The sequence below is a fragment of the Paraglaciecola sp. 25GB23A genome (genome assembly GCF_040012495.1).
In the GTDB taxonomy this organism is placed as follows: Bacteria; Pseudomonadota; Gammaproteobacteria; order Enterobacterales; family Alteromonadaceae; genus Paraglaciecola.
The window spans coordinates 173,014-230,473 of record NZ_JBDYKM010000002.1 but is presented as its reverse complement, the minus strand read 5'-3'; the positions used below and the strand labels follow the sequence as shown (position 1 = coordinate 230,473).

The 57,460-nt window shown below is 40.7% G+C and carries 62 protein-coding genes (1 of these 62 cut by a window edge); 29 read left to right on the top strand and 33 right to left on the bottom strand.

Going from position 1 to position 57,460, the window contains the following annotated elements:
* Positions 1-246 precede the first annotated feature (246 nt).
* Complete coding sequence (locus tag ABKW31_RS06300) at positions 247-780, top strand: flavin reductase (RefSeq protein ID WP_348615427.1); 534 nt, start codon at positions 247-249, stop codon at positions 778-780.
* A gap of 45 nt (positions 781-825) precedes the next feature.
* Here ABKW31_RS06300 and rlmM read toward each other — a convergent pair whose 3' ends face one another.
* From rlmM to ABKW31_RS06285, 3 genes are read right to left on the bottom strand one after another with little or no spacing between them, the layout of a single operon-like run.
* Entirely contained in the window at positions 826-1,899 is a 1,074-nt protein-coding gene (gene rlmM, locus ABKW31_RS06295; RefSeq protein WP_348615656.1) for a 23S rRNA (cytidine(2498)-2'-O)-methyltransferase RlmM, read from the bottom strand.
* 7 nt (positions 1,900-1,906) lie between these two features.
* Complete coding sequence (locus tag ABKW31_RS06290) at positions 1,907-2,275, bottom strand: DUF423 domain-containing protein (RefSeq protein WP_348615426.1); 369 nt, start codon at positions 2,273-2,275, stop codon at positions 1,907-1,909.
* Positions 2,276-2,308: 33 nt separating this feature from the next.
* Positions 2,309-3,217 carry a transcriptional regulator GcvA gene (locus ABKW31_RS06285; protein WP_348615425.1) on the bottom strand — a complete coding sequence of 303 codons (909 nt, stop codon included), beginning with the start codon at positions 3,215-3,217 and terminating at the stop codon, positions 2,309-2,311.
* A 229-nt stretch (positions 3,218-3,446) separates the two neighbouring features.
* On the opposite strand from ABKW31_RS06285, the gene ABKW31_RS06280 reads away from it, so the two are divergent.
* Positions 3,447-3,761: a hypothetical protein gene (locus tag ABKW31_RS06280; protein WP_348615424.1), complete on the top strand. Its 315-nt coding sequence runs from the start codon at positions 3,447-3,449 to the stop codon at positions 3,759-3,761.
* Between the two features lie 99 nt (positions 3,762-3,860).
* Here the strand turns inward: ABKW31_RS06280 and kdsA are convergent, their stop codons facing one another.
* From kdsA to ABKW31_RS06215, 13 genes are all read right to left on the bottom strand, one after another.
* Positions 3,861-4,712 carry a 3-deoxy-8-phosphooctulonate synthase gene (kdsA, locus tag ABKW31_RS06275; protein WP_348615423.1) on the bottom strand — a complete coding sequence of 284 codons (852 nt, stop codon included), beginning with the start codon at positions 4,710-4,712 and terminating at the stop codon, positions 3,861-3,863.
* 480 nt (positions 4,713-5,192) lie between these two features.
* On the bottom strand, positions 5,193-5,492 hold the full coding sequence (locus tag ABKW31_RS06270; RefSeq protein ID WP_348615422.1) for a hypothetical protein: 300 nt from the start codon (positions 5,490-5,492) through the stop codon (positions 5,193-5,195).
* A 121-nt stretch (positions 5,493-5,613) separates the two neighbouring features.
* Complete coding sequence (locus ABKW31_RS06265) at positions 5,614-6,075, bottom strand: nuclear transport factor 2 family protein (protein WP_348615421.1); 462 nt, start codon at positions 6,073-6,075, stop codon at positions 5,614-5,616.
* A 135-nt stretch (positions 6,076-6,210) separates the two neighbouring features.
* The gene (locus ABKW31_RS06260) at positions 6,211-6,621 is read right to left on the bottom strand and encodes a hypothetical protein (RefSeq protein WP_348615420.1); all 411 of its coding nucleotides are present in this window, start codon (positions 6,619-6,621) and stop codon (positions 6,211-6,213) included.
* Between the two features lie 99 nt (positions 6,622-6,720).
* Complete coding sequence (locus ABKW31_RS06255) at positions 6,721-7,092, bottom strand: DUF4844 domain-containing protein (protein WP_348615419.1); 372 nt, start codon at positions 7,090-7,092, stop codon at positions 6,721-6,723.
* Positions 7,093-7,241: 149 nt separating this feature from the next.
* The gene (locus ABKW31_RS06250) at positions 7,242-7,634 is read right to left on the bottom strand and encodes a hypothetical protein (RefSeq protein WP_348615418.1); all 393 of its coding nucleotides are present in this window, start codon (positions 7,632-7,634) and stop codon (positions 7,242-7,244) included.
* Positions 7,635-8,007: 373 nt separating this feature from the next.
* On the bottom strand, positions 8,008-8,220 hold the full coding sequence (locus tag ABKW31_RS06245) for a hypothetical protein (RefSeq protein ID WP_348615417.1): 213 nt from the start codon (positions 8,218-8,220) through the stop codon (positions 8,008-8,010).
* Positions 8,221-8,261: 41 nt separating this feature from the next.
* Positions 8,262-9,011 carry a hypothetical protein gene (locus ABKW31_RS06240; protein ID WP_348615416.1) on the bottom strand — a complete coding sequence of 250 codons (750 nt, stop codon included), beginning with the start codon at positions 9,009-9,011 and terminating at the stop codon, positions 8,262-8,264.
* 107 nt (positions 9,012-9,118) lie between these two features.
* On the bottom strand, positions 9,119-9,805 hold the full coding sequence (locus tag ABKW31_RS06235; RefSeq protein ID WP_348615415.1) for a hypothetical protein: 687 nt from the start codon (positions 9,803-9,805) through the stop codon (positions 9,119-9,121).
* Positions 9,806-10,771: 966 nt separating this feature from the next.
* Complete coding sequence (locus ABKW31_RS06230; protein ID WP_348615414.1) at positions 10,772-11,332, bottom strand: cytochrome b/b6 domain-containing protein; 561 nt, start codon at positions 11,330-11,332, stop codon at positions 10,772-10,774.
* Between the two features lie 219 nt (positions 11,333-11,551).
* Entirely contained in the window at positions 11,552-12,004 is a 453-nt protein-coding gene (locus tag ABKW31_RS06225; protein ID WP_348615413.1) for a hypothetical protein, read from the bottom strand.
* Between the two features lie 104 nt (positions 12,005-12,108).
* A complete protein-coding gene (locus tag ABKW31_RS06220) occupies positions 12,109-12,516 on the bottom strand; it encodes a DUF302 domain-containing protein (protein WP_348615412.1) in 408 nt (135 codons plus the stop codon).
* Between the two features lie 238 nt (positions 12,517-12,754).
* Complete coding sequence (locus tag ABKW31_RS06215) at positions 12,755-13,606, bottom strand: PRC-barrel domain-containing protein (protein WP_348615411.1); 852 nt, start codon at positions 13,604-13,606, stop codon at positions 12,755-12,757.
* A gap of 181 nt (positions 13,607-13,787) precedes the next feature.
* Between ABKW31_RS06215 and ABKW31_RS06210 the strand changes: the two genes are divergently transcribed.
* From ABKW31_RS06210 to ABKW31_RS06200, 3 genes are all read left to right on the top strand, one after another.
* Complete coding sequence (locus ABKW31_RS06210; RefSeq protein ID WP_348615410.1) at positions 13,788-14,534, top strand: Crp/Fnr family transcriptional regulator; 747 nt, start codon at positions 13,788-13,790, stop codon at positions 14,532-14,534.
* A 422-nt stretch (positions 14,535-14,956) separates the two neighbouring features.
* The gene (locus ABKW31_RS06205) at positions 14,957-16,078 is read left to right on the top strand and encodes a fatty acid desaturase (protein WP_348615409.1); all 1,122 of its coding nucleotides are present in this window, start codon (positions 14,957-14,959) and stop codon (positions 16,076-16,078) included.
* A gap of 109 nt (positions 16,079-16,187) precedes the next feature.
* On the top strand, positions 16,188-16,754 hold the full coding sequence (locus tag ABKW31_RS06200) for a hypothetical protein (protein WP_348615408.1): 567 nt from the start codon (positions 16,188-16,190) through the stop codon (positions 16,752-16,754).
* 330 nt (positions 16,755-17,084) lie between these two features.
* On the opposite strand, the gene ABKW31_RS06195 is transcribed toward ABKW31_RS06200, so the two are convergent.
* A complete protein-coding gene (locus tag ABKW31_RS06195) occupies positions 17,085-17,405 on the bottom strand; it encodes a hypothetical protein (protein WP_348615407.1) in 321 nt (106 codons plus the stop codon).
* A gap of 545 nt (positions 17,406-17,950) precedes the next feature.
* Here ABKW31_RS06195 and miaB point away from each other — a divergent pair.
* The 6 genes from miaB (at position 17,951) to ABKW31_RS06165 (ending at position 24,010) form a co-directional block, all read left to right on the top strand.
* The gene (gene miaB / locus ABKW31_RS06190; protein ID WP_348615406.1) at positions 17,951-19,381 is read left to right on the top strand and encodes a tRNA (N6-isopentenyl adenosine(37)-C2)-methylthiotransferase MiaB; all 1,431 of its coding nucleotides are present in this window, start codon (positions 17,951-17,953) and stop codon (positions 19,379-19,381) included.
* Between the two features lie 86 nt (positions 19,382-19,467).
* Positions 19,468-20,517: a PhoH family protein gene (locus ABKW31_RS06185; protein ID WP_348615405.1), complete on the top strand. Its 1,050-nt coding sequence runs from the start codon at positions 19,468-19,470 to the stop codon at positions 20,515-20,517.
* Entirely contained in the window at positions 20,514-21,020 is a 507-nt protein-coding gene (gene ybeY / locus ABKW31_RS06180) for an rRNA maturation RNase YbeY (RefSeq protein ID WP_348615404.1), read from the top strand. Before ABKW31_RS06185 ends, ybeY begins: the two co-directional genes overlap by 4 nt.
* 77 nt (positions 21,021-21,097) lie before the next feature.
* The gene (corC, locus tag ABKW31_RS06175; protein WP_348615403.1) at positions 21,098-21,958 is read left to right on the top strand and encodes a CNNM family magnesium/cobalt transport protein CorC; all 861 of its coding nucleotides are present in this window, start codon (positions 21,098-21,100) and stop codon (positions 21,956-21,958) included.
* A gap of 12 nt (positions 21,959-21,970) precedes the next feature.
* Positions 21,971-23,503 (top strand): apolipoprotein N-acyltransferase, encoded by a 1,533-nt coding sequence (gene lnt / locus ABKW31_RS06170; protein ID WP_348615655.1) that lies wholly within the window; start codon positions 21,971-21,973, stop codon positions 23,501-23,503.
* The gene (locus ABKW31_RS06165; RefSeq protein WP_348615402.1) at positions 23,504-24,010 is read left to right on the top strand and encodes a GNAT family N-acetyltransferase; all 507 of its coding nucleotides are present in this window, start codon (positions 23,504-23,506) and stop codon (positions 24,008-24,010) included.
* Between the two features lie 67 nt (positions 24,011-24,077).
* On the opposite strand, the gene ABKW31_RS06160 is transcribed toward ABKW31_RS06165, so the two are convergent.
* On the bottom strand, positions 24,078-24,527 hold the full coding sequence (locus tag ABKW31_RS06160) for a Spy/CpxP family protein refolding chaperone (protein ID WP_348615401.1): 450 nt from the start codon (positions 24,525-24,527) through the stop codon (positions 24,078-24,080).
* A 159-nt stretch (positions 24,528-24,686) separates the two neighbouring features.
* Here ABKW31_RS06160 and ABKW31_RS06155 point away from each other — a divergent pair, with 159 nt between their 5' ends.
* Both ABKW31_RS06155 and ABKW31_RS06150 read left to right on the top strand, forming a co-directional pair.
* Entirely contained in the window at positions 24,687-25,394 is a 708-nt protein-coding gene (locus tag ABKW31_RS06155; RefSeq protein ID WP_348615400.1) for a response regulator transcription factor, read from the top strand.
* A gap of 4 nt (positions 25,395-25,398) precedes the next feature.
* On the top strand, positions 25,399-26,751 hold the full coding sequence (locus ABKW31_RS06150) for a HAMP domain-containing sensor histidine kinase (RefSeq protein WP_348615399.1): 1,353 nt from the start codon (positions 25,399-25,401) through the stop codon (positions 26,749-26,751).
* A 109-nt stretch (positions 26,752-26,860) separates the two neighbouring features.
* On the opposite strand, the gene ABKW31_RS06145 is transcribed toward ABKW31_RS06150, so the two are convergent.
* The 3 genes from ABKW31_RS06145 to dapA form a co-directional block, all read right to left on the bottom strand.
* Complete coding sequence (locus ABKW31_RS06145; protein ID WP_348615398.1) at positions 26,861-27,964, bottom strand: phosphoribosylaminoimidazolesuccinocarboxamide synthase; 1,104 nt, start codon at positions 27,962-27,964, stop codon at positions 26,861-26,863.
* Positions 27,965-28,119: 155 nt separating this feature from the next.
* Positions 28,120-29,229: an outer membrane protein assembly factor BamC gene (gene bamC, locus ABKW31_RS06140; RefSeq protein WP_348615397.1), complete on the bottom strand. Its 1,110-nt coding sequence runs from the start codon at positions 29,227-29,229 to the stop codon at positions 28,120-28,122.
* A gap of 9 nt (positions 29,230-29,238) precedes the next feature.
* Positions 29,239-30,120 carry a 4-hydroxy-tetrahydrodipicolinate synthase gene (gene dapA, locus ABKW31_RS06135; protein ID WP_348615396.1) on the bottom strand — a complete coding sequence of 294 codons (882 nt, stop codon included), beginning with the start codon at positions 30,118-30,120 and terminating at the stop codon, positions 29,239-29,241.
* A 156-nt stretch (positions 30,121-30,276) separates the two neighbouring features.
* On the opposite strand from dapA, the gene ABKW31_RS06130 reads away from it, so the two are divergent.
* Positions 30,277-30,813 (top strand): ACT domain-containing protein, encoded by a 537-nt coding sequence (locus tag ABKW31_RS06130; protein ID WP_348615395.1) that lies wholly within the window; start codon positions 30,277-30,279, stop codon positions 30,811-30,813.
* 48 nt (positions 30,814-30,861) lie between these two features.
* Positions 30,862-31,329 (top strand): thioredoxin-dependent thiol peroxidase, encoded by a 468-nt coding sequence (gene bcp / locus ABKW31_RS06125; protein WP_348615394.1) that lies wholly within the window; start codon positions 30,862-30,864, stop codon positions 31,327-31,329.
* Between the two features lie 44 nt (positions 31,330-31,373).
* Here the strand turns inward: bcp and ABKW31_RS06120 are convergent, their stop codons facing one another.
* Positions 31,374-32,453, bottom strand: a complete 1,080-nt coding sequence (locus ABKW31_RS06120) for an AI-2E family transporter (RefSeq protein WP_348615393.1) — start codon at positions 32,451-32,453, stop codon at positions 31,374-31,376.
* A gap of 433 nt (positions 32,454-32,886) precedes the next feature.
* On the opposite strand from ABKW31_RS06120, the gene ABKW31_RS06115 reads away from it, so the two are divergent.
* Positions 32,887-34,341, top strand: coding sequence for a M48 family metalloprotease (locus ABKW31_RS06115; protein WP_348615391.1), 1,455 nt, complete (start codon positions 32,887-32,889; stop codon positions 34,339-34,341).
* Here ABKW31_RS06115 and ABKW31_RS06110 read toward each other — a convergent pair.
* Entirely contained in the window at positions 34,327-34,791 is a 465-nt protein-coding gene (locus ABKW31_RS06110; protein ID WP_348615390.1) for a TlpA disulfide reductase family protein, read from the bottom strand. The genes ABKW31_RS06115 and ABKW31_RS06110 overlap by 15 nt on opposite strands.
* A gap of 79 nt (positions 34,792-34,870) precedes the next feature.
* On the opposite strand from ABKW31_RS06110, the gene arsC reads away from it, so the two are divergent.
* From arsC to ABKW31_RS06090, 4 genes are read left to right on the top strand one after another with little or no spacing between them, the layout of a single operon-like run.
* Positions 34,871-35,224, top strand: coding sequence for an arsenate reductase (glutaredoxin) (gene arsC / locus ABKW31_RS06105; RefSeq protein WP_348615389.1), 354 nt, complete (start codon positions 34,871-34,873; stop codon positions 35,222-35,224).
* Complete coding sequence (gene wrbA, locus ABKW31_RS06100; RefSeq protein ID WP_348615388.1) at positions 35,221-35,811, top strand: NAD(P)H:quinone oxidoreductase; 591 nt, start codon at positions 35,221-35,223, stop codon at positions 35,809-35,811. Before arsC ends, wrbA begins: the two co-directional genes overlap by 4 nt.
* A gap of 3 nt (positions 35,812-35,814) precedes the next feature.
* Positions 35,815-36,240: a DUF2069 domain-containing protein gene (locus tag ABKW31_RS06095; RefSeq protein ID WP_348615387.1), complete on the top strand. Its 426-nt coding sequence runs from the start codon at positions 35,815-35,817 to the stop codon at positions 36,238-36,240.
* A gap of 3 nt (positions 36,241-36,243) precedes the next feature.
* Positions 36,244-38,169: a hypothetical protein gene (locus ABKW31_RS06090; protein WP_348615386.1), complete on the top strand. Its 1,926-nt coding sequence runs from the start codon at positions 36,244-36,246 to the stop codon at positions 38,167-38,169.
* A 57-nt stretch (positions 38,170-38,226) separates the two neighbouring features.
* Here the strand turns inward: ABKW31_RS06090 and hda are convergent, their stop codons facing one another.
* Both hda and ABKW31_RS06080 read right to left on the bottom strand, forming a co-directional pair.
* Positions 38,227-38,937: a DnaA regulatory inactivator Hda gene (gene hda / locus ABKW31_RS06085; protein WP_348615385.1), complete on the bottom strand. Its 711-nt coding sequence runs from the start codon at positions 38,935-38,937 to the stop codon at positions 38,227-38,229.
* Complete coding sequence (locus ABKW31_RS06080; RefSeq protein WP_348615384.1) at positions 38,937-40,028, bottom strand: DUF2066 domain-containing protein; 1,092 nt, start codon at positions 40,026-40,028, stop codon at positions 38,937-38,939. Before ABKW31_RS06080 ends, hda begins: the two co-directional genes overlap by 1 nt.
* Positions 40,029-40,209: 181 nt before the next feature.
* On the opposite strand from ABKW31_RS06080, the gene purM reads away from it, so the two are divergent.
* The 6 genes from purM to cmoB all read left to right on the top strand — a co-directional run bounded on the left by purM (position 40,210) and on the right by cmoB (position 47,227).
* Positions 40,210-41,247, top strand: coding sequence for a phosphoribosylformylglycinamidine cyclo-ligase (purM, locus tag ABKW31_RS06075; RefSeq protein ID WP_348615383.1), 1,038 nt, complete (start codon positions 40,210-40,212; stop codon positions 41,245-41,247).
* Positions 41,248-41,904 carry a phosphoribosylglycinamide formyltransferase gene (purN, locus tag ABKW31_RS06070; RefSeq protein ID WP_348615382.1) on the top strand — a complete coding sequence of 219 codons (657 nt, stop codon included), beginning with the start codon at positions 41,248-41,250 and terminating at the stop codon, positions 41,902-41,904.
* 28 nt (positions 41,905-41,932) lie between these two features.
* Complete coding sequence (locus ABKW31_RS06065) at positions 41,933-42,664, top strand: DUF3108 domain-containing protein (RefSeq protein ID WP_348615381.1); 732 nt, start codon at positions 41,933-41,935, stop codon at positions 42,662-42,664.
* 242 nt (positions 42,665-42,906) lie between these two features.
* Positions 42,907-45,372 carry an acyl-CoA dehydrogenase FadE gene (gene fadE / locus ABKW31_RS06060; RefSeq protein ID WP_348615380.1) on the top strand — a complete coding sequence of 822 codons (2,466 nt, stop codon included), beginning with the start codon at positions 42,907-42,909 and terminating at the stop codon, positions 45,370-45,372.
* A gap of 141 nt (positions 45,373-45,513) precedes the next feature.
* Positions 45,514-46,242: a carboxy-S-adenosyl-L-methionine synthase CmoA gene (cmoA, locus tag ABKW31_RS06055; protein WP_348615379.1), complete on the top strand. Its 729-nt coding sequence runs from the start codon at positions 45,514-45,516 to the stop codon at positions 46,240-46,242.
* Positions 46,243-46,255: 13 nt separating this feature from the next.
* Positions 46,256-47,227: a tRNA 5-methoxyuridine(34)/uridine 5-oxyacetic acid(34) synthase CmoB gene (cmoB, locus tag ABKW31_RS06050; protein WP_348615378.1), complete on the top strand. Its 972-nt coding sequence runs from the start codon at positions 46,256-46,258 to the stop codon at positions 47,225-47,227.
* A gap of 5 nt (positions 47,228-47,232) precedes the next feature.
* Here cmoB and alr read toward each other — a convergent pair whose 3' ends face one another.
* A complete protein-coding gene (gene alr / locus ABKW31_RS06045) occupies positions 47,233-48,327 on the bottom strand; it encodes an alanine racemase (protein WP_348615377.1) in 1,095 nt (364 codons plus the stop codon).
* A gap of 14 nt (positions 48,328-48,341) precedes the next feature.
* The gene (locus ABKW31_RS06040) at positions 48,342-49,199 is read right to left on the bottom strand and encodes an aminotransferase class IV (RefSeq protein ID WP_348615376.1); all 858 of its coding nucleotides are present in this window, start codon (positions 49,197-49,199) and stop codon (positions 48,342-48,344) included.
* Between the two features lie 163 nt (positions 49,200-49,362).
* Between ABKW31_RS06040 and ABKW31_RS06035 the strand changes: the two genes are divergently transcribed.
* Together ABKW31_RS06035 and ABKW31_RS06030 are read left to right on the top strand one after the other, a co-directional pair.
* Positions 49,363-50,205 carry a S1-like domain-containing RNA-binding protein gene (locus ABKW31_RS06035; protein ID WP_348615375.1) on the top strand — a complete coding sequence of 281 codons (843 nt, stop codon included), beginning with the start codon at positions 49,363-49,365 and terminating at the stop codon, positions 50,203-50,205.
* 6 nt (positions 50,206-50,211) lie between these two features.
* Positions 50,212-50,607, top strand: coding sequence for an OsmC family protein (locus ABKW31_RS06030; RefSeq protein WP_348615374.1), 396 nt, complete (start codon positions 50,212-50,214; stop codon positions 50,605-50,607).
* A gap of 169 nt (positions 50,608-50,776) precedes the next feature.
* Here the strand turns inward: ABKW31_RS06030 and ABKW31_RS06025 are convergent, their stop codons facing one another.
* The 4 genes from ABKW31_RS06025 to ABKW31_RS06010 all read right to left on the bottom strand — a co-directional run bounded on the left by ABKW31_RS06025 (position 50,777) and on the right by ABKW31_RS06010 (position 54,910).
* A complete protein-coding gene (locus ABKW31_RS06025) occupies positions 50,777-51,892 on the bottom strand; it encodes a transposase (protein ID WP_348615373.1) in 1,116 nt (371 codons plus the stop codon).
* A gap of 30 nt (positions 51,893-51,922) precedes the next feature.
* On the bottom strand, positions 51,923-52,153 hold the full coding sequence (locus tag ABKW31_RS06020) for a hypothetical protein (protein WP_348615372.1): 231 nt from the start codon (positions 52,151-52,153) through the stop codon (positions 51,923-51,925).
* Between the two features lie 458 nt (positions 52,154-52,611).
* Positions 52,612-53,856 carry a DEAD/DEAH box helicase gene (locus ABKW31_RS06015; protein ID WP_348615652.1) on the bottom strand — a complete coding sequence of 415 codons (1,245 nt, stop codon included), beginning with the start codon at positions 53,854-53,856 and terminating at the stop codon, positions 52,612-52,614.
* A 289-nt stretch (positions 53,857-54,145) separates the two neighbouring features.
* Positions 54,146-54,910 (bottom strand): CPBP family intramembrane glutamic endopeptidase, encoded by a 765-nt coding sequence (locus tag ABKW31_RS06010; RefSeq protein WP_348615371.1) that lies wholly within the window; start codon positions 54,908-54,910, stop codon positions 54,146-54,148.
* 507 nt (positions 54,911-55,417) lie between these two features.
* On the opposite strand from ABKW31_RS06010, the gene ABKW31_RS06005 reads away from it, so the two are divergent.
* On the top strand, positions 55,418-55,789 hold the full coding sequence (locus ABKW31_RS06005) for a glutathione S-transferase N-terminal domain-containing protein (protein ID WP_348615370.1): 372 nt from the start codon (positions 55,418-55,420) through the stop codon (positions 55,787-55,789).
* A 12-nt stretch (positions 55,790-55,801) separates the two neighbouring features.
* On the opposite strand, the gene ABKW31_RS06000 is transcribed toward ABKW31_RS06005, so the two are convergent.
* Together ABKW31_RS06000 and kdsB are read right to left on the bottom strand one after the other, a co-directional pair.
* Entirely contained in the window at positions 55,802-57,019 is a 1,218-nt protein-coding gene (locus ABKW31_RS06000) for a crosslink repair DNA glycosylase YcaQ family protein (protein ID WP_348615369.1), read from the bottom strand.
* An 8-nt stretch (positions 57,020-57,027) separates the two neighbouring features.
* Positions 57,028-57,460 carry the 3' portion of a 3-deoxy-manno-octulosonate cytidylyltransferase gene (gene kdsB / locus ABKW31_RS05995; RefSeq protein ID WP_348615368.1) on the bottom strand. The gene runs 326 nt beyond the window's last position, so only the last 433 of its 759 coding nucleotides appear in the window; its start codon lies off the right edge, out of view — the gene reads right to left on this strand; the stop codon is at positions 57,028-57,030.

Below are 57,460 nucleotides of genomic sequence, written 5' to 3'. Positions count from 1 at the left end.
CTTAGCTACCTGGCGATAAGACGGATAATCACGCCAGTATTCTCAGTATTGCCCTACAAACAAGCCCCTTAAAGCTGATAATGTAAAATTAAGCTGTAAGTTCAAGGCTAAGCATGAAAAAATCAGCAGCATATTGCAAAAGGAGTCTAGTGCGACTGTTGTGATCAAATAAGTATCCTCATTACGTATCATCGTGGGGATTAGAAAACCTATAAAAAGCAGCCATTTTTGCAGTAAGGAGCCAAGATGCCAATTAGTGGAACATGTACCGAAAGCGCTGACCCAACATTAAACTGTGTGTCTCCCGAAGCGTTTCGTAATGGTATGGCGGGTTTCCCCGGAACAGTCAATATTGTCACCACCAAGGGTGAAGAAGGCATGGCTGGGTTTACAGCCACAGCAGTGTGCAGTGTCAGTGATAACCCACCGACTCTATTGGTGTGTTTGAATCGCGGCACCTCGGTTTACCAAGTATTTAATAAAAGTCAGTGCTTAGCGATCAATACCTTAGATCAGGGTCAAGAGGCTATATCTAACTTATTTGGTGGTAAGGCGACGATGGATGAGCGATTCGCCAGCGCACAATGGGATACATTGAGCACAGGTGCTCCCGCACTTGTTGGTGCAGCTGTTACTTTTGACTGTATCATTACAGAGCGCTTAAGCGTGGCTACTCACGACGTATTTTTCTGTCAAGTAGTCGATATTAAACAACAACAAGACGCCGGTGCATTGTTATATCACCAACGTCAATATCGTCAGTTAACATCGACAAAATAACAAAAAAGGGCTTGAAGGCCCTTTTTTGTATGTGAGAGATAATACTTACTTAGTTATCAAGCGCAAATGCACTGTCACTTCTTCTCTGTTGTGATACAGATGCTTAATTTGTAACTGGTAGGGCCCAGCCTGTTGAGCATGTATTTCATTGGCAATGATAGCCAACGATTCTTGCACCGATTCATAGCGTTTTTTCATGGGTAACTTTAGATTAAACATCGCCTCTTTACAGCGCCCACTGGCCACCCATTGCGCCATTAATTTAGCCACTTTTTGCGGCTGTTCTATCATGTCGCAGACTAACCAATAAATGTTATTTTTTTTAGGCTTAAATTTAAAACCATCTTCCGGACAATAGGTTACCAAACCGCTATCCATTAGGGCTTGATCCATGGCTCCATTATCAACCGCTTCAACAAACATGCTGCGCCGAACCAACTGATAGGTCCAGCCCCCTGGACAAGCCCCCAAGTCTACCGCATGCAAACTGCCCCGCAGCCGGTCTTCGTGCTCAGATTTTGGAATAAATGTTTGAAAGGCTTCGTCTAGTTTTAAGGTTGAACGACTTGGAGCATCATGAGGAAATTTCAGGCGTAATATCCCCAGAGGCAAAGGTGAATTATTATTGCTATAAGAATAACCAATGTAAGCAGCGTCGGTAGCGGTAAAAAATACATGCAACACCGGTTTACTGGCATTTTCTTTGTGAGTTAATTTATTGGTTTTACGCAGTTGTTGGCGCAAGGGTACGCTGATTTTGCGACAAAACTTTGATAATTCACGCCCTTCAGAGGTATCTGCATATTCTACTCTGAGATCACCACATAAGGGGAAATTCGCGCTTGTAGCGAGCAAGGGACTTAAGCGGTCACTCACATCCATCCCTTCGATTAACTGACTTGTAGCAAACATTTGACGAGCAAAAATAAGCTGCGAAAAATTAAGCTCTTTGGCTAATTTGTCTGCTTCTTCGGGCTGATAACATTGGAAAACCACATACCCAGAATCGGCTATTAATTTCACATAACCAAAGACATTAAGCTGACTCGCTTTATCTTGAACCTCTGCGGCTAAATCTTTTTCAAAACCACTGCGGCAATAAAACAACAATCCCAGCATATTTTTATTATCCATTTTTAACTACCGCGATGGCTAACAATAGCCATGCAAGAATAAAACATAGGCCACCGAGCGGCGTAATAGGGCCAAACCACTTAAACTGACTTAGGGCTAATGCATATAAACTGCCGCTAAACAACACTATGCCGGCCAACATAAACGCGCCACTCCAAAGCATTAGTCCATGCGGTTGTTGGCGATACAACAGTACAATCAGCACTAAACCCAAACTATGATAAAACTGATATTGCACGCCTGTTTGAAAAGTAACTAACATAGCTTCACTTATCCGAGACTTGAGACCGTGAGCAGCAAACGCGCCCAACATGACACTCAACATGGCACTTAATGCTGCGGTAACTAAATAAAACTGCATAAACCGTCCTCTCCTATGCCAATCGAAAAAATACTAAATAAACTCTTCGTCTTGTTGATCATCTTCTACCTGTTGAATAAGCCATTGTCTAAATGCGGCGATTTTACCCAACTCTGCTTGTGATTGATGACAGACAAAATAATACGCATTATTGGTAATTTGTTTTTCTTCAAAAGGACAAACTAAGCGACCCGACTCTACTTCTGGTCGTGCAAGTACACTATGCCCTAAGGCTATACCTTGTCCTAATGCAGCGGCTTGCAATACTAACATGGAGTGACTAAATATCGGCCCATGATTCACATTCACACCAAGCACATTAAATTGTCGTAACCAGCCTTTCCATGCATCTCGAGAAGAATCATGCAACAAAACATGATGGCGCAGGTCATCTAATTTCGTTAAGGGCTTATTGCCTTGAAACAACAAAGGAGAACACATCGGAGTTAAGTACTCGGTGTGCAGTTTATCAGCCACTACCCCTGACCACTTTCCCTTACCATAATAAATCGCGACATCGACATCATCACTTAAAAACCCTTCATCAAAATCAACCGCTTTTATTCGCACATCAATATCTGGGTTCTGTTGACTAAAGCGGCTAATTCTTGGTACCAACCATTGAATAGCAAAACTTGGCGGTAAGGCGACCGTCAGGGCACCTTTTGCTCCCTTAGCTAACAAACGCTCTGTAGCATCTTGGATACTGCGAAAAATATCTTTTAAATCCAAATAATAACTTTGCCCCTCTTCTGTCAATAATAATGAACGATTGCGACGTAAAAATAATTTCATCGATAAAAAATCTTCCAATGCTTTAACTTGATGACTCACAGCTGCTTGAGTGACAAATAATTCATCAGCTGCGCGGGTAAAACTCAAGTGTCGCGCAGCGGCCTCAAAGGTTTTGAGTGAATTTAAGGGAGGGAGTCGGCGATTCATGGCTCAATGTCAATTCATAAGATATAGACCCAGTCTACACCATTAGTTTTTCTAATGCACACCCATACTAAATGTCATTTTATTAAATTAATTAACCTGTATATAATTTACCCAATAAATAAAATTTATCTATTTAAAACAATAAGTAACACCAACACTATCTTTTACATAAATAGTACAAAAAACTAACAAAATGTTTTTTTAACATTAAATATATAAGGGCAAATTAATGAAAATTCGATTTTTAAACATAAAACTTAGCACTATCGCGGTTTTATCTGCATATTTATTCAGTCAAGTGGCGCACGCTTCAATGACAAAAGACGTTAACAATAGCCATACTCAAACTCAACAAGTACACATCGTCGATGAAATCTCGATTGGTTTTGCTGAATTACTAGCAGATCTGGGCGTAACTGATGTTAAACCTCAAGCCCACAGACAGCTTAGACACAGTATCACCGAAGAACACGCAGCTGACGCCCTAAAACAAGCCACTGATCAACTGCCAACATACAAGTTTAAAGTCATTATTACTGAATAAGGTGTTTTGTCCTTATTAAAGCTATTTATATTGATTACATTTGCTCTGCGCACCCGAATGGGTGCGCTAACGTTTATTTAAACGACTGATAATAGCTCGTTATTGAGCACTGGTGTCTAAGGGGGCAAAGCTTTTAACTAATTGATCTAAGGCTAACATTTGCTCCAGATAGGCGTGTAATTTATCCAGTTTTAAGGCGCAAGGGCCATCACACTTGGCTTGATTAGGCTCGGGGTGGGCTTCAATAAATAAACCCGCTAAACCCAAGGCCATGCCACTACGTGCTAACTGAGCAGCCTGCGCTCGACGACCATCAGCAGAATCTTGTCTACCGCCGGGTTTTTGTAAAGCATGTGTGGCGTCAAAAATAACCGGCGCGTAAGCCTTCATTTCATCCATGCCCAACATATCTACGACCAAGTTGTTATAACCAAAACACGAGCCACGTTCACACAGTATAATCTTATCGTTACCCGCTTCATGAAACTTTGTAATGATGTGGCGCATTTCATGGGCTGCTAAAAATTGCGGTTTCTTAACATTTATAACGGCTTGCGTTTTAGCCATAGCCACGACTAAATCAGTCTGACGGGCTAAAAATGCCGGTAATTGGATCACATCAACAACTTCAGCCACAGGCGCGGCCTGATGTGTTTCGTGCACGTCGGTGATTAGCGGTACATTAAAGGTTTTTTTAATTTCTTCAAAAATCTTCAGCCCCTCATCCATACCTGGGCCACGATAAGAATTAACTGACGATCGATTAGCCTTATCAAACGAGGCCTTAAATACAAAAGGTATACCCAGTTTAGTGGTGACTTCTTTGTAGTATTCAGCAATGTGCATCGCCATATCTCGCGACTCAAGTACATTCATACCGCCAAAGAGCACAAACGGCTTGTCATTAGCGACTTGTATATCACCAATGGTAATAGTGTGTAAGTTTTGCATTATTAAAGTTCTAAGCAGAAAAATAGAACATAAGCATATCAAGCCGTGGCAACCTTGGGTATATCAATTACAAGTAAAAAGCCTAGCTAAGGGGCTAACTTGATCAAGCTACTCAAGTTAAACTCTGCTTAATGAATATCGAAGAAGTTTTATTTTATTAATATAAATCATTTAGTTAAGCTAAATTCAGCAAGAGATTAATATTTAGGTATGCTGAACTAAACTCGCACCCAAGCAGTTTTAACAGCAAAAACTGGAAAGAAAAAACAAAGGATAATACTGAACCTAAGCAATGCATCGACTCTTTGCCTAATTAGAGTATACAAATGTCGTACTTATGGGCACAAACGTAAAAATTTGAGCAGGGATGTTATCGGTTTTTCCAAACAACTTTTAGAATAATTTCATAGTGATCCTAAAAATTAAATTCAAGACCCAGCGCGCTGTTTTCGGCCATTTTGGGCAACTTGTATGGTTTACCTACCACGGAACACCATTAAGCTCAGCAAACACACCGAATAGCAACATCACAGCAAAAGGTGTCGAAGTCGCTAATTTTAGTTTGGTTGAGTGAGTGCGCCATTTAACCAATAAAGTAATAATGTAGGGAACAAAGAGCAATGCACTGTAAAAAACCATAAATGCAAGGATATATAACTCTTCATGCCGTAAATCTGCTTCTGGAAAGGAAACATATCGATAGGATGAATAAAGAGCAAAAAGCATTAATGGCAAAACCAAAACACTCATAATAATTAGTAAAAACTTTGAACCTTGCACAAAATCTCTCAGTAAATCTAATGCTTAATTAACAGGCAAAAAATTATGGGCTAAAACAAGTACGAAGTGACAAAAAAGCCCATTGTTTTTTGTCTTTATTGACTGGCTTGTTAAATTTAAACTAATTCACATATTCTGTTAATTCAATATGCTTAGGTATGTTTTCAGGTTTGATACGAGTCGAATGCAACAATTGTATTTTCCACTTATCCTCATCTTTTATCATTACTGCACTTTCCAACCAAGCCACTGAGTTATTAGTATCACCATTACTAATAGTTGCCTTATTCCAATAGCTAACCCATGCAACTTGTCCACTGATCTTAGTATTAATTACATTGAAGTAATTTCGTCTTTTATATTCAGATGGATTAATAACGTTGATCAGATCATCAATATCCCAATCCTCACCGGCTTCCAATAATTGAAAGTCTGTAGTTACCAAACTTTTCATTTTTGCATGATCAAATGCAGACATAGCTGCAAATAAATCCTGAACCGGCTTGAAAGGGTTATCATTTCCGAACGTAGTTGAACTTACTGTTAATGATATAAAAATTAATAATAGCTTTAATTTATGCATATTTTTGAATTCTCCATTTAAATACAACGCTCGCCGATGGTAAGATTATGAGTGTTTTGGCCGCTCGCGGCCAGCGAATAATTGTCCCTTTAGACCTTGCTGGGCACTCGTATCAGTCTCTTGTTAGCTATTAAACTACTGAATATTCAATTCACTTTCTTTAATAAGCCCAACAGCAGAGATTTTCCCTTCATCAGAGCTCGATGCATATGCTACAAAGTTAGATTTAATAGACCAAGTATCAATACCCAATGAGCGAACTTCTTTTTCTCTAAATTCCTGTAAATGTGATGCATCACAAGCCAATAAGCTTACCTTTGGTATTTCTCCTGTTCGATCTTCCCACCATTTTTGGAAATCGGCAATTACAAGTTCCGGTTTATCAGAATGAATAGCAAGAGTTGAAGCAAAGTTTAATTCATCCAACGAAATTTCTTCATCTTCACTTTTCCCCTCAAACCCTTCTTGCATTAATAACAATGACTCGGGATCGGCAATACCTTCAGGATAATTCTCAACAGTAAATAAATAGAGATTACAGCTCACGACTTTCCTTGATAGCTAAAGATTTTTATAAATGGCGCGCGCTTTTTTCCGCGCCCAGTGAAGGCCGCCTTTTGGCCGTAACAAAATTTAATAAACTCGTTAGTGTGAACTTGGATCGAAACCATAACGCCACTCATTTAACCTACCGTCTGAAGATTCTATTTTATAGATATCCATGATTTCTTCCATATAGGATAAACCACGATCCATTTCTTCAGAGTCCATTTTAGCGAGTTGCGTTGCCGCGACTTTTAAGATTGACCAAAACTCTTTTTTAGAAAATTTATCCGATGGCGACTCTATGAATTTAACTAATGCTGAATTTATTATATTTTCAGCTGCAATTCGTGTTAGCTCGTCAGGTGTTCCAGAGTAAAATAAAGCTCTATCTTCAATGAATTTTTTCTGCGATTTAAGTTCTTGAAGAGCCTCTTTGACATCACTTCCATTTGATAGCATTTTACTTTCCATTTCATTGCAGCCTTGAATTATGAATAAGGCTAATAGGATTATCACAAGTTTCATTTGTTCACACTAACACTTTGAATATGGGGATTTTAGGAGCGCGTTAGCCGTAGACCAGCGAGTAAAATTCCCAGTGAATTTACGAACGACATTATTCATTCGTTAGTTGGCTGCCGCACGTAAGCTAAATAATAAAATATAGTAAAACATGATATTGCATTGCTAAACACAATAATTCTTGGCGATTGATGATCAAACGATAAATAGCCAATAGTTACCACTAATATAAGCATTACTAATGCAGTAGCTGGACCCGAAAAACTGAATTTTTGAGAGATATACACAAATGGCATTACAATCACAATAATTACCAAAGCGCCAAATGGATAAATGATTCCTAGAACGCTAAACCAGTCGCTAGCAGATGAGAATGAAGCCCCAGTAAATACCAAATGATATGCAGCATTTAAAAATGAAGATAGTAAAACACCTAGACCGAATGCGATCCAAACAGACTGAAACGGATGCTTTAGATTTCCCTTGAACATTATGATGCCTACTAACAGTTAAATGATGCGGCCCCAAAGAACCGCATATTAATTTTTATACATACATTGCCAAAATAAACAAAATTACTGGGAATAACACGAACATAATGAACCTTTGTTTTTGAACTTTACGCTTTGCACTTGATACGAGAATTGAACACGCTAGGGTTGATTAAAATAAGCAACCAAACCCAACAAGAAAATTACGTTGTATGCTCCCAAACATCCCAATATAGATATAAGGTGTGGTAGCTAAACCCACTAACCATTTATTTGAAAAGTTCATTATGGATAACTCATCCAGTATGTATAATGCCCGCATTTTCGGCTGGTTTGGAGCGCAGTGGAAAACCAGTCCGACAACTTGCGCTTGTTAAGAGGCATTGGCTCGCTCTGCCTCGTCTAATGTCTTTATGGCAAACTCACCCCTTTCAGATACAGCGCGTGAGTTATCAGAAGCGAAACGTTCGGCAAACACTCTGGCTTTTATACCTAGATTGCCTAACTCTCTTATTAGAATCTCTGCTGAAACACGCCTAACGATTGATGAACGATCTTCAGATGATCTTTTTAGTAAGTCTATCAATGGAGTTTCAATTTCTAACCTCCGCTCGCCAACGATAGGTTTTACCTGCCTTCACAATACCTAATATCAGTCCACACCCATTTTCGACCTTCGATCCATGTAACCCGCCCTTCAAATAAGCTGCGGTATGCCTTAGCTCGAACCGAAGGCTGGATAGCGGATTTAGCTATTTCTTCAATTTGCCCATCAAGTACCGGAGTGCGGCCAAGCTGAGAAAAGATTGCTGGCATAGGCCCTGAAGCAGACAAAATTAATTTAGACCGAAGGGACTTTGCTATCTCTTTTTCACAGATAATTTTCAGTAGAACCTCTTTATCTGCTTCTTCTATCCTACCCCATGAGTTCCAATTGGAAAGCGCGACGCATAATGCCTCTACTACATATTCAGGATCAGTAGAACTTACTATCTCAGGGAGCTTTTCCCTAGCTGCTTTACGAACTTGGGGAACCCAATCGTTGAGTCTACGAACTGTAAGAGAAAAAAAGAAAGTATTCGGCGCAGCCCCACATAGGGCACGAAGTGCTTTTTCACGTTTGTAACCATCCCAGCTCATAAGATCAAGCCAAGTTACTAATTCCTTGGATTTTGACCACACCTTCCACTTAGGGTGAATAGATTCCTTTAAAGCTGAAGAAAATTCTGAACGAATAATTCGTTCCCAGTAGTCAAAACTCGAAAAAGGCAACTGAGACGTAACGTCAATTAGTTCAGACATATCAGCGACTACTTTGCTACCTGAGTTTATAGAAATAGTAAAAGTTCTCACTGCTGAAATAATTTTATCTTCCATAATCTGTGATTGTTGCACCTACTATTTTTGCCTCTTCACGCTAACGCCCCAAGCAGGGGATTTTGTAAGTGTTTTTCAGCGAGTAAAATTCCCGCTGACTTGGCTTGTTAGCTTTCATTACACCACTTTTCCCACTCAGTAAAAAGTGTTGTTACAGCTTCTGCTATCTCCTTACGCAAATGCATATCCTGAGCCTGAACTTCATACTCATAATAGATTGTTTTATATTCAACGGTTTGTCTACAGCTGTAACTACCTGCTGATTCTAAACAGCTACCTATATACCAATCGTCAGGGAGTTTTGTTTCGGGTTTCTGCTGTGGCGGGTATTTTACAAGGTGCCACATAAATAGAGGTTTATGATATTTGTAAACCCTTGTTAATGGGAGAATATTGTCTTTTTCAATAAAAACACTTTCGCTTTCAGAATAGATATTCCAAGCCGAACTTGCCATGCCATTCGGATTACCTATTTGAGATTTTGCATAAGCTAAGCCAGTTAAAGAATGTTCAAAATTAACATTGTGAATATTTATATGACTTATTGTGTAATCAGGTACTTTCTTCTTTATCTCAGAAGCTGGAATGTAAATTAAATCTTGCCCATCTGAACTATCAAGTTGATCAGATATGGTTGCCAAAATAGCACTCAAAAATGAAGTGTCTGGAGAGTAGCTTGCCGGATAACAAATTAAAGTTTTATCAAGTTTTACTTTTCTCAGCCCTTCGCCATAACTTAGATGACAAAATCCTAGGAGAATAATAATAACCGCACTATTTAAAATTTTACTCATAACTTCCTTGAAAGCTAACGCTTATTAACGAGCATTTCGCATTTGTCACTGCTCGGTTTGATTATTTTTTTAGTCATTTTCAGTGATTACCTTCTGATTCTATTATGTATTTCATGCTTTAACTCGACCTTTATTGATACATTCGAAAACAACAAAAGGAGCCTGATAGGGTCACACTGTCTTTAAAGAGACTTTTTAGTCTTCCTATTAAAAACCATGAGCAAAATATTTTCCATAATTAAATTAATAACTTAGCTATTTTAGGAAAAACAAAGTGAGACTTATTAAAATATCTAAGAGGAATTGAAATTGAGGATTTTAACAAAATCAAATTTTATTAGTTTTTATACACAGTGAATTCAAGTGGGGATAATTGGGTGATGCGATTTATTCGGATTCCGCTTTAGCACAGAGCTGCCGTAGAGAATTCCAATACTATATTTTCGCTTTAAAGCTCTTAATAGTCAGTCACAATGATAGAGCTAACGGCGCTTATGAGCTTGAACCAGCCTATCAGCTTGAGTAAGTTGTCACTGATTTTACGCAAAATGAGTGTTTCAATGTAAATAATTACGTTTGACCGTTTTCTCCTAATTCGACTCAAATGACAAATTAAAGGGATCACCGCATGCAGTCGGCAATCGAGCTAACAGGATACCTATTCTGTATAAATAAGCATTGTCATAAGTGGAATGCGAAACAATACTTGGTGTGGCACAGACCACCATTATCGATTGCCAAGGTTTGAATTGCGCCATGTAATGCGGCGCCAATGCGCAGTTCCACAAACGGCTTAGAATACCTAATCTGTCTTGTTTGGCATAATCATGGCGCGCTCAAAAAGAGAGTATTGGACTACTAACACTTCGATACTGACAATAGGTTTAGCGGATTGACAAGCCCTGAGTGGAGGGAAACATTCTTTTGGCATGGCTCAAGTCTAGAAATCTGCTACTTAAAGCAAGACTACTCTTGTCTTTTATCAGATTTTTTTGGCACAAAAAGCATAAATTTAGCTAATGTTCGTTTGAATAACACCAAGTAACAAACATGTAATACGACAAATATGAGTAACAAGTTAGCGAAAAATTCATGCAAATCTTCAAGCCCTTCACCATATGAATCTTCTGTTTGGCCCTCATCATTTTCTGCATGTTTGTCATCATCTGCGTAAGCCATAGACACCACATTTACATTTGCCAAACCAATTGCCCCACCTTTGTCCATTGCGATGCCTGTTGCGACAGTCGCTAATAAGTTCAAAGCGATACCCAACATAAATATTTTGGTAACAGCGGGATGAGTGAATACATTTGATAACTTCAAGCCGTCGAATAAAGGATAAAAGCGCATCAAACCCACATTGGGATTGCCACTTAAGGCCCAGATCAAGCGCAGAGTAATCACTATTGCAACAGCATAACCGAGCCACGAATGGACAATACCCAACTCACCTGTCAGGTACGCTAGAATGGCTAACACAGCAAGTGCTGCATGATAGAGCCGAATTCGATGCATGATGTTCATAGTAGCCACTTAAATAAAGTTGATGGGATATAAACTATCCGATAGTTCGATAAGTAACTTGATATGCATCAATCTATGCCTGTTTGAACACAATAATGATGAAAACAAGCACTTATTGCCTCCTCCTTGAAAAAACTCATCAGCAACAATATGTTTAAAATCATGGTAATCAAGCGCTATCTTGATACCTGATTTTCAGTCTAATCTAGATAGTTAAATTTAATTGACCTGATGCAATTGTTTGGGTTTCATTTCTTGTTGAGCAGAATGAGTTATCATTTGGTCCATCAATATTTGCATCATATCGACGCGCCCTTCCATCTTTTTCATTCTTTCAATCATCGGCATTTCGCGGTTATTATCTTCTTCTTTATCCATTGGCATAAACTTACGCATAGCGTGCATGTGTTCCTGCATTTTTTTCATATGCTCTGCCATTAACACTTGACGTGTTTCCACATTCTCTTCGTTGACAATGTCTTGCATAACGGCAGACATTTCACGCATTTTGCCTTGCTTATTCATTGCCCCCTCAGTCGCCATCATTTCTCGATGCTCCATCATACCTTGGGTGTTTGAGTGAGTGGTTACAGTTAAGCCCTCAACAGGAGACGATACGGCAGAGAAGGATATAAAACTGCTCAGTAACATAATATTTAAATACGTTTTCATAATTGATTCCTTTTGGAAAATTCAGATAGTCTATTTATCTAACCCAATGTATTTTTGTGTTTGATAAACTAAAAAGTGGCGGTTGTTGGACTGTTAGCAAACAACTATTTTTGCACCAAATCATCATCATGCAGTCGTTTTGATACCTTCAATAGTAATGTTTTTACTTCTTTAGCCAAGGCATGTACTTGCGGATTGTCAACTAATTGCAAAACCGCTTCTGGATCCATAAAGGCAATTGTAATGATGCCATCGGCTTCCTCTCGCACCACAACGTTACAGGGTAAAAGTAACCCTATGTCTGGTTCAGCCTGAATTGCACGATAGGCCAGTGGCGGATTACATGCCCCAAGAATACGGTAAGGCTTCAGCCTGACATTGAGCTTAGTCTTTAAAGTAGCTTGGATATCGATATCGGTAAGTACACCAAAACCTTCACTGCCTAGTGCTTGAATTACTTTTTCAATCACTGTATTGAAAGGTAGATCTAACTGAGTACTAAAAGCATACATATTTAAACTCCTGTTACAGCTAGTTCTGTGAACTAAGCTGCTTGGCTTATGTCATCTCGCTCACAAGTCGTCACACTAATGAGTGTAAAAATGACGCCTGTTAAAATTAAAATTTCACTGTTAATTAAGCTAACACTTCAACCCAGTAAATAAGGGGCTTCGCTGCAGCCTGTATATAACATAATGGGTTTATAGGGATTTATCTGTGCGTCAGCAGACACAACAAAAAGGTTTCAGGCTATTTTAAGTTAATGGTTATGTTGTGTTGAGGTCTGCCACTCGCTTCATTTTGCCAATAGCCGTGAAATCCATAATGTTTGTAAATATCTTCTTCCCTACTACGATCAAGTTTTTCGCTCGAATTATAAGCCGGCGCACTTTGTATCTCGCCGCGAGTATGTTTAACGATTACCGTTGAATCAGACCATTGCACTTCACTAAACCACTGAGGGGAAATTAATACTTGATGGCCAAACCACCAATCGCTGGTCTGCACAATCACATAACGAATGGCAAATGTTTGTTCATCAACTAAAAAATCTGCAATGTGACCGATATCTTCATCAGCGCCTTTCACCTTATATCCCTTTACTTTTTCCCAACTGCGCAAATGTGGATCGTCATTTTGAGCTATTGAATATGCTTTTGCTGCTACTGCATTTGGTTGAGGATCTCTTTTGCTGTTTGCTGACATTAAGCCAGCTGGGTAAAGCCCTTCTCCCCACAAACCATTCCCTCCCCAATAAATGGGATAACCATAATAAGCGAAATACTTAATTTCCTGCTGACGTGACACTGGTCTGTGCACACCGATACCGGGGCAATTATTAATTTGCTCTTGACTCAAGTTAGTCTGAATTGTTTTATTCTTCCAATCTGGCGCAGTCAATGCGACAGGCGATATAAGTGCTTTGCGTCTGATTAACCAGTTACTGGTATCAAACTCAAGATAGCGAATAACCCAGTCTTCATCATCAAAATAAAAATCATTAATCTTGCCCAAGTCACCATCGGTAGACTTGATCTGACATGTGTATAAATCATCAGTCGTGCGTAATATGGTTGATCTCCAAATTGGGATGTAAAACAAAATTGTCGCTTTATACTAGCAAACCTTACTTTGCGCCTCTGTTCGGTATCAAACATAAATTCAGAAAAACAACTCAGTGCTCTATCGCACAGACTCAAGCTTAGGATTAGTTCAAGGTAAATCACATAACGGAAAACAAGCATTTTTCTTTGAATGTGCACATTCGTTTTTGGAGAGTCAAGTGTCTGCAGTGAAGCCCTTATTTATTACTAATCACCTGTTAAATTCTTTGTCAAAACCAGACCATGAATGGTTTTTGAGTCATAGCACCACTATTCACTTAGAGTTTGGTGAGGTGCTTTATAATGCAGATGATGAAATGAAATATGTATATTTCCCTTTAAGTGGATTTATTTCATTATTGGTGGATATTGTGGATGCCCCCTCTATAGAAATGGGCCTGGTTGGTAATGAGGGCATGTTAGGTGCCACATTGGCTTTGGGTAACAATCATGTGCCAATGCAATCAATTGTTCAAGGTTCAGGGAGCGCCCTAAGGATGGATGCAGAGGTGTTTGATCAGCGTTTAGAAACCAATGCGCCATTACGACAGTTAATTCATAGTTATCTGTATGTCGTTTCGCTGCAGCTAGCGCAAATTGGTGCTTGTAACTGTTTTCACGAAATACAGCAGCGATTGGTACGCTGGTTGTTAATGAGTCATGATCGCGCTCATTCTAATCAATTTTATTTAACCCACGAATTTTTAGCAAAGATGTTGGGAGTGCGCCGCAGCTCAATCACAATCGCTGCCGGTGTATTGCAGCAACAAGGGCTAATAACTTACAGCCGTGGGCAAATTAACATATTGTCTAGAGAAGGTTTAGAAAGCGCGTCTTGCAGTTGTTATGGAGCTGCAATTGATGTGTATGACAAAAATATTGCCAAACCAAGCGAACAAACAAAATCAATCAACCCATTCAACTGAATTAAGATAGATAAACAATTGAAACAAGACTTATCTAAAGCCTAATTTAATACCTTTTGGCTATCCAAATTTGGAAAAATAATATGTAGAACACTCAACGCCCTTTTGCGTATTTAAGCCCTAATTTCAACCGCTAGAAACCTGCTTATGTTCGGTAACGCACCGATAAAAGCATCGGTTTGTGTAAAATAATAATCTTCTAAATTAACAAGCCTATCTGCTATCAGTAACTTACTGTTTTCGTGCTACCTATAAACATTTTGTTATCTGATGTTTAGAGACACTTAATTTATGACCTTGGGAGCTAATACAAACCAACCGTGCTTTTTTGTTTTTAACATTTAATCTATTCAACACTAATCACGCATTAGCGTACACAAATATGCTGACCTATTTAAACCTATTATTGGAATCTCAATTAAATGAAAAAACCTCCAATTATTTGGCTGACTACCTTGCTCTTATCTCTTACATTTTTTGGTGCCTTAATATTAATTCCTTGGCGTGGATTGACTCACGGCTTTGATGGCATTGAATGGCTTGCCTTTGTAGTTTTCTCTTACACAAGTGGTCTTTCGATTACAGCGGGATACCATCGATTATGGTCACATAAAACCTATAAAGCGCACCCCCTTATCCGTTTTTTATATGCTTTAGGCGGCGCTTTGGCATTACAGAATAGCGCATTACATTGGTGTAGCGACCACCGAGTTCACCATAGATATGTGGATAACAATGATAAAGACCCCTATTCAGCTAAGAAAGGCTTTTGGTATAGCCACATAGGCTGGATGTTACGTGAGTATCATGCCAGTAGTTATAGTGACTACAATAACGTGCGTGACTTGCAAAAAGACCCCATCGTTATGTGGCAACACAAACACTACTTAGCGTTAGTGATAGTGATGAATATTTTCTTACCTGCTTTTTTGGGTTGGTTAAATGGCGATATAATATCAATGCTGCTCATGGCTGGACTATTGCGTTTAGTAGTCGTTCATCATTGCACGTTTTTTATAAACTCATTAGCTCATATCTGGGGTAATCAACCCTATACTGATAAAAATTCAGCAAGAGACAATGCCTTTATTGCACTACTAACCTACGGCGAGGGCTACCATAACTTTCATCACGTATTCGAAAATGATTACCGCAATGGCATCAAATGGTGGAATTACGACCCAACAAAATGGCTAATTAAACTGATGAGTTTGATTCACTTAACCAGTGACTTACGCAAAGTGCCAGAACAACGAATTGAAAGTGAACGTTTAAAAATGCAACTTTCTCGGGCCCAACAACAAGTTGCTCACTTACCTAACTGCACAGAGATAATGAACAGAATCGAGATACAGCATAAGCTGATGAAAAATAAGTTACTAGAGTATTTTGAGGCCAAAAAGAGCCTACTAGAAGCAAAACATAAAAAACATACTGTTCAAAAACTGCAACAACATGTTCAATTGTTACGTAAGCAATTTGTTGAACAACAACGTCATTGGAAAGACATTACCGCTGCTTATGGGTTAATGCTTACGAATTAAAAATCGGGATGTAAAAGGTCTCGTCAATTCTTAGCTTATACATGTGTAAATAGACAAACGGCGTAATCACCTTATCTTTCAATACGACATACGGTCTAGGAGGAATACCATGACATCCAGACTAACGATATTGTTAGCACTTTGGGGCTCAACAATCCAACGCGTTGCTGAGATGACTCTACTTGCGATACTAACGCTATTTGGAACAACTGCTATCGCAGGCGATGGACCATGGCCGTCGTTTATGGCGACGACGCTGAGCGGAGAAAAAGTTGACAGCGACAAACTGATAGGTCAACCGACATTGCTCATACTTACCCCGTCTAGTAATGCCGCAAAATCAACGCGAGAGTGGGTTAATACTTTGCGAACAAACATAGACCAAAGTAAATATCGGGTTCGCGATGTACTGGCCGTCGATTTACCATTCTTTATGTCTGAAGAAGACGCTATTGGTCGGGCCAAGGAAAAAGTTCCGAAGCACTACCACGATCAAACTTGGATTCTGAACTCGCAGATTATGGAAGAAGCACTGGGTGTGCCCTCCGATAGCGAAGAGGCCGTCATTGTTGTGCTGGATAAGAACGGTGATCTGGTATCGCAGGTTCACGGAAAAGTGACGACGACGCGAATGAGTAAGATCTTCCACGCTTTACAAACTCTTTCTACCGACTAAATACCTTTTGGGCTGAATGATTCAGCAGGTAGCACCGTTACCCATATCACTCTCCTTATAAGAAAGAGCGTCCCACAAAGCAGGAAACTCAATAATTAATTCGACTGAAAGAAATTTGAACAATCTTAGTTGACGTCAAACAATTAAATAACAGCGATGTTATTCATAAAATAAGGAGTCTTAATAAGACAGATTTGGCATTTGTGAGATTGAGGTATTAATCACGTGCGTGGTTGCTCGAGTAGATTTGAGCTTAGTCCGAAATTGAGATTTTAAAAGCTAACAATGGGTGTCTACTTAATTTTTGAATTAATTTACATATCGAATTATTCAAGTATTTTTTAATAGTGCTGAGACAAACTTCTCTACAATTCCATCCCTTCCCTTGACGCCATCAAACTCTTTCAACATGAATTCTTCTACCTCATCAAATCCACCGAATAAGTCAAATATGTAGTTTTTGTCTTCTAGATAAAATAAAAAATAAGTAACGTCTTGATCTAAACGAATGGCCCAGTTGCCAGATAAGCCAATTAAAACGTAATCCTTGGTAAATCTAAAATTATGAAGTAAATAAGCATAGATCAACGTAAAAAAACACGTCGCTTCAGAATTATATTGACATAACACAATACAAATACCTAAGTTCACTTTAAATATCCCGACTAGGGCTAAAAATCATTGATTTTCGTCTACGTTAGTAATGCTACAAGGTGATTGGTTTTAGCGAGCGCCAACGCAGAACGCTCTGGAATCAGTCGCGTTTAATCCGGCTCTGTGTTTCCAGACCGCTCGTTTTGCGGCTGTCAGATTCACAAATAAACTACACCTAGTGATATCATGCCGACTAAGTCGCTCGGTAGTTAAGGCCTATGTATATTGCCGAGCTATATTGCCCCCCCTACTTTTAGCCCAAATAGTGATGAGGTAATCGCATGCCCAGAAGCGATTAATATCCAAAATTCAACTTATTTACACATAAAGCAACACTTAACTGTGCTTTAAAGTGGCGGAGCGCGTAAATAACCCGTAAAATATGGGGTTCGTTTTCGACCTAGATTTCCGTGTGTTTAGCACCCGTGTTTTAGGGACAACAGATTGACTTGATGGTTATGTTTTGAAGCTCAAGACTCCTAGTCTCATTACTTTGACGAACAGCCATCACATTATATTGCGCAAAGGTACCTAAATTTAGTATGACTAAGAAGCTTTTTATCAAAACCTGGGGCTGCCAAATGAACGAGTATGACTCGGACAAAATGGCCCACCTACTCGATTCAACACATGGTTATCAATTGGCTGAAACAGCTGAAGAAGCCGATGTCATTCTACTTAATACCTGTTCAATCCGAGAAAAAGCCCAAGAAAAAGTTTTTCATCAACTGGGGCGTTGGAAGAATCTAAAGAAGGCTAAACCTGAGCTTATTATCGGTGTGGGTGGCTGTGTAGCATCTCAAGAAGGTGAAGTAATTCGCCAACGCGCACCTTTTGTCGATTTGGTCTTCGGTCCGCAAACACTGCATCGCTTGCCTGAAATGATTAATCAAATCAAAGGTGGTAGTAGATCAGTTATTGATATCAGCTTTCCAGAAATTGAAAAGTTTGATCGTCTGCCTGAACCTCGTGCTGACGGCCCAACAGCCTTTGTGTCGATCATGGAAGGCTGTTCAAAATATTGTACCTTTTGCGTAGTACCTTATACCCGCGGCGAAGAAGTGAGTCGCCCGGTTGATGATGTATTATTAGAAATAGCCCAGCTCGCGGCACAAGGTGTCAGAGAAGTGAATCTATTGGGACAAAACGTCAATGCCTTTAGAGGTCCCAATTTTGACGGCAGTATTTGTACCTTTGCCGAATTATTAGAATTAGTTGCATCGATCAATGGCATCGACCGTTTACGCTATACCACATCCCACCCGGTTGAGTTTACTGACGACATTATCGAAGCCTATGCGCAGATCCCTGAATTAGTTGATCATTTGCATCTACCGGTGCAATCTGGCTCAGATCGCATATTGACCATGATGAAACGTGGACATACTGCGATTGAATATAAATCTAAAATTCGCAGACTCAGAAAAATTCGCCCAAATTTAAGCATGTCGTCTGACTTTATTATTGGTTTCCCCGGTGAAACCGATGAGGACTTCACAGCTACTATGGATCTCATCCAAGCGATGAACTTCGATCTTAGCTTTAGCTTTATTTACAGCGCTCGTCCAGGTACTCCGGCAGCTGACTTACCCGATGATGTCACTGAAGAAGCCAAAAAATTACGTCTACAAATTTTACAACAACGCATTAATCAACAAGCCCTGCGTATTGCGCAAGGCATGTTAGGCACCGAGCAACGTATCTTAGTAGAAGGTCCGTCTAAGAAAAATCCAATGGAACTGACAGGCAGAACTGAAAATAACCGCGTGGTTAATTTTGAGGGACAACCTAGCATGATCGGTAAATTTGTTGACGTTAACATTACCAGTGTATTTGCCAATTCATTGCGCGGTGATGTATTACGTACCGAAGCCGAAATGGGCTTACGCAATAGCATTGCGCCCCAAGCAATACTGGCCAAACAAAGCCCAATTGCTAACGAGTTGGGTGTCAACCAATTCGTACCTATCTAAGTGTTGGGTCGCTAGCGAAAGCTAATTTTCACTAGCGACCGTACATCATTACATTCTAGCTACCACAGTCTACTGAGAGCCTTATATTGACTAAATTAGTAAGTGAACAAATTTATTTAGAACCTTCTGAGCATAAACGAATAGCCAGTTTATGCGGTCCGTTTGATGACAACATTAAGCAACTAGAGCGACGGTTAGGGGTGGAAATAACCTACCGTAACAATGAGTTCAAAGTGCTGGGACCAGCGTCGCAGGTGCAAAATACCCTGAGTTTACTGAAAAACCTTTATATCGAAACACAAACTGTAAAAGGCATTGTGCCAGATTTAGATCCAGGAAAAGTACATTTGGCGATTCAACAAGCCAAAATTATAGAACAGACTGATCCTGCGCAAAGTGTAAAGTATGGTAAAGACATTACTATCACAACCAAACGTGGTGTCATCAAACCTCGCAACCCCAACCAAAACCAATATGTAGCTAATATCGTTAATCATGATATTACTTTTGGTGTAGGACCGGCAGGAACAGGTAAAACCTATTTAGCCGTTGCCTGTGCGGTTGATGCCTTAGAACGCCAAGAGGTTCGTCGAATTTTACTGACTCGTCCTGCAGTAGAAGCAGGTGAAAAGCTCGGTTTTTTACCTGGCGATTTATCGCAAAAAGTCGATCCCTATCTACGTCCCTTGTATGACGCTTTATTTGAAATGTTGGGCTTTGAAAAAGTTGAAAAACTGCTTGAACGCAATGTAATAGAAGTGGCTCCGCTAGCCTATATGCGTGGACGTACCTTAAATGATGCTTTTATCATCTTAGACGAAAGTCAAAATACTACGGTTGAACAGATGAAAATGTTTCTTACCCGTATTGGTTTTAACTCTCAAGCGGTGATAACTGGCGATATTACTCAAGTAGATCTTCCGCGAGGCGTGCGCTCCGGTTTGCGCCACGCTATTGAGGTGCTTAAAGATGTTAACGAGATATCTTTTAACTTCTTTAGTGCCGGTGATGTTGTGCGCCATCCTGTTGTCGCCAGTATTGTGATGGCCTACGAGGAACATGAGCGCCAAAAAGAACTAGAAAAAGCGCAAAAACAAGCTCTTGCTAATCAGGCTATGGATACCACTAACGAATGACCGCCCTTGTCGATTTACAAATTGCCACAAAGTTTACAGACCTTCCAGACGAAGCAACGTTTACTCTATGGTTAGAGCAGGTGTTATTAGAGCTTGGTATTCAAGACAAAGAAATGACTATTCGCTTAGTCGACGAGGCAGAAAGCCAACAACTAAATTATCAGTATCGCAGTAAAAATGCCCCAACCAATGTATTGTCTTTCCCTTTTGAAATGCCAGACCTTGGTGCATTTGCCCAAGAAAGTGACTCGTCAGACCTAAATGTTATAGATACTGAATTCGGTCTACTTGGTGATTTAGTTATTTGTGCGCCGATTATTACTCTTGAGGCACAACAACAAAATAAAATTTTAGCTCATCATTGGGCGCACATGGTTGTACATGGTACCTTGCATTTATTGGGCTACGACCATATAAACGATACCGAAGCTGAGCACATGGAAGGCTTGGAGCGGAAGATATTGCAACAATTAGACATTGACGACCCTTATCAAGATCATTGAAGATAGCAGTCGTTACAACAACAAGGTGAATTAAACAGTTCGATTCACCAAAGTAGAACTAACATAATTACGAGAAAATGAGCGAAGATAATCCCCCATCTAGTAGCGGTTCTGCCAATAAAGGCTGGCTTGATAAAATTGTCCAGTCGTTCGCGACAGAACCGAAAAGCAAACAAGATCTTGTAACCGTTATTCAAGAATCTGAACAAAGCGGTGTTATTAATCCTGAAACCCGCGAGATGATCGAAGGTGTTATGGAAGTAAGTGATCTGCGGGTTCGAGATATTATGATCCCCAGAGCACAAATGATGACCATCGATATTGATGAAACGGTCGAAGAGTTTATTCCTGCTATTTTGGAATCCGCCCACTCTCGTTTTCCCGTTATCAGTGAAGACAAAGATCATATTGAAGGTATTCTGCTTGCAAAGGATCTACTGGCTTATGCCTTTGACCCGAGCAAAACACTCTCATTAAGAAATATTCTTCGCCCTGCCGTAATAGTGCCAGAAAGCAAACGAGTTGATGTATTACTCAAAGAGTTTCGCCAAAAACGTTATCATATGGCGATTGTTGTTGACGAATACGGCGGTGTTTCTGGTTTAGTCACCATTGAAGATATTCTCGAATTAATCGTTGGTGAAATCGAAGATGAACACGACGATGATGAAAAAGAATCGGACGATATCAAAACACTGAACAAACATACTTATTCGGTCAAAGCCTTAACTCAATTAGAAGATTTTAATAAATTTTTTAATACCAAATTTGATGAAGAAGACGCTGATACTATCGGTGGCATTGTTTTGCGTGCTTTTGGCCACATGCCTGCAAGAGATGAAGAAGTCACTATCAATAATATCTCGTTTAAAGTCACTAACTCGGATAAAAGACGCCTCGTTCAGTTAAAAGTGACGATGCCCGATACGGAAGAATAAACCCTGCAATCGATTCGCTTGTTTTATCCCTATGCCGCTGCCTTATTATTGGGCGGCTTACTTACCTTGGGTTATGCACCTTTTTCACAATGGTGGGTAGTTCTCGCCAGTCTTTCAGGCTTCGTTTATTTACTGTCTAAATCACCTTTAAAGCAGGTTTTTAAGCTGAGCTTTGCCTTCGGTTTAGCTTGGTTTGGCGTAGGTATTAGTTGGGTACATGTCAGTATTGCTGACTTCGGTGGCATTCCTTTAATTGGCTCTGTGGCTATCATGTTGGTCTTGTGTAGTTATTTAGCTTTATTTCCGGCCACCGCATTTTGGACGCTGCATCGCTATTTCCCCCAGCGTTTATGGCCTTTAGCCCTGCCCTTCATTTGGCTTTTAATTGAATGGTTACGCTCATGGTTGTTGACGGGATTTCCCTGGTTATCGCTAGGTTACAGTCAGTTATCAGGTCCCTTGCGTGGCTGGATGCCAATCATCGGCGAAATTGGTGTGAGTGCATTTGTGGTGCTTATTGCCGGTGTTATTGCCTGTTGGTTGCCCCTCAAAACGAAAGCCTTTGCCAGCCTGCTGCTCATTGCGGTCATCTTAATCAGTGGTTTTGCTTTAGATAAATACGACTGGGTAAAACCAACTGGAAACTCGGTTAAAATTGCCATGGTACAAGGTAATATTCCACAGGCGTTGCGTTGGACCCCAGAGCAAGATTTGCCTACTATGCAGAAATATAAAAATATGACTGAAGACCATTGGGACGCAGATGTCATTATCTGGCCCGAAGCTGCCGTGCCTAAACTAGAGCCCGTTGCAGCTGATTATTTGCATCAAATGGATAAGTTGGCGATTGAGCACCAAACTGGATTAATCACCGGTATCGTAAATTACAATTTTGAAACCCGAGAAGCCTTTAACAACTTAATTGGTTTGGGTTTAAAAGATGCGGTTGAATTGCCTGATTTAACTCAGCCACTTAGTCAATATTATTATGGACACGATAACCGTTATGCTAAGCATCATTTGCTGCCCATCGGTGAGTTTATCCCTTTTGAAAATTGGCTAAGAGGCTTAGCGCCTATTTTTGACCTGCCCATGTCGTCCTTTACTCGTGGCGACTATCAACAACAAAATATTCAAGCCAAAGGTCATTACTTTGCGCCAGCGCTGTGTTTTGAAATTGCTTTTCCAAGCCAAATAGCCAGTAATTTATATGCCAATACTGATTTTATTATTACCGTCAGTAATGATGCGTGGTTTGGCCATTCTCATGGCCCTGCCCAACATTTAGAAATCGCTCAAGTACGAGCAAAAGAGTTTGGTTTACCGGTGCTAAGAGCTACGAATAATGGTATTACCGCTTTTATCGACCAACGTGGTGATATACAAAGTCGTCTTGCGCAGTTTGAGTCCGCAGTATTAGTCGACCACATTCAACTTGTCTCAGGCAAAACGCCATACAGAAAACTCGGAGATTTGCCTATTTGGTTATGTGCAATATTGAGTTTTGTAACGGCCCTTTATTTTACAAAACGCTCGAGGACTTAAATGCTGCAGCAACTTACGTCAAATCCTAGCTTTATTATTCGCCCTACCGGCCAAGATGATGTTGAATTAATTCTGCAATTCATCTGTGAGTTAGCTGATTATGAAGGACTTTTGCATGAAGTAGTCACTGATGCTGAGACACTAAAAGACAATTTGTTTGGTGAAACTCCCCATGCCAGAGCCGTCATTGGTGAATTTAACGGTAACCCAGTGGCCTTTGCCTTATATTTTCATAATTTTTCAACTTTTACCGGTAAGCCTGGTATTTATTTAGAAGACTTATATGTCAGGCCCGAAGTTCGAGGTCAGGGTTTTGGTAAATTAATGCTGGCCTATCTAGCTAAACTCGCTATTGACAAGGGCTGCGCCCGCTTGGAATGGTGGGTATTAGATTGGAATAAACCGGCTATTGATTTTTATCATTCATTAGGGGCTAAAGCGATGGACGAATGGACAGTAAATCGAGTGAGTGGTGAAGACTTAAACGCCCTAGCTAAGCAACTATAAAAAATATTTTGAAATAGATAAAACCGCCAGTATTTAAGTCTCTGGCGGTATTTAAACGACAGTTTTTTTAGCTTTCAGCCTGTCCGTGTTTTTGACGTTTCTCACGTTTTTCTTGCAGAGAGTTAAGTTTTACTAACTGCTCAGGTGTCAAGATTTCGCGCATTTTAATACGCTGTTCAGCCATAGATAAAAAACGTTCACGAGCTTGTGCTGCACGTTGGTCAGCCAATGCGTTGAGACTGTCTAAATAATCGTTGGCATTTGGATCTAGATCAGCCAACTTACTCATGACTGAATCTTCACGCTTACCTTGCACACGTAAGTCCTTAGATTCCTGCTTTAACAACTTAAATTGTTCAATTTGGCTATCGCTAAGGTCGAGTACTTTCGCTAATTTATGCAATGGCATAGGACCTTCGCCTCTATGTCCACCTTGTCTGTCACCATTATGTGCGCCGGCAAAGGCAGAACCTGTGATGCAGGCGCTAAATAAAATAACTGATATTAATTTCTTCATCGTAATATTCCTCTTTTTGGTTAAGGATAACCAAGATTAAGCGTAGTTGGTCATCAACGAAACAAAGTATGCGCCCATCATTCGATAAGTAGGGTAAAGCTAGTGTAAAGTTAGGTAAAGTTATGTCAAAGCTTAGACATTACAGATTACACTTAAGCCATGAAAAATGACAAACCCCAAATACTGCTGGTCGATGATGATGTGACCCTATGCGCCTTACTGCAAGAATATCTGCAAGAAGACAACTTTGACGTCACTGTCTTGCATTCGGGCGACGCAGCCATTAGCCGCTTATTACAGCAGGAAGAATTTGATACCGTGGTTCTCGATATTATGATGCCCAAGGTAAGTGGCCTAGACGTGCTCAGAACGGTGCGCGCCAAAAGTAGAGTCCCCATCTTAATGCTGACTGGTCGCGGCGATGATATCGATCGGATTGTTGGCCTGGAAATGGGCGCTGATGACTATTTGACAAAACCGTGTAACCCACGTGAGTTAGCGGCACGAATTCGCGCCATTTTACGCCGTACACAACAAGAGCCTATATCAAGTAATCAACATTTTGAGTTACACGGCATTGTGCTTGATAGCGGTTCTCGTTCTGTATCAGTCAATGGACAAATTGCGATCTTTACCAGTGCAGAGTTTAATGCCCTACGTTATTTAATGGAAAATGCGGGTCAAGCCATTAGCAAACAAGATATGACTGTTGAGGTGCTCAACCGTCAACTTGATGCCTATGATCGTAGTATGGATGTGCATATTAGCCGCATTCGACAAAAATTAGCAGCCATGGGTGTGCCTGATGTTATTAAGTCGGTACGCGGTTTGGGTTACCAGTTTCTCACAGAACGATTAGGAGACTAAGTCCTTGCAGTCCCTTAGCCATTGGTTGACGCAATTTACTAACATATTAGGCTTCAAAAGGCTGTTTTGGCGCATCTTTATTGCATTTTGGTTATCCAGTTTACTGGTCATGTTTGCCACCGGATTTGTGATGGTAAATAGTTTTTCATCAAATGAAGCCCATCAACGTCACATCAGCGACGTGACCACTCAAGCTGAGAGAATGGTATGGCGCTATGAGAATGAAGGCTTTAATGCCAATAAACTAGACACTAAGATGAAAAATTGGCAACAGAAACTGGCAGGCCGTGCTGAACGTTTATTGCCTATGCGCATTTTAGATAGCAACAACAAAACAATTTATCGTTATCATATTAAAAAAGAGCATATTGGTGAGCTCGAACAATTGAGTGTACTTGGGCCGTCAAATGCGGAGTACCAGGTCTTTACCAATGAGCCAGAACCACCGCGGATTTTTAAACAAGTTCTTTTTCGATTTCAGTCAGTACAGTTTGTCTTTGTTTTATTTGCCTCTGCGCTGGTCAGTGCGCTACTGAGTTGGAGTATTGTCGCTCCGCTCAAAAGTTTGGGTGTTTTTAGCCGTCGTTTTGCCAATCAACAACAGATAACAGAGCTGCCTAAAAACTTACTTAAACGGGGTGATGAACTGGGATCGTTGGCCCATGACATTGACTATATGGTCAAGAAAACACAAAAAACCGTATTAGCCCAGCAACAATTGCTACACGATGTATCACATGAATTACGAGCGCCATTGGCACGCTTACAAGTCTCTGCAGCACTCATCCAGCAAAAAAACCCTGACAACCGCCATGTGTTACAAATAAATAGTGATTGTCTGCGTATTGACCAATTGATCCAGCAAATTTTAAATTATTCAAAATTGGCACAAGATCAGCAAAATCCACAAGCTTGTGATGTTCAACTGCTTTGCCAGCAAGTGGTTGACAATATGGCGATTGAATTCCCTGGTATTCCAATCCAGTTTGAGTCAAGTCTTGAGCAATGTGAAATAATGGGCTATCCAGAGGCGCTAATCCAAGCTCTAGACAATATTGTCGGCAATGCCTGTAAATATTCACCTGAGGGGAAAGCAGTGGAGCTAAGACTTACGCAAACTAATAATCAGGTTCTGATTGATATTCAAGATCACGGCCCTGGGGTAGATGACACAGAAATAAGTCAATTATTGCAACCCTTTTATCGCGCCGGCAATGCTATGCATACGCCAGGGTTTGGCCTCGGTTTAAGTATTGCTGCAAGAGCGATTAAAAAGCATCAAGGTCAGCTAAGTATGCAAAATCAGATTGAAGGTGGACTTTTAGTTTCGATCACATTACCCTTTTCAATGTTATAAGTGGCGAGTGAGATAATAATTTTTTCGGTGTTATAAATGACAGTATGGGCTTTATTATTAATCCAACTCAGTAGTTGAGTTGGATTAATAATCATTAGTGTAGTCTTAATTAATCTACCAATTGATATTCATCGCGCAGAATTTGGATAATTTCGGCTTTGGGCTTAGCACTTAATACGATCTTCTTACCGGTAATTTTTTCTGCAATACCGATATAGGTTTTTGATACATCTAACAATACTTCGAGCGGTAAGGCATTATCACGGGCTAAGGACTCTCGCTCGGGCATGCGGTTTTTGTTCAGCAAAATATCAGGATCAGGAAAATGGTTGAGCAATAATTGCCTAAAACCCTCTTTTGAGTTTTCAACTATCATGCCTTGTCGATATTGGTGTGCATCCCATATTCTTGATGAGTCAGGCGTACCAACTTCATCCATATAAATAAGTTTATTATTGCCATCTAAGTCTTTGACATAACCAAATTCAAACTTAGTATCCACAAAAATTTGCCCAATGTCGGCCAGCGCCTTAGCGATAAGGTTAAAACCATCCCGCAATAAGGTTTCATATAAACTAATGTCGTCCAGCGATTCAAAATTAAATGCTTGATAATTATCTGCAATATTTTGCCGAGTAATATTCACATCATCCGCCTCAGGCACACCGGGGATATTGCGTAAAATCCCTTTGGTCGATGGAGTAAACAATAGCTCATTTAACTTACCGTCTTTGACTAGACCATCTTCAAGTGTAATACCACAAAAGTCGCGCTCACCTTTTTCATAAGCCCGCCACATTGAACCAGTAATATATTGGCGACAAATCGCTTCAATACGCACAGGTTTAGCTTTTTGCACTATCCAAACAAACGGATGAGGAATATCTAAGATATGGCTATCAGCCAAACCTTGTTGCTTGAATAAGCCAAACCAGTGGTTGGATATGGCATTTAATGCTGCTCCTTTACCCGGCACACCAGACAAGCCGTTTTCGCCATGCCAAATGCAATCAAAAGCTGAAATACGATCACTGATCACCATGATAGCCAGAGGAGTATCTAGTGGCACATTGTAAGACTTTTGTTGAATCAAACGTTGACTATCAGCGGCTGTTAACCAATAAACCGAACGCACTTTGCCGCTATGCACAGGTAAATCGGTGCGGATCGGTAAATCGTTATTAATTGCTAAAATTTTATCGCTGTATGACATTGCCAAACTTACTCCACCTAACGGCATAACCCTAAGCTATGCCTGCCCTTATTTAAGCAAATAAAAACAAAAAGCACCCAGCAAAACAAGCGGGGTGCTCTGATAATAACAATACTTTCCTGACCCAAGTATAATATTGAGTCAGGAGCTGAGACTTAAATATCTAAGTCGTCAGCCTCCATAGTACGAGCAAACGTTGGGAATAAATCAGTCATTTTATTCACCGGGAAGGCGACGCTTTCGTTATCGAGCAGAGTGATTGAAGTTTTAGCGCCCAAGTCAGTGACTTTAATGCGATATTCTTCTGTCTTTAAATCCAAGGCATATTGATCCTTAGACCATAAGGTACTCCACCAACCTGCGTCAGTACCATTGTATTTTACAAACAGTAGACCTGTTGACTGGTCATAATCTTTGACGTCAAAGCCTAACTTTCTCAATACCAGCAGCAATCGAGGCCAAGCAATTTCGTATTCAGCATTAACCATATAGGCCGATTCACCATCTTCATCAAAGCCGAGTTCCATCGGTAAACCTTGACGAATTTTTTGAATACGTTGAGCTGTTGCTAGGCGAATTTCACGTTCATAGTGATCGATAACTTGATTCAGAATATCAACTTCCTGACGTCTGGCATCACTGGGGGTAGTTGATTCTGGTCCTTGTAAAGTTTGTTTTTCTTTATAATCAATAAGATCAACACTTAATGAGGCAATACGTCCGTGAGGTTTAAGATCTAAATTAAATTCAAAACGCTGACCGACACTGCGTTCTGATTTTGACCAGCTATACCAACTGTCGTCTTCTTCACCCTCTTTAATAACCATCCAATCAGATATGAGCTGTTGTTTTTCTTTATCAAATTTTTGAACACCAATACCTTGGCTTTCTAAAAAAGCTAACAATGAATTCCAGATAGTGGTATCTAAAGCTTGGCTATCATCTATTTTGTCAAACCAAACCGTTGCTGATTTTGAGCCTTCTTCGACATGAGAACCAGTGACTAAGGGCAAAACGAGAGAAGGAGATAAAATACTTAACTTTTCACCAATAAAATCACGTGGCGCCTCTGGGCCTAAATTGGGTAGTTTAAAGCTATCATTAAAATCAGGTGTATCTATATCAGCTGGTATTTTGATTTGTTGACCAACTTCATTTTTTAAATAACTAAAGCCGCCACTGGCTATTTCTCTATCTTCTACCGAACTGCAAGCAGTTAAAATAGCTAAAGAAACTAAACTACAAGCAAAAAACTTAGGTGTCATGCTATCTCCTTAAAATAATACGCCAGAACTGCGCATGACTTGTTCAATATGTTGTTGACTCTTTAGTTCTGATTCAACTAAAGGTAGTCGTAAAAATGCAGATTTCATGAGTCCCATTCTATACAGTGCCCATTTGGGCATCACTGGATTTGGCTCAATAAATAATGCTGTATGGAGTAAGGCTATTTTTTTGTCTATCTGTTGCGCCCCTGAAATATCGCCGGCTAACACTGCCTCACACATCTGTGACATTTGTTTTGGCACTAGGTTCGCTGTTACTGAAATTACACCGTGCCCACCCGCCGCTAAAAAAGCACAACCGCTTTGATCATCACCGCTTAACAATAAAAAATTATCAGGCACCAGCTTTTGTGTTTGCTTCAAACGATTGAGATCACCAGTAGCATCTTTTAAACCGACAATTAAAGGATGTTTAGCTAATTCAGCTACAGTTTCTGGCAACATATCAGTTACTGTGCGTCCCGGAACGTTATATAACAATAGCGGTAATTCAGTGGCATCCGCTATGGCATTAAAATGAGCGACCAAACCACGTTGTTGTGGTTTATTATAATAAGGAACAACACTTAAAAAACCACTGATGCCGCTGTTGGCAAGTTGTTTACTTAAAAATATTGCCTCTTCAGTCGAATTCGCCCCACTGCCCGCTATAACCGGAATTTTTCCTTGCGCATATTCAACAACGCGTTTTACCACTTCGATATGTTCATCAAACGGTAGGGTTGCTGACTCACCAGTTGTTCCAACAGCAACAATGCCGTGGGTGCCATTTTCAATATGAAAATCAACCAACTTTTGCAGTGATGGATAATCGATTTGTCCCTGATCATCCATTGGGGTAACGAGTGCTACATAACTACCAGTAAACATGCCTTCTCCTAAAATTTCGCGCCTAATGGTAAAGACCAAACCCTTTAAAAACAAGCAATGAATTAGGCTTTCGCTGCTTAATAATTCAAACTGGATTATTCAGGGTAATTTCAGGTATGTTATAGGGCCTAATAGCCCGACAAAAATAAATAAAATATGAGTCAACAACTTGTAGTTACCATCTTAGGTGCTGATAAATTTGGAATGTTAAGCGCGATTGTCGACACAGTATGCGATGTTGGATGTAATATATTAGATAGCCGTCAGGCCGTCTTTGGCCAAGACTTCTCATTAACTATGATTATAGAAGGTAGTCAGGCAGCGATAGCCAATGCTGAATTTGCCATCCCACATACCTGCCACAAACTTGAACTTCTATGTTTGCTCAAACGCACCAAGCGTCACAACAAACAAAATCTAGAACACATTGCCGATATTATTATTAAGGGTGAAAACGCCAATGGTGTGATCAAAAAAATTACCAGCTTTTTCGCGCAATTCACTATCTCCGTTAGTGCCTTTCGCTTAAAAACATCAAAAAATTCAGATCAAATTGTCACGGGGCCCGAACAGATGACATGCAAGATGGTGGTCTCTATTCCGCATAGCATTTCAGTTGAAGAAGTTGAAAGTGCATTTCAAAACTTACTCCTTGCATTAAATTTACAAGGCTCCATTAAACAAAATCATTAAATGTTGCGTATTGCCATTTAATGCTTAACAAAACAAATAGGAAACATCATGCAAATGTTACAAGCTGGAGATAAAGCACCTGCTTTTTCTCTGCCAAATGAAAATAACCAACAAATCGCACTCAGTGACTTGGCAGGTAAAAAAGTATTAGTGTATTTTTATCCTAAAGCCATGACACCAGGCTGCACTATTCAAGCCCAATTTCTACGCGACAGTCTAGGTGAAATAAAGAAGCACAATGTTGAAGTATTTGGTGTTAGTCCGGATGCCGTAAAACGCTTGCCAAAATTTATAGAAAAAGAGCAGCTTAACTTTTCATTGCTTAGTGACGAAGATCACAGCGTTGCCGATGCTTTTGGAGTGTGGGGACCGAAAAAATTTATGGGCAAAGAATTCGATGGTTTACATCGCATTAGTTTTTTAATCAACGAGCAGGGCACGATTGAAAAAGTATTCGACAAATTTACCACAAAAAATCATCATGAGGTGCTGCTTACTTACTTGAGCAACACTTAGTGATAGCAACGCAGGGCAGCTTTAGGTGCCCTGCTATTGATTACTTAGTTTTCATTACTCTGCGGTTCGACTTGAGGCGTAGGTGCAGACCACGCATTAGTTACCGCTTTGACTAAGGTGGCTAAAGGAATAGCAAAAAACACCCCCCAAAAACCCCACAAACCACCAAAAAATAGTACCGCAATAATGATATATATCGGATGTAAACTAACCGCTTCTGAAAATAGGATAGGCACTAATGCATTACCATCAAGGGCTTGTATAACTGCATAGGCTACCATGAGATACCAAAAGTCTGGCGTGATACCCCATTGAAATAAAGCAACGATAGCAACCGGAATGGTGACAACAGCCGCGCCAATATAGGGAATTAAAACAGAAAAGCCGACTAACACACCAAGCAGCAGAGCATAGCGTAGGTCCATGAAGGCGAAGGTAATAGCTGACGCAACACCTACAATCACAATTTCTATTACCTTACCTCTGATGTAATTCGCTATTTGTGAGTTCATCTCGCTACCGACTTGCTTGATTAAACGCCGTTCAGAAGGCAGTAAACTAGCCATATTGCGGACTAATTCCTCCTTATCTTTCAACATGAAAAACACCATCAAAGGCACTAAAATTAGGTAGATCAATAACATGCCAATATCCACCAATGAACTAAAAGACGCGGACACCAACTTCTCACCATAAGCGACAATTTTGACATTAACCCCTTCTAGCATTTGCTGTATGTGGGCCACTTGCACAAAGTCAGGATAGGTATCAGGCAAATGCAACAACCAAGCCTGCCCGCCAGCCCAAATTTGCGGGGTCTCTTTGATTAAATTGATACTTTGCTGAGTTACCACCGGAACCACACCGATAAAAGTCAAAATAGAAATCGCTAAAAAACTTATCAATACCACCAAAGTAGATAGACTGCGTGACAATCCTAGCTGGTTGAGTTTAGTCACAGGCCAATCTAGCAAATAAGCAATCACGGCAGCGACAATGGCTGGCATTAAAATCCCTCCCCACACCAACAGTAATAATGATGAAACCAGTAACATCATCAGTAACATGGCAGAATCAGGATCTGAAAACTTTCGTTTATACCAACGCTCAAAAAGGTGAAACATTTATATTCCTTGTAACTCTAAGATTAAATTCAAACGAAAAGTCAAAAACTCGCCACAGCGCTTGTACACAAAGATATATTACCGCGACGAAGGATAAAATGATAAGACTTAACATGCCTAAACGAGATTAATAAATTTTGCCCGATGTTCACAAGCGCTAACCTGAAATATTCTATTTTTTTTAATTAAACACTGCTATTAGCTTTGCTAACTCGCTTTTTAATCTTGTGTAACGATACACCTTTGTATAAGGTCTTGGCTGGTAAGTAAGGCCCTTAGACGATTAAACTACAGCGATACTGGACACCAAATAACAATTACGCTTGGTAAAAGTTTGAAATGAACTTATGTCTGTATACTGCGTTCAAATAGAATATCACGAGGGGCTGTACTTAAACCCTCACATCATAGATTAAATAACTAGACCAATTAGATGACCAAAAGAATAAACAAATTAAACTTTATCACCCTCAGTATCCTACTTAGTATTGGACTTAGCTCTCATGCCAATAATAAAAAAAATGAATTGCCGGAAATAGGGGTTGTGGCGTCTGGTGCAATCACTTTAGATAAAGAATTGTTGATTGGTGATGCGCTGATGCGGCAACTTCGGGGCCAAGGCCCAGTTATCAGCGATCCCTTATTAGACGAGTATATTCAAGACTTGGGTAATCGTTTAGTGGCTCAGGCTGATGACGTTAAGTTTAGTTTTAAGTTTTTCTTACTCAATAGTTCTGAAATTAACGCCTTTGCCTTTTTTGGCGGACATGTGGGTATCCATACTGGTCTAATATTTAATGCTAAAAATGAATCTGAATTAGCCTCTGTATTAGCCCACGAGATTAGTCACGTTACCCAACGCCATATCGCCAGAAGCATAGAAGAAAGACAAAAATCATCACCACTTCAAATAGCATCATTGTTGGGCGGTATACTCTTAGCCGTAGCCAACCCAGAAGCGGGCATGGCTGCGATTTCAGCGAGCAGTGCAGCCTCACAACAAGCGTCAATCAACTATACTCGGCAAAATGAAAAAGAAGCCGACCGTATAGGTATCCGAATTTTGGCGCAAGCTGGCTTCGATCCCAATGGCGCTAGCGACTTTTTTTCCACCTTAACTGAAAAAAACAGATTGAAATCGAGCAGCCTGGCTTTTTTACAAACTCACCCTTTGCCAGAATCAAGGGTAGCCGATGCTCGTAGTCGTGCCGCAAGTTATAATTCCGGTCCAGTTGCGGAAAGTTTAACCTTTCATTTAGCTAAATCACGGATTTTGGCACGTTATTATTCAAATCCTAAGTTCAATATCGAGTTTTTTACTGCTAGTTTAAATAAACAGTCTTATGTTTTTAAACAAGCAGCAGAATATGGTTTGGCTCTATCATACTTAGCTGATGAGCAATACAGTCAGGCACAACGCATCATTTTAGACTTACTCGACAACGATCCCGACAACCTCTTTTATCTAGATGTATACACTGATATTGCTATTGCGACTAAGCAGTTTTCTGCTGCAATAGAACGACTTTCGGCCAAACTAAAGCAGTCTCCGCGTAATCAAGTTCTGGTGCTTAACTTAGCCAATATACTGATACAAGATAAACAGTACGCCAAAGGTATTGCTCTTTTAAAAGACTTCTTGCTGTTAAATCCTAATAATATGTTGGCTTATGACTTGTTAGGTGATGCCTATAGAGGTAACCAACAACCCTTGGAAATGCATCAAATTAAAGCTGAAGTTTATGCGCAAGTAGCCGCCTATCCTCGCGCCATTGACGAATTGCAAAGTGCCTATAATTTTGCCGACAACAAACAATTAGAAAAACAACGCATACGCGCCAGAATTGAGCAATTTAGAGATGCTCAAGAGAAGCTAAGGGCCTTGTAATTCGACCAGTACTTGGCGCAAGCTTTCGGCACTTTGCTCGCCTTTCAGTTGTTTAACTACTCTGCCCTTCGGATCAATAATGATTGTATGTGGCAGGGTATTAGGTGCTTTGGGCCAAGGCAGTGATTCAATGCTATACAGAATGGGAAAAGCAATGTCGTAGGTGTCTCTTAATTCACTGAGCTGCTCTTGACTTAAAGGGTCAAAACTAATGGCAAATATGGGCACCGACTTATTTTCAACATGAAACCGATTTAACTCAGGTATTTCCCGTAAACACGGAGCACACCAGCGAGCAAAGTAGTTGACAATTACCCAGCTACCTTCAAAGTCTTGCCATTGATGTGCTTCGCCGTCCAAGGTGACAAAATCTTTTTTCATCGTCGTATTAACCAATAAACCGGTTGTTAAGGCGAAAAGAGCGATAGCCAGCCACTGCCAATTTTTCATATTTAATTTATTCCTCACTTTGATGTATTGAGAAAATACAGGTTACAATAATGTTTTTATACTAATAAACGGTTTTTTTATGTCTCAACTCACTATTTATCATAACAATCGTTGTTCAAAGAGCCGCCAAACTTTGCAGTTAATTGAACAGCAAGGAATAAAGCCCACTGTAATTGATTATCAAAAAAACCCACCAAACCATAGTGAGTTGGCCACTATTATTCAGCAACTCGGGTTTACTAGTGCGAGGCAGTTAATGCGCAAAGGTGAGGATGAATACCAAGCTTTGGGATTAGCCAATACCCTGCTCAATCAGGAACAATTGATTGATGCCATGATTAGCCATCCCAAACTCATCGAACGCCCTATAGTGTGTTACAAAGGAAAAACGGTGATCGGACGTCCACCTGAAAATATTTTGACCCTATTATGAAACAAGACGTATTAGTTTTATATTACAGCCGCCATGGTGCGACACAAGCGATGGCAAATAAAATTGCGTTGGGCATAGAGCAAGCAGATTTACAAGCTAGATTGCGCACGGTACCTGAGGTTTCGGCTAATTTATCCATCAGCCAAGCAAGTGTTCCACAGGAAGGTGATCCCTATGTCAGCCTTGACGATTTAAGTGAATGTTGTGCGCTAGCCTTAGGCAGTCCCACACGTTTTGGCAACATGGCAGCACCACTAAAGTACTTTTTAGACGACACCAGCAAAGCATGGTTATCAGGTACATTAGAAGGTAAACCTGCTTGTGTATTTACCTCTACGGCCAGCATGCATGGCGGTCAAGAAACGACCTTATTGAGTATGATGTTACCCTTACTTCATCACGGGATGCTAATTTGTGGTTTGCCCTATTCTTTACCTGAACTACACACCACCACTACAGGGGGAAGCCCTTATGGTGTGAGCCATTTAGCCGACAAACGTAGCCCGAATAAATTAAGCAATGAAGAGATTGCATTGTGTATCGCCCAAGGTAAACGTTTAGCGACTTTTGCCAGTAAATTAGGATAGTTAATGAAATTAGACACCCAGTTTTATCGCCGTTTGACCCTAAGCAGTTATTTTTTACTTATCGCTTGGTTAGTTATTTGGCACTTCTTCCTTACTCCAGATAAGGTGACGTCAACCTTGTTTACCGTACTTTTGTGGATAATTCCTATTCTGCTGCCAATGAAAGGTTTATTACAAGGAAAGCCTTATACCTACGCATGGACTAATTTTATTGTCATGTACTATTTGTTACATGGCCTAACCTCAATATATGCAGTAGAGGGTGAGAGGCTCTATGCGCTCATTGAGATACTGTTATGTTGCGCATTATTTACCGGTGGGAGTTTTTACGCGCGTCTACGAGGTCGTGAATTAGGTTTGGGTATTCGTAAATTGAAAGAAGAATTACTCGAAGAAAAACAAGCGTTTGAAAGTAATAAACGAGGATAGTCTATGGCACTAAGGCTCAGTTTAGTTGGTGTTTTTGTACTGTTTTTACAGGCTTGTGGTGGGTCTTCCGCGCCCGCCCCTACACCTATACCTGATCAACCACCGAGTGCTAACACGCCCGTCAGTGCTAAGCTGGTGCAAGATGGATTACGTCTTTATTATCCTGAGTCATTTTGGGTAAACCAAGCGGCAAGCCTCGCAGTTACTGCAGATAGCGGCAACATCAAGTCAGTATATTGGCAACAAAGTTCAGGTCCAGAACTTATTATCCTAGCGCCCGACAGTCAGCTTGTCTCTTTTGATATCACACAAGCTGCAAGTTATAACATTGACCTCACCGTTACATTAAATACCGGTGTTGTATTGCAAAAAAATATAACATTTGACGCCTCAGATAATACTCAAGCTCTCAGTAGCATAAGACTCGACCATGTTGTCGTTGAACAAGGTAAAGTATCGCTGAGAGTCGATAGTACGGGTTCTAGTAAAAATAAGGCTATTCGCTCAATTCAATGGCGACAGATTGCTGGTCCTGAAGTAAGCGACTTGGTTTTTGACGAACATTATTTGTTTTTTGTAGCGCCGACTGTTGCTCAAGATGTGTTGGTCGAATTTTCAGCCACCTTAAATTTTACTGATGGCAGCGTAGCGTCGGACCAAAGCTACGTATTAGTTAAAAAGTCGACTATTAATCCTGATGGGTATTTCCCCAAATTCGCGGAACGTATTGTCACCACAGAAGTCAGGCCCTATATCAGCGATGGCCAATATGCTGATGTATTAGTAGGCTGTGTGTACAACAATCAAATTTCCTCAAGTTGTACCTTTGAAACACTGCCCCTAATAGGATCTCAAACCCCATCACCATCAATAGATGACATATTAGCGCGCTTGGTGGTGTCACATCCTTGGATGGGTGACAGGTTCAAGGAATTTTTGCAAGAATCAGCCACTTCAGAAGATATGCGCCAGCTTTTAAAAGCAACCACAGCTATCGTGATTGCTTATGATGTGCGTCCTTCATTCTATTGGTCAGCTACCGGAGCAATCTACTTAGACGCCGCAAATTTTTGGCGCAGTCCGCAAGAGCGAGATACCCTTAACGACCAAGCTGATTATCGCAGCAATTTTGGTAATGAATTGCAGTTTATTATCCCCTGGCGCTATGTAAAAAATAATCAGTATTACATTCGCAATAGTGACTTCCCTGCTGAAAGTCGTTTAAGCAAACCATTTTCTGCTTTAGAAGCGAATGCAAGCTGGTTGATGTATCACGAACTTGGCCATGCAAACGATTTTTTCCCTTATTCAAGTTGGGCCAGTTTATCAAATAATGACAGTCCTTTGTCTTATGCCAATAATCACGATGCTTCATCGAGTCAATTTAGCCAGGCTTATCCCTTAGACTCGATTGAAATGGTGCAATTAGCAGATGTTAGCTTCTCGGGAATTACCGCAACTGAAAGTCAAAAGGCTTTAGTAGCGCAAGACGTATTGGGCTTTTTTAGCCCAGATAAAGCTCCAGACTATTATTGTTACTCCACCATACGCGAAGACTTTGCTACCTTATTTGGTCATTTTATGATGGCTTATCGCTTAGGCGTTAGCGCAGATGTCGCTATCATTAGCTCAGTTGACAACGATGAACTTAAGGTTACTTGGGGACAGCGAGACAGAGTTAATTCGACGCAAATTCAGCCACGGGTCAAAGCAGTAGTAGAAAGCATTTTTCCGCAATTAAATGTGGCACAAATTCAAACTACTTTGCCTAGAACCCTTAATATGAGAGTCGGTGATGATTGGTTCAGCAATATTAATTTGTCAGTGGGTAATAACTCAAACACACTTCAAGCTAAATCAAACAGCACAAAACCACTAGAACCCGGAGATTTTTGGCAAGTGTTTCCACATACACCAACCACACCCTAAAAATATGCAGTTAATTTTGACATAGGGCTAAGCTCTATACGAAAAGGCGTAAAACCCTTAAAGGTTTAGCGTGGATTTGACAAAAGGTATGGTGAGTTTGCGCTGTTGCTGTAAGGAGAACTCATCTAATTTATCGAGACTTTGCATCAACGCGGGCAAATCTCGTTGAAGATGATTGATCAAAAATTTAGCCACTTCCATCGGCATGCTCAGACCCCGTTGTTCTGCTCTTATAATGAGGGCATTACATCGCTCAACGTCTTCTAGTGCCACTAATCTAAAACTGACACCCCAACTTAAACGTGAGACCAAATCTGGTAATTGCAGAGGCAGGGATTGTAAGGGGAATCGCCCTGCAATAATCAATTTACTCTGTCCTTGCTCTTTAACCCGGTTAATCAAATCAAATAAAGCCACTTGCCATGGCAAATCATCTTCAATTAATTCAACGTCATCAAAACAGACCAAATCATACAATTCCAATCCTTCCAGCATTTCAACTGACAGATATTCTTTATCTTTAAAACTCAAATAGACACAGCTGTGATTATTTTTTTCAGCCAAGTAACAGGTTGAAAATAGTAAATGGCTTTTACCTAAGCCAGTTTCCGCAAAAAAATAAGTAAGCCAAGCTAATGAAGGTCCGCTCTGCTCAGGCACCAACAAGTTTTGTAAGTGACTCACTAATTGTTGGTTTTCACCTACAATAAAATTATCAAAGGTCACCTGGTCTTTTAATGAAACAGGCAGGGAAAGCTGCTTACTCATTAATTGTTCCACATAAATTCCAAAACAGTAGGCTCCAGCCCAGAGTCTGCAGTGACCGGCAATATTTTATTATCTAAACTAAAAGTATTAAGTAAATCATCGGTATTACCCAATAACTCCAGGTCAAAAGTGGCTTTCTCGCCTTGTTGCATTACTAGGGTGGCATTGGCGACCACACTCAAACCATTCAGAAATTTTAATATAGTTGCATAGCGCGTAATTGAGTTGACATTGTTAAGGGTAATTTGCGTTTTCACCGCATTCAGTAAACGATTTTGCTGACTAATAGCATATTTTTCTGATAATTGTTTAGCCACTACATCCACGATTTCATTCGCTATCAAGTCGCTTTGTTGCACACTAATTTGGCCACTATTCATCTGACCATTATCGAACATCAACCAATCTACTAACCAAAGTTGTTCTTTATTTTGTGCTTGTAAGGTATCGAGTGGTTCAAGATAAATGCGAGCAGATAAATAAGTGTTAAGATCGTAACGTTCAGTCGCAAGCAGTATGGGTTGGGAAAAACCACCCCAAATATCGTAAATATTAAGGTTTTGTAAATCATTTAAGTCCCACAACGGCACAACAACTCTTACGCCTCTTACTTGCGCTTGTTCAAAGAGTCGCTTAACAAAATCACTTTGGTTTTCCTGACCGATAATCTGTTTCTCTTGCTGCTTATTTTCAATCGCCAGCCATAACAAAGTGTCGGGTCGACGCTTGTCCCAAACGGCGAAACCCGCTGTTCTTATTACATTCTGAATTTTTTCCTGATCAAAATTAACCACTAAATACAGCTGGTTCTTATTTTTCTCATAGGTGTACGAACGGATTAATGTTGACGCTTTGTTGAGTTGCTTGATTATATTTGCATCATTCAATAAGACGTCTGAGCCACTCACTTTGACAAAAACTTGTTTCAAGGCTTGTTTTATCGCCTTATTTTGTGTCGCTTCCGCCTGATCACTCACCGCTACTTTAGCATCATATAGATCCTCAATGATTGCCGCTGAAGCAGACTCTATAAGCAAAAACACAACAAAGGTACTCATCAAAATTTGACGTAAAAATAGTAATGATGACATCAGGTACCCATTCTCCTTTACCACAAGACAATTAAATTCAGCTGGTATTGTCCAGTATTTACCTTAAAAATTCACCATTTGTTTCACATCAAAAAATCACTGTCGTTGTGATTGGTATTAATCGAGCAAACTGCTAAAATCCCCGCTCTTTTTTTCAGTGGTTATTTTTTGGGGTCTAGACGTGAGCGAAAACAATTCATCATTAAGCTATAAAGACGCAGGTGTCGATATTGATGCGGGTAACCAACTCGTTGAAAGAATTAAATCGGTAGCTAAAAAAACACAACGTCCTGAAGTGAGAGGTGGATTAGGTGGCTTTGGTGCTCTGTGCGCCCTGCCAGAAAAATACCGCAAACCCTTGCTTGTTTCAGGTACCGATGGCGTGGGCACTAAATTACGCCTAGCCATGGACTTAAAAAAACACCAAGGCATTGGCATTGATTTAGTCGCTATGTGTGTCAACGACCTAATCGTACAAGGCGCTGAGCCACTATTTTTTCTAGATTACTATGCAACGGGTAAACTCAACGTTGACACTGCTACCGAAGTTGTTACTGGCATAGGTCAAGGATGTGAGTTGGCGGGTTGTGCTTTAGTGGGTGGCGAAACCGCAGAAATGCCAGGTATGTATCATGGTGAAGATTATGATGTTGCCGGTTTTTGTGTTGGTGTTGTTGAAGCCGATGATGTGATTGATGGTACAAAAGTAAAAGCAGGCGATGCATTGATAGCTCTTGCCTCTTCTGGTCCTCATTCCAATGGCTATTCTCTTATAAGAAAAATAATTGAAGTATCAGGTAGCTCTACCGATGAAGTCTTTGAAGGTAGCACAATTGGTGATGTGCTATTAGAGCCGACTCGTATCTATGTTAAAAATGTACTGTCCTTGTTAGAACAAGTTGAAGTTAACGCTATCTCGCATATTACTGGCGGAGGTTTTTGGGAAAACATCCCACGCGTATTACCCGACAATGCAAAAGCCGTTATTGATGGCACAAGTTGGCAATGGCCTCCCATATTTAATTGGTTACAACAAAAAGGCAATGTTACGACTCATGAGATGTATCGCACATTCAACTGTGGCGTAGGTTTAATCATTGCTTTAAAACCTGAAAATGTCAGCTTAGCCCTGTCTATATTAAATGACTTAGGCGAAAACGCTTGGCAAATTGGTCATATCGCAGACCGCAATGCCGACCAAGCGGTTGAGATAAACTAAGTGAGTGACGCCGCTAAACTTAAATCTATCGTAGTATTAGTGTCAGGTAATGGTTCTAATTTACAGGCCATTATCGATGCTTGTGAGCAAGGTAAAATTCCAGCAAAAATCACCGCAGTCATTTCCAATAAGGCACAAGCCTATGGTTTGCAGCGGGCCAAGACAGCTGGGATTCCGGCTGTGGTGGTTGATCATACAGCTTATCTCACCCGCGAAGCCTATGATCAGCAACTATTGGCACAAATCAGTAAGTTTGCACCCGATTTAATTGTTCTTGCTGGCTTTATGCGTATATTGAGTCACGAATTTGTTGAAAATTTTCAGGGTCAGATGTTGAACATTCACCCGTCTTTGTTGCCGAAGTACAAGGGTCTGCATACCCATCAGCGCGCGATCGATGCAGGAGACCAAGAACACGGTGCATCTGTACATTTTGTGACGGCCGATTTAGATGATGGCCCGGTAGTTTTGCAATCTAAAGTTCCAATATTTGAAAACCAAGATGCAGAAGAACTGGCCGAGCGTGTTATTGTGCAAGAACGTCAAATGTATCCATTAGTAGTAAAATGGTTTTGTCAGGATAGACTAATCATGCTTAACAATAAGGCTTTTTTAGATGGTATTGAACTCGAAGAACAAGGCTACGCGGCTAATTAATTTTTGGATGTGTCTCTGGGGGAGTCTCATGGCTTTGTCTTTGCCTCTCAACGCGACCGAATTAGTTGCTGGCAGTGACACTCCAGTCGTTAAAAATGAGGTTGTCGATAACTTGCCTAAAGTAGATCCTTTTGCAAATTTTGCCGCAGAATTCAAAGCTTACCGTTACGGCAAAGAATTGGGGAAGGCCAATATATCCCTCAGCAAATTAGATAATAATCAATACCGCCTCGATTATAGCTCCAGTGTCTCTATTTTTTTCCTCTCTGACAAACGTAAAGAAACCAGCTATTTTACTGTTGAAGAAAATAAAATCATTCCGAAAAGTTATGTTTTTAAGCGCACGGGCACCGGCTCAGATAAACATATGCGCATCGAATTTGATCATGAAAAAGGTAAGATATTGGTTAATGACCGTCCAAGCTTCCCTTTAGAAGATCAGCTTGACAATCAACTTTATCGCCTTGATTTGCAAGCTAAATTAGCGCTGGGTGAAACCCAATTTGACTATCGAGTCATTAATGACAGAGGCCAATATCGCGAATATCAGATGCAAGTATTGGGCATAGAAACCTTATCATTACCTTTTGGCGAAGTGCAGGCAATAAAAGTAGGCATTGTCAGAGAAAACTCCAGTCGCAATACTTTTGCTTGGTTTTCACCGGCACTTAATTTTCAATTGGTCAGACTCCAACAATTTAAAGATGGTGACGAACAAGGCGATATTAAATTAAGTCAATACAGTGCAACTCGGTCTTAGCAGAGTATCTGCAAGGGATCTTTACATGAGTCAAAATCCCCTATCCTTTCTGTCTCGCTTATAATCCAGTTTGAATAAACTGCGTATAAACACTTATAGAAGAATGTAATAGCATCTCGCTTGTTGAGGGGATGCTAGCTATTATCAAGTAACCCAGTAAATAAAATGACGCATTACTGTTGATCTTTGCTTAACAAGATTATAACTTGCGTCGTGGTCTGACCTCTAAATTTGGAGCTAATATGCAATTTTTGTTATGGTTTTTATTGATACTTTTCGCTTTTGGTGCGGTAAGTTATTTTCGAATGAGCATGTTTAATGCAACAGTCGCCATGTTTGGTGCCTTAGTATTGGGCAGTATCATGGGTATCGTAGGTGAGTTTACTTGGCTACTGTATCTGCTTATCGCTATTCCCCTCAACCTTGAATCTATTCGAGTTCAATACATCACGACGCCTGTACTTAAACTGTACAAAAAAATCATGCCTGAAATGTCGAGTACTGAAAAAGATGCAATTGACGCAGGCACAGTATGGTGGGATGGAGAAATTTTTAGCGGCAACCCCAATTGGCAAGTGCTGCACAATATTCCACAAGCCCGCTTAACAGCTGAGGAACAAAGCTTTTTAGATGGCCCAGTAGAAGAAGTTTGTCATATGTGTAATGACTGGGATGTCACCCATACCCGAGCCGATTTATCACCTGAAGTATGGCAATATCTCAAAGATAATAAATTTTTCGCGATGATAATTAAAAAGGAATATGGTGGCTTAGATTTTTCTGCTTATGCTCAATCTCGTGTATTGCAAAAACTATCTGGAGTAAGCGCTGTACTTGCCACCACAGTCGGTGTTCCTAACTCATTAGGCCCGGGTGAATTGTTACAACACTACGGCACACCTGAACAACAAAATCATTATCTACCACGATTAGCAAGCGGCGAAGAAATTCCTTGTTTTGCCCTAACGGGACCCGAAGCCGGATCTGACGCTGGCTCACTACCTGACACTGGCATTGTGTGCAAAGGTCAATGGCAAGGCGAAGAGATCATTGGCTTAAAACTGACATTTGATAAACGTTACATTACTTTAGCGCCGGTAGCTACCGTCATCGGTTTAGCCTTTAAAATGTATGATCCTGATGGATTATTAGGTGAGCAAAAAGACTTTGGTATCACCTGTGCTCTGCTGCCAAGGGAAACTGAAGGTCTCGAGATCGGTAATCGACATTTTCCTTTAAATGTCCCTTTTCAAAATGGCCCTATTCGCGGCACAGATATTTTTGTGCCTTTAGATTACATTATTGGCGGAGCCAAAATGGCTGGCCAAGGCTGGCGGATGTTGGTTGAATGTTTATCGGTTGGTCGTTGTATTACCCTCCCCTCAAATTCCGCGGGTGGCGCAAAAAGCATTGCATTGGCCACTGGCGCTTATGCACGTATTCGTCGTCAATTTAAGATCCCTGTGGGCGATATGGAAGGCATCGAAGAAATGTTGGGCCGCATAGGCGGTAATACTTATTTGATGGACGCCGTAACCGCATTTTCTACCAAAGGTGTTGATTTAGGTGAAAAGCCCTCGGTTATATCAGCGATTTGTAAATATCACTTAACTGAGAAGATGCGTCAGCTCGTCAATGATTCTATGGACGTACATGGTGGCAAAGGCATCATGTTAGGCGCAAATAATTATTTAGGTCGTAGTTATCAGGGTGCCCCCATTGCCATCACTGTGGAAGGTGCCAATATCCTTACACGAAATATGATGATTTATGGTCAAGGTGCGATGCGCTGTCATCCTTTTGTTTTAAAAGAGCTTTTTGCGGCCAATAATCCCGATGAAAAAGAAGGCTTGGCGCAATTTGACAAAGCTTTGTTTGCTCACGTTGGTTTTGCCATTAGCAACTTTAGCCGCAGTTTATGGTTTTCAATGACAGGTGCTCGTTTAGCAGGCTCTCCTTTTATGGATGAAACTAGTCAATATTACCGTGCAATGCAGCGTTACAGCTCAAATATGGCGTTTTTGTCTGATGTCGCCATGGGTGTATTAGGCGGAGAGTTAAAACGTCGTGAGCGCATATCGGCTCGTTTAGGCGACTTGCTTAGCTATCTATATTTAGGTTCATGTGTGCTTAAACGCTTTGATGATGAAGGCCGCAGACCTGAAGATCTGCCTTTTGTACACTGGGCGATGCAAGATACCTTACATAAGCTAGAAGTGTCTTTAGAGGAGCTATTAAATAACTTCCCCAATGTATGGTTAGGTAAGGCTTTAAAACTGGCTATTATGCCCTTTGGTAAGCATTTTACTAAACCCTCAGATAAGTTAGACCACCAAATTGCGACTATTCTGCAAACACCTTGTGATGCGCGTACACGTCTGGGCAAAGGACAATTTTTGTCACGCAAACCAGGAATGTTAATGGGTGACTTAGAGCAAACGCTTGAAAATGTAATTGCCGCTGAGCCCTTGTACATCAAAATATGTGCAGCAGCGAAAGAACGTTATCCTTTCACCAATTTAGACAAAATTGCCGACAAAGGTTTAGAACTCGGAGTCATTAATGAGCAACAAGCTGAATTGTTAAGAGAAACTGAATTAGGACGTCTACGTACCATCAACGTTGATGATTTTGATCCCAGTGAACTGGCGCAAACGGTGGCTAAACCTAGGGCAAAGCGTAAACCAAAAGCTTCTGAAGCAGCCTAACTAAGATAACCAAGCTAAAAAGCCCTGAAATCAGGGCTTTTTTTATATTCCATTTTATTCGCGAGCCACAAAGGAAATTGCTTGCCAGCCGCTTGGCGGGTAGAATTACCGGCTCTTTTATACAGTTAGAAAAACAAACTCATGTTAACAGGCAAAGACGCCATTTATTCACAGCCTCAGGCCGTCGAACCCTTTCGTTTTGACCAAGCTGTGGCCGAAGTTTTCCCAGATATGATCCAACGGTCAGTGCCGGGTTATGCCACTATTATCGATACCATAGGTCAACTAGTGGGTAAATTTGCTCAAGACGACAGTCACATTTACGATCTAGGTTGTTCACTCGGTGCGGCTAGTTTAGCCGCCAGTAAAAATCTTAAAGCAAAAGATTGTAAGATTCTAGCAGTCGATAATTCCGCTGCTATGGTAGAACGTTGCCGTTTACATACTAAAGCATTTAAGTCTGCTGCTCCCATCGAAGTGATTTGTGATGAATTACAAAATATTGATATTGCCAATGCCAGTGTGGTCATTATGAATTTCACCTTACAGTTTATCAGTCCAGAACAACGAGCCAGCGTCATCGATAAAATATATCAAGGCCTAAAACCCGGTGGCATCCTAATTTTGTCAGAAAAACTACGCGATACTCAGACTATGGCTAACGAGGTACTGATAGACCTACATCATGAATTTAAGCGCCGTAATGGCTATAGTGATCTCGAAATTAGTCAAAAACGCAGTGCCTTAGAAGATGTAATGCGGATTGAAACGTATGAGAGCCATCAGCAACGACTATCCAACAGCGGTTTTAAAGAAGTTGTGCAATGGTTCAAATGCTTTAATTTTGCTTCTATTGTGGCAATAAAATAAGGACCTAACGTTTATGTCTTTACCTTGGTTTAAAGATTTTTATCAGCAAATTGCCCAGTCACCACTGAGTCATTGGTTAGAAGTATTACCCGCACAATTATCCCAGTGGCAGCAACAACAACTGCATGGTGATTTTAACAAATGGCTAAAATTACTGGCTATGTTACCCGACACAAAAGTATCCAACATAGAGTTACTAAACCACGTTGCCTTGGGCCAGGCAGAAGATATTGACGAGCATACCCATAAACAACTGATGGGTTTATTAAAACAATTTATGCCTTGGCGCAAAGGCCCCTTTAACATTCATGGGATTTATATTGATACTGAATGGCGCTCTGATTGGAAGTGGGACAGAGTGCTGCCACATATTCATTCCTTACAAGATCGCCATGTCTTAGATGTTGGCTGTGGCAGTGGTTATCACATGTGGCGCATGTTAGCTCACGACCCCAAACTCGTGGTTGGCGCGGACCCTTCACAGCTATTTTTAATGCAGTTTCAAGCTATAAAACATTTTAATCCTGATCCCCGCATCCATCTAATCCCAGTCGGAGTTGAACAGTTACCCGATTTAAAAGCTTTTGATACCGTGTTTTCCATGGGCGTGCTTTATCATCGCAAAAGCCCCATCGACTTTTTGTACCAACTTAAACATCAGTTACGTAAAGGCGGCGAGTTAGTATTAGAGACACTGGTGGTTGAAGGGGACGAGCAAACCGTGTTTATGCCGCAAGACCGCTATGCTCAGATGCGAAATGTGTGGTATTTACCTTCGACAAAGGCCTTGACCCTGTGGATGCAGCGAGTGGGTTTTAAAAATATTAGAGTCGTTGATGTGGCCCATACCACCATCGAAGAACAGCGCAAAACAGCATGGATGGAAAGCCTTTCTCTTGCCGATTTTATGGATCCACAAGACCCTACGCGCACCATTGAAGGTTATCCCGCGCCATTGAGAGCAGTACTAATAGCTGAAGTATAAACGCATTATTGATAACTGCGCGCAACTCTAGAAGGCATGCGGGTCACCAGTTCATAGCCATTGGTGCCTGCATATTGTGCAACCTCATTAACCAACAGTCTCGCTCCCCACAGTTCAACTTCATCACCTACAGCAACATGAGGTAGTTCAGTGACATCCACACTCAACATATCCATGGATACGCGACCCACTAATTTAGCTCTGTGAGTATTGACTAATACTGGTGTGCCGGAAGGTGCAGTACGTGGATAACCGTCTCCATAACCAGCAGCAACCGTTGCAATAATCGAAGTTCTCTCAGCTTGCCAAGTATTACCATATCCTACTGTCTCACCCGCTTGAATTGTTCTAAGCGCAATGACCTTGGAACAAAACTGCATGGCAGGACGCAGTTTATCGGCGTTGTGCTCAGCGCCTGCAAAAGGACTAATGCCGTAAAGCATAATACCGGGGCGAACCCAATCATAGTGACTCTTTGGCCAGCCCAAAATAGCGGCAGAATTAGCGAGACTGATTTCGACAGGTTTAGTTTGAGCTTGCAGCAGTGGTGCAATATTGCGCTCAAATCTCCTAATTTGATCTGGTGTAGAGGGGCTGTCTAATTCATCCGCATTAGAAAAATGGCTGGTTAAAATGATTTTTGCCACCTTAGTACTTGTTTGTAATTGGGCAAATACTTCAGCGGATTGCTCAAGACTGATACCGAGTCGATGCATACCAGTATCAATTTTTAACCACACCGTAAACGCAAAGGTTTGCTCGAGCGCCAACAATTGACTCAGTTGCTGCTCATTATGGATCACGATTTCACAATCAAGCTTGGCAGAAAGATGATACTCATGTTCTTCGAAGCAACCTTCAATCAGGACTATCGGCTTATTTATGCCGGCGTCTCGCAGTAATTGCGCTTCTTCCAAACAACAGACACCTAATTTGCCGACTTGCGCCGCTAATATTTTGGCCACTTCAGCGGCGCCATGCCCATAGGCATCAGCCTTAACCATCGCGACCACTTTTGATTGTGGTGCAATCATTGTGACCAACTGGCAATTATATTTAATTGCCTGAGTGTCAATAATAATTTTAGTTGGACGAGACATAATAAGACCGCTGGCTAATAGTTATATTTATGAGCACTAAATAAGCTTTGCGCTTTTAGCCACATTTCACCCACTTGCCCATTACCGACCGGTTTACCATCAAGCTCGATCACAGGCGCGATTTCTTTGGATGAACTAGTTAGCCAAATTTCATCTGCATTACGTACTTCGTCCATATGAATAGCACGCTCTTCAAAATGCAAGTGTCCGTCTACTTTGAGAATGTCGAGTAACATTCCCCGTGTGATCCCAGGCAATAATTGTTCACTCAGTGGAGGCGTAATAATCGTATTTTGCTGCACAATAAACACATTGCACGCACTGGCTTCGGTTAAATAACCCGCGTCGTTATAAAGTAAAGTTTCATTCACCCCTGCGGTTTGACTTTGTTGAAAATGCATCACATTACCCAGCAAAGATGTGGATTTAATGTGGCAGCGTTTCCAACGTAAATCCGCACTACTGACAACTTTGTAGCCTTTCACATGCTGTTTATCCGCGACCGGTTCAGGCGGGATCTCAAAGGTAAAAGCAAATACAGTTTGACTAACGCCCGTTGGATAAGCATGGAAGCGCTTGCTGTCTGTACCACGACTTACATGTAAATAAATGCCTAAATTACCTGCGCCATTGTCAACAACTAAGCGGTCGATTACAGTCTGGATGTCAGATATAGCCATTGGCATGCCCATACCAATGGCCTGCAAACCAACTTGTAAGCGCTTCATGTGCGGTTTAAAACCAACCAATTTAGCTGCGTAGCTAGGAATAACTTCATAGATACCGTCACCGAACAAAAAGCCCCGGTCCATCGGTGAAATTTTCGCTTCTGACATCGGCATAAACTCACCGTTAAGAAACACAGTACCCATACTTTTTCCTAGATTATAACCCCGCTATAAGGCTGATTATGCCACGAAAAATATCAGGGTAATCGACAATTTTAACTGCAAACTAATTTTTCTTGCATGTATAGCCTATGAAAATAATCAGTTACAATAACAAGTCATTACTTTATTAGGCTCAGCATTGTTTATGGTTCATATTGGAAAGTTTAATCACCTCGAAATTGTTAATCAGGTTCCCTTTGGTTTTTACCTCGATGGTGGTGAACTGGGTCAAATATTATTGCCCACTAATACTGCACCACAAGGCTGCAAACAAGGCGATTGGCTAGACGTATTTATCTATCACGACAGTGACGATCGTATTATCGCCACCACTAAAAACCCCAGAGCACAGGTCGACCAATGTGCTTATTTAAAAGTAGTCAGTGTTAATAACGTTGGGGCATTTTTAGATTGGGGCTTAGAAAAAGACCTCTTAGTGCCTTACAGTGAACAAGACTACCCGATGTCTGAAGGTATCTCTTACGTGGTATATTTATTTTGCGATGAAGAAACTAATCGTATTGCCGCCTCAACCCGTTTAAGAGACTTTTTACCCGAAGTAGCGACTGAATTTGAGCCCAAGCAAGAAGTAAGTTTATTGATTTGCGGGCGCACTGATATGGGCTATAAAGCCATTATCAATGGGGCATATTTGGGTTTGATTTTTAAAGATGAAGTATTCAAACCCATCAAAATTGGCTATAAATTACCAGGTTTCATCAAGCGAATTCGCGAAGACGGTAAAATTGATTTGTGCTTTCAGTTTCATGATACCAATGCGCGCGGCAGTTTAGCTGAACAAATTATTGAAGATTTAATTGCCCACGGTGGTTTATCGACCCTAACTGATAAAAGTCCGGCAGAAGAAATTACTAAACGGTTTAACGTTAGTAAAAGTGCTTATAAAAAAGCCATTGGTGGACTGTTCAAACAAAAACGCATCTTACTCGATAAAAATAAAATCACCCTAATAGACAAAACTAAGTAGGTCACCATGAAAGCAAAAGTAAGCTGGCAACAAGGTTTATCATTTTTAGGCGAAACTGACAGTGGAAAATCCTTGGTTTTGGATGGCCATGGTGATGCCATTACCCCCATGGAAAGTGTATTACTTGCCGTTGGTTCATGCTCCTCAGTTGATGTGGTCGATATTCTGCAAAAATCACGTTTAACAATTCACGATTGTTACTGTGAATTAAGTGCCGAGCGCGCAGAAACGGCCCCGCGTGTTTTTACCAAAATTCATGCACATTATGTGGTCAAAGGTGAAAAAATCACTGATAAACACGTCGCTAGAGCCGTACAATTATCAGCAGAAAAATACTGTTCTGTCATGTTAATGCTGACAGGAAACGTTGAAATAACAACCAGTTACGCAATTGAAGTATAAATAATGAATTGGTAAATCAGAAGGGCTTATTGCATGGTAGCCGCTTTAAAACACTTACTCAAACCTGAGCACATAGTCTGAAGGTTAATTCTGCTTTCAACGATGCTGGTTTTATTTGTTGCTAGGCAACAAATAAAGAGCCGTCATCTCCCACAGCGTAAATTCCGGCTTAGCGTGCCGTATACATTTCTAAATTCAAACTGGCATTATAGTCACGGCATTTGCCGTTACCGCATTCACACCGGAATACTCGGTCTGAAAGCTTCAGCTCACCATTTCTAACACCACAATCTGAACACAACTTACTCGATGCAAACCATCTATCAGCAATTGTGAGTGTTGTTTGATACCAGTCTGATTTGTACACCATCTGACGACGAAACTCATAAAGACCTACATCAGCAATGTGTCTGGCTAACGTCCTATTCGCCATCATCCCTTTGACATTCAAATCCTCTATTGTCACATCACAGAAGTGTTCTGTTAGATAACGAGTCAATTGATGCAGTGTATTTCGCCGGATATCAGCTATACGCTTATGCAGTTGAGCAATCTTCATCTTAAGCACTTGATACCCCTTTGATGATTTTACTTTCTTAACTAGGCGTCGCTGATAACGGGCTAACTTTCTCAATGAGCTTTTTAGTGGTCTTGGGGTGTCCCAGTAACGGATGTCTCCATTACTTAATGTTGCCAATTTATTGATACCTAAGTCTACACCACACCGTGCTTGGCTTTTGCTTGGGAGCATGGAGACTTCAACATCCATTGAGAACGAGACATACCACTTATCTGCGGTTCGAGTGATAGTCATACTGTTAATATGACCACCGTACTTAATGGGTTCGGCCATCTTAAGCCAACCCAGGTTGGGCACTTTGACTAAGCGCCCTGACACAACAACTTGATCGCCTCCTACGTAGAACGAATCAATTGATTTGCCTTTCTTTTTAAAGCGAGGTCGGCCAACCGGCTTCCCATTTTGTTTTTTCTTTTTAAAATAATCGGACCACGCCTGATTTAAGAAAATAAACGGCTGCTGAGATGCGTATTTGCTTACCTCGTACATCCATGGAAATTGCTCTTTCTTAATAGCATTGAGCTGCTTCTTAAGGGCCATCCCAGAGGGTTTTGTTTGGATGCTATCTTCTTTAAACGCTTTGTACTGCTCATTCCATGCCGCCAATCCCCAATTCCACGCAAAGCGTGCGACGCCGCAGGCTTTTAGCATATGGCTTGCTTGCTTGTTGTTGGCAAGTAATCGAGTTTTAAAGGCAATCTTCATGCTGTAAATATACTGGGCATTCGTACAGTGTCAAGCAGCTAGAGCAAGCCCTTTGTTTTGATGTGAACGATGGCCACACATTCTTGCTGAAAACACAGTCATGAGCGTAATCACGTCTTTACACAACTCTTGTTCAAATGTTTGCTCATCGGCCTCCTTGTGAATAATGACGGTTGCTTTAGACCATTTACATAACTGGAAGACTAACTCGTGTCCGAAGCGTAACAATCGGTCTTTATGAGCAAGGTGAAGCTCACTCACTTGTCTATTCAATAGAAGTTGAATGAGTTTTCTAATGAGTTATCAGGACATCCATAACACCGCCTTTTTGTAGGAGGTCCTTCAGGGCCGAATAATACAAGCCAAAATGACACATTTGTCAGCAATGAATTATCAGTGGAATTATCAGGACATCCATAATACCGCCTTTTTGTAGGAGGTCCTTCAGGGCCGAATAATACAAGCCAAAATGATAAATTTGTCAGCAATGAATTATCAGGACATCCATAACACCGCCTTTTTGTAGGAGGTCCTTCAGGGCCGAATAATACAAGCCAAAATGGTACATTTGTCAGCAATGAATCATCAGGACATCCATAACACCGCCTTTTTGTAGGAGGTCCTTCAGGGCCGAATAAAACAAGCCAAAATGGTAAATTTGCCGGCAGAAGAATGATTAGAACACCCTAAAACAACATCACCGTTAAGCCCTTGCTGAGTTACCTACCACCACGCCGCCCACGTCCTTGAGATTGACCTTTATGTCGAGGTTTGGGGTCTGCTTCAAAATTACCATACTCATCATCTTCGGATGAGTTTGTTGGCGCTTTAAGACTGGGGGCAAAGCCCGGAATGATCTCCAGTTTAAACTTACGACCAACAAGATGTTCGATAGCCGTTAAGCGCTTAGACTCATCATCGCTGTATAGTGAAACGGCTAAACCAGAGTTACCCGCACGACCAGTGCGCCCAATACGATGCACATAATCTTCAGCTACATAAGGTAAATCAAAGTTAACCACACAAGGCAGTTGATTTACATCTATTCCCCGTGAAGCAACGTCAGTGGCGACCAAAGCCATAATATTGCCATTTCTAAATCCATCTAAAGCAGCCGTGCGTGCATGTTGGGTTCTGTTCGCATGAATTGATACTGCAGAAACTCCGGCCTTTTCCAGCTGCAGGACCAAACTATCAGCACCGTGCTTGGTTCCGCTAAAGACCAACAATTGATGCCATTTGTTCTTTTTAATTAGGTGAATCAAGGCCTCACTCTTACGCGCCTTGTCCACAGGATGCATAACTTGCTTTATCGTATCGATAGAGTTGTTTGTGGCAGCGACTTCAAGCACCAGTGGATTATCTAACATCCCTTTAGCCAGTAATTTAATTGTTGTGGAAAACGTCGCTGAAAACATCAGGGTTTGACGTTTGCTTGGCAATAACGTTTGGATCCGACGGATATCGTCGATAAAGCCCATATCTAACATACGGTCAGCCTCATCCAAAACCAAGATTTCCAGCTGGTCAAAGAGAATTGCCTTTTGATTATACAAATCGAGTAAACGACCAGGCGTAGTAACAAGTACATCTAAACCAGCTTGCAACTGATTAATTTGCGGCTCAATCCTCACACCACCAAACGCCGCGGCAGTGCTAATATCCAAATGGCGGCTATAGTTTTGAACACTGGAAGCAACCTGAGCAGCTAGCTCACGGGTCGGCGTAATAACTAAGGCTCGCACACATTGCGCTTTAGCACTCGGGCCACCAAATAATAACTGCACCATAGGCAGCGTAAAACCAGCTGTTTTGCCAGTACCGGTCTGAGCCACCGCCATAACATCACGCTGACTAAGCACAGCAGGAATAGCTGCAACTTGCACCGGTGATGGTGTTTTATAACCTTGCTCAATTACAGTTTTTAATAGTTCATCACACAAGCCTAAAGAGCCAAATGACATAGATAAACATTCCTTGGATTGATTAATATTCTGCACATAAAATGATAAACACATATTTTGTGGAGGCGTTTGGGTATGCATCAAGCATCTATGAAGATGGGGTGCTATTTAAGTGTTATGGCTTTACTCCTAGCCCATGCCCAAACACTTAAAAACAAACTCAAGGTGACTAATAAATAAAAAACACGCAGTATTGAAATCAACCTCATTATAAATAACCCGAGTTAATACAAAGGCCTAAATAATGCGCAGAGCAAGACGCGTTTTTTATATCTTCTTTAATTGCTTGTTAGGCAAAATTTGCACCTACTATCATTGTCAGATGCGCAACCATATGTGCACCAATAGCGCATTCTAATCCACGCTTCCAATATAAGTAACCTGCTATAAAACCAAAAGAGGCATTTCCCAAAATAATATAAGCAACCAAAGGCGCAGTAATTTCAGGTGACAAAGCAAAAGCGATAGGCAGATGACCAAGACCAAATATTAAAGAAGACACTAAAATTGCCAAAATATAGTTGTGCGAGCGAATATCAGAGCCACTTTTTTGAGTTAAACGATACATGCCCCAAACAAAAAATGACATCAAGCCCCAACGAATAAGCAGCTCTTCTGTAATACCACCGTAGAGTAACTTGGTATACCAAGGGGGCATGAGCTTCTCACCGGCGCTGAGAAACTCTGCGGGAAGATAACTAGAGAATGTGCCAAGTAAGGCAAGTAAAAATACACCTCCAACGATCCCGCCTATTATGGCAGGTATTATTTGTGGTTTTAACTCTTTGAGCGCATTCTCAGAGTGAGCTAAAGCGAAAATAACTGGAGAGCTTAATCCAACCTTTTTCGAGAATACTGAACCAAGTCCAACCAAAAACAGCAGTAATACTGACGATTGTATAACTGATACAACTTGAATCATCTCCACTGTCAAAGGCAAGGGTGCCGATTGAAGCGCTAATAGATTTGGGATAAAAGGGACAATAGACACAATCCCCACAAAACCCAGAATAAATAAAAAAACACTCGGTTTTATACTCTTATTGAAATCCATTCACACCGTTACTCCATGGTTCGTTTAATGCATTGTTAATAGCGAAAATACTGTGCTTTGGCTGCAAGATCCAGCGGTAATTATCATGACACCCATGATAACCGTTTTCTGAACAATAGAATGTTTAGTTCGCTATTTTCGGTCACTATTAGGCTTAGCTATTAGTTGGTAATAGCTAAATAAAATGGGTTACCGACTACGCGGTAATTATCATGACACCCATGATAACCGTTTTCAGAATAATAGAATGTTTAGATTGTTATTTTCGGCCCCTATTAGGCTTAGTTGTTAGTTGATAATAGCTAAATAAAATGGGTTACCGACTACGCCAATGCGAAAGATTGATTTTAGGCACTTTGGCTCGATGAAAGTTGACACTGCCTTACTCTGATATGAGTAGAGATTTGTTCTGAACAATAAAATTATGCGAATGATCTTCTGCTGCACTTACTTTGTGTCGTCATTGGTTTTATACTACGCTCCTGATTTTTAAAGTAGTAAATATTCATGTCGTTTTTAATAAACTTAGTTCGAAACCTATTAGGTTCCATCATCGCTTTAATTGATTTAATTACCCGCCCACGCAAACTGAAACGCAGTGTAGAAGCACAACAACAAGTAGAAATTGCGCTTAAAAATATGGCTTTATACCAATTTTTTGCTTGTCCATTTTGTATTAAAACGCGCCGCGCTTTACATCGTTTGAATTTACCGATGGAAAAACGTAATGCAACTAAAGATAGCGCTTTTCGTAATGAATTAGAACAGCAAGGAGGCAAAATCCAAGTGCCTTGTTTACGTATTAATGAAGAAGGTAAAGAGACGTGGTTGTATGAAAGTGGTGAGATAATTCGTTACTTAGAGCAGCGTTTTAGCTAATTATTACCACGCTTAGTTTAGTGTAATTAATTCAATTTGCTGTTTTAGAAAATCGCGCTGCACTTGAGTCACGTGTTGGGGGGTTGAAATATGTTTAAGGCTTATTTCTGTCCCTTGATTAAAACGTAAAAAAGCCTGCAAAGCTGGAATTAAATCGACCAGTAAAGCGTCTATATCAGCGGTATCAAGTTGTAAATGTTGCAATGACAATACCCCTGATTTACGGCTTATTTTTGCATCCATACGACCGGCAAACGCGCGCCCCCAAAGTATGGGTAAACTAAAATAACCATATTGACGTTTAGCCTCTGGTACATAACATTCGATTTGATAATCAAAATCAAATAATTGTTTGGTTCGTTTGCGTTGGATCAGAAGATTATCAAAGGGCGATAAAAACCTCACTTGCTTACGCCCTAGACCCTGTTTCAACACGCTTAAACTCTGTGGCAAAGCATAATATTGTCTGCCTTGGCAATCCAATGTGAGCAACTGTTTATCTTCCACCAGTTGCTCACAAGCCGCACTTAACTTATTTTTAATACCTTTGCGTAAATAGGTCATCTCACTAGCCATTCCTAGGCCATGAGCGGCTAAAAAGCGCAATATCAAATGATGATTGAATTCTTGCTCTGTTGGGTATGATGCATCAACTCCCTCAGGTACGACCCTTTCAGTTAAGTCATACACCTTTTGAAAGCCCTGACGTTTTAATACCATCAACTCGCCTTCCATAAAAAGCTGCTCTAAGGCTTTTTTAGCCGGTTTCCAATCCCACCACCCACTGTTTTTAGCTACACTTCCTCGCTCAAAGTCTCTGGCTTGCAAAGGCCCTTCTTGCGCGATGCGTTGCAAAATAGACTTGGTAAGTGCAGTATTTTTTTCATGCCAGTGTTTTTTACCGGATGCAATGGCCTGCTTACGGGGTAATGAAAAGCGATAATCTGCCATGGGTAAATACGCGGCAGCATGTGACCAATATTCAAAAATTTGCTGGTGCTCCATCAGCGTATCGAGATGACTTTTTGTGTAAGTGCTTTGTCGGTTCCATACACTATGATGATGCGCGCGCTCGATAACTGAAATCGTATCAATTTGCACGTAACTTAAGCGTTTTATCACTTCAAGAGAGGCTTGAATACCGCTCCCAAACGGATTGGCCCGATGCAGGCCTTGACTGATTAATACTAACTTGCGGGCATCGTCGATGCTGATTGAGTCAGTCAGCATCGTGAATATTAGGCCTTTTGAGCCGCTAACAAACGGACTAAATCTTCCGGCGTATCAATACCTGTAGGCGGTGTTTGACGAGCAATATCTACATGAATTTTTTCACCATGCCATAAAACGCGTAATTGTTCGAGTGATTCAATTTGCTCTAAACCTGATGGCGACATGCTGACATATTGTTTAATAAAACCAGCGCGGTAGGCGTATATGCCTATGTGGCGCAGATAATAATCACCTATCTCGTCTATGACTTCTTCATCTAAAAAGCGTGAACGATCATATGGAATAGTGGCACGACTAAAGTACAAGGCATAACCTTGTTTGTCGGTAATAACTTTAACCACATTAGGATTAAATGCTTCTTCAACATCGGTAATTTTGACAGCCAAGGTGGCCATTTCAGCTTGTTGGTGATGATGCAAGTTCTCTGCGACTTGTTGA

Bases quoted from the DNA above. Each gene is read 5' to 3' on its own strand.
- ABKW31_RS06220 (WP_348615412.1), bottom strand. From the start codon at position 12,516: ATGTATGCTTTTAGTACTCAGTTAGATCTACCTTTCAATACAGTGATT.
- miaB (WP_348615406.1), top strand. From the start codon at position 17,951: ATGACTAAGAAGCTTTTTATCAAAACCTGGGGCTGCCAAATGAACGAG.
- ABKW31_RS06095 (WP_348615387.1), top strand. From the start codon at position 35,815: ATGAAATTAGACACCCAGTTTTATCGCCGTTTGACCCTAAGCAGTTAT.
- ABKW31_RS06250 (WP_348615418.1), bottom strand. From the start codon at position 7,634: ATGTTCAAGGGAAATCTAAAGCATCCGTTTCAGTCTGTTTGGATCGCA.
- kdsA (WP_348615423.1), bottom strand. From the start codon at position 4,712: ATGCAAAACTTACACACTATTACCATTGGTGATATACAAGTCGCTAAT.
- wrbA (WP_348615388.1), top strand. From the start codon at position 35,221: ATGAAACAAGACGTATTAGTTTTATATTACAGCCGCCATGGTGCGACA.
- ABKW31_RS06005 (WP_348615370.1), top strand. From the start codon at position 55,418: ATGTCGTTTTTAATAAACTTAGTTCGAAACCTATTAGGTTCCATCATC.
- ABKW31_RS06120 (WP_348615393.1), bottom strand. From the start codon at position 32,453: ATGTTTCACCTTTTTGAGCGTTGGTATAAACGAAAGTTTTCAGATCCT.
- ABKW31_RS06080 (WP_348615384.1), bottom strand. From the start codon at position 40,028: ATGTCATCATTACTATTTTTACGTCAAATTTTGATGAGTACCTTTGTT.
- ABKW31_RS06235 (WP_348615415.1), bottom strand. From the start codon at position 9,805: ATGAGTAAAATTTTAAATAGTGCGGTTATTATTATTCTCCTAGGATTT.
- hda (WP_348615385.1), bottom strand. From the start codon at position 38,937: ATGAGTAAGCAGCTTTCCCTGCCTGTTTCATTAAAAGACCAGGTGACC.
- corC (WP_348615403.1), top strand. From the start codon at position 21,098: ATGAGCGAAGATAATCCCCCATCTAGTAGCGGTTCTGCCAATAAAGGC.
- ABKW31_RS06160 (WP_348615401.1), bottom strand. From the start codon at position 24,527: ATGAAGAAATTAATATCAGTTATTTTATTTAGCGCCTGCATCACAGGT.
- ABKW31_RS06165 (WP_348615402.1), top strand. From the start codon at position 23,504: ATGCTGCAGCAACTTACGTCAAATCCTAGCTTTATTATTCGCCCTACC.
- ABKW31_RS06155 (WP_348615400.1), top strand. From the start codon at position 24,687: ATGAAAAATGACAAACCCCAAATACTGCTGGTCGATGATGATGTGACC.
- ybeY (WP_348615404.1), top strand. From the start codon at position 20,514: ATGACCGCCCTTGTCGATTTACAAATTGCCACAAAGTTTACAGACCTT.
- bamC (WP_348615397.1), bottom strand. From the start codon at position 29,229: ATGACACCTAAGTTTTTTGCTTGTAGTTTAGTTTCTTTAGCTATTTTA.
- ABKW31_RS06300 (WP_348615427.1), top strand. From the start codon at position 247: ATGCCAATTAGTGGAACATGTACCGAAAGCGCTGACCCAACATTAAAC.
- ABKW31_RS06010 (WP_348615371.1), bottom strand. From the start codon at position 54,910: ATGGATTTCAATAAGAGTATAAAACCGAGTGTTTTTTTATTTATTCTG.
- ABKW31_RS06040 (WP_348615376.1), bottom strand. From the start codon at position 49,199: ATGGGTACTGTGTTTCTTAACGGTGAGTTTATGCCGATGTCAGAAGCG.
- ABKW31_RS06030 (WP_348615374.1), top strand. From the start codon at position 50,212: ATGAAAGCAAAAGTAAGCTGGCAACAAGGTTTATCATTTTTAGGCGAA.
- ABKW31_RS06205 (WP_348615409.1), top strand. From the start codon at position 14,957: ATGAAAAAACCTCCAATTATTTGGCTGACTACCTTGCTCTTATCTCTT.
- ABKW31_RS06280 (WP_348615424.1), top strand. From the start codon at position 3,447: ATGAAAATTCGATTTTTAAACATAAAACTTAGCACTATCGCGGTTTTA.
- ABKW31_RS06000 (WP_348615369.1), bottom strand. From the start codon at position 57,019: ATGCTGACTGACTCAATCAGCATCGACGATGCCCGCAAGTTAGTATTA.
- ABKW31_RS06025 (WP_348615373.1), bottom strand. From the start codon at position 51,892: ATGAAGATTGCCTTTAAAACTCGATTACTTGCCAACAACAAGCAAGCA.
- ABKW31_RS06015 (WP_348615652.1), bottom strand. From the start codon at position 53,856: ATGTCATTTGGCTCTTTAGGCTTGTGTGATGAACTATTAAAAACTGTA.
- ABKW31_RS06230 (WP_348615414.1), bottom strand. From the start codon at position 11,332: ATGAACATCATGCATCGAATTCGGCTCTATCATGCAGCACTTGCTGTG.
- ABKW31_RS06130 (WP_348615395.1), top strand. From the start codon at position 30,277: ATGAGTCAACAACTTGTAGTTACCATCTTAGGTGCTGATAAATTTGGA.
- ABKW31_RS06290 (WP_348615426.1), bottom strand. From the start codon at position 2,275: ATGCAGTTTTATTTAGTTACCGCAGCATTAAGTGCCATGTTGAGTGTC.
- ABKW31_RS06225 (WP_348615413.1), bottom strand. From the start codon at position 12,004: ATGAAAACGTATTTAAATATTATGTTACTGAGCAGTTTTATATCCTTC.
- ABKW31_RS06255 (WP_348615419.1), bottom strand. From the start codon at position 7,092: ATGGAAAGTAAAATGCTATCAAATGGAAGTGATGTCAAAGAGGCTCTT.
- dapA (WP_348615396.1), bottom strand. From the start codon at position 30,120: ATGTTTACTGGTAGTTATGTAGCACTCGTTACCCCAATGGATGATCAG.
- fadE (WP_348615380.1), top strand. From the start codon at position 42,907: ATGCAATTTTTGTTATGGTTTTTATTGATACTTTTCGCTTTTGGTGCG.
- alr (WP_348615377.1), bottom strand. From the start codon at position 48,327: ATGTCTCGTCCAACTAAAATTATTATTGACACTCAGGCAATTAAATAT.
- cmoA (WP_348615379.1), top strand. From the start codon at position 45,514: ATGTTAACAGGCAAAGACGCCATTTATTCACAGCCTCAGGCCGTCGAA.
- ABKW31_RS06240 (WP_348615416.1), bottom strand. From the start codon at position 9,011: ATGGAAGATAAAATTATTTCAGCAGTGAGAACTTTTACTATTTCTATA.
- ABKW31_RS06090 (WP_348615386.1), top strand. From the start codon at position 36,244: ATGGCACTAAGGCTCAGTTTAGTTGGTGTTTTTGTACTGTTTTTACAG.
- ABKW31_RS06285 (WP_348615425.1), bottom strand. From the start codon at position 3,217: ATGAATCGCCGACTCCCTCCCTTAAATTCACTCAAAACCTTTGAGGCC.
- ABKW31_RS06035 (WP_348615375.1), top strand. From the start codon at position 49,363: ATGGTTCATATTGGAAAGTTTAATCACCTCGAAATTGTTAATCAGGTT.
- bcp (WP_348615394.1), top strand. From the start codon at position 30,862: ATGCAAATGTTACAAGCTGGAGATAAAGCACCTGCTTTTTCTCTGCCA.
- ABKW31_RS06110 (WP_348615390.1), bottom strand. From the start codon at position 34,791: ATGAAAAATTGGCAGTGGCTGGCTATCGCTCTTTTCGCCTTAACAACC.
- arsC (WP_348615389.1), top strand. From the start codon at position 34,871: ATGTCTCAACTCACTATTTATCATAACAATCGTTGTTCAAAGAGCCGC.
- ABKW31_RS06145 (WP_348615398.1), bottom strand. From the start codon at position 27,964: ATGTCATACAGCGATAAAATTTTAGCAATTAATAACGATTTACCGATC.
- ABKW31_RS06065 (WP_348615381.1), top strand. From the start codon at position 41,933: ATGGCTTTGTCTTTGCCTCTCAACGCGACCGAATTAGTTGCTGGCAGT.
- rlmM (WP_348615656.1), bottom strand. From the start codon at position 1,899: ATGCTGGGATTGTTGTTTTATTGCCGCAGTGGTTTTGAAAAAGATTTA.
- ABKW31_RS06115 (WP_348615391.1), top strand. From the start codon at position 32,887: ATGACCAAAAGAATAAACAAATTAAACTTTATCACCCTCAGTATCCTA.
- ABKW31_RS06265 (WP_348615421.1), bottom strand. From the start codon at position 6,075: ATGCATAAATTAAAGCTATTATTAATTTTTATATCATTAACAGTAAGT.
- ABKW31_RS06200 (WP_348615408.1), top strand. From the start codon at position 16,188: ATGACATCCAGACTAACGATATTGTTAGCACTTTGGGGCTCAACAATC.
- cmoB (WP_348615378.1), top strand. From the start codon at position 46,256: ATGTCTTTACCTTGGTTTAAAGATTTTTATCAGCAAATTGCCCAGTCA.